This window comes from Pseudomonas sp. GW821-FHT09H03, assembly GCF_059415945.1.
Genome location: NZ_JBWKOF010000002.1, coordinates 378,425 through 434,680 on the forward strand (window position 1 = coordinate 378,425; position 56,256 = coordinate 434,680).

Here is a 56,256-nt window from a genome sequence, read left to right on the forward strand (position 1 = left end):
GTTAGTCAACATCTCTATCGACTGACACGGCCTCTTCGCGAGCAAGCCCGCTCCCACATTGGTTCAATGGCAGGCCTTTAGACCGCCATCGGCGCGGTCATTGGCGCGTGGTGCTGGTAACCCTCGAGCGAGAAGTCACCCGGTTCGATCAGTTCCAACCACTCCGGCTGGTACACCCCAGTCTTGGCAAACTCCGGCACACGCTCGGAAATCACCAGCTTCGGCATCGGGAACGGCTCGCGCTTGAGCTGTTCGTTAAGCATGTCCAGGTGATTCTCATAAACGTGGGCATCACCGATGAAGTAGGTGAACCAGCGCGGTGTATAGCCGGTCAGGCGGCCGATCAGGCTCAGCAGCGCGGCGCCTTCCGTCAGGTTGAACGGCGTGCCCAGGCCCAGGTCATTGGAGCGAATGTAGAGGGTCAGGGAAATTTCCTTCGTTTCTACGTTCGGGTGGAACTGGTACAGCAGGTGGCACGGCGGCAGGGCCATTTCATCGAGTTGGGCGCAGTTCCAGCCGTGGAACAGAATACGCCGGCTGCCCGGGTCCTTGATGATGGTGTCGACGCACTGGCGCACCTGGTCGATGGCTTTATACAACACCACGTAGGCCTGACCATCTTCCTCGCCTTCGGCAATCTGACGGTAGCCTTGCTGCAGGGACTGCTCGATTGCCGCCTGGTTGCTGAGCGGAATCTGCTTGTACGCCGGCCATTTGCGCCATTGCACGCCGTAGATCTCACCGAGGTCGTCGGCGCCCTGACGGAACGGGTTGGCCAGCCACTGCGCGTTTTCGTTGGCGTTCTGGTCCCATACCTTGCAGCCCAGGGCGCGGAATTCGGCAGCGTTGTTCACGCCACGCAGGAATCCGCACATCTCGCCGATGGCGGATTTGAACGCCATTTTGCGCGTGGTGATCGCCGGAAAGCCTTCCTGCAGGTCATAACGCAGCATCGCGCCGGGAAAGCTGATGGTGTTCACACCGGTGCGGTTGGCCTGCTTGGTGCCATTGTTGATGACGTGGGCGACCAGTTCGAGATATTGCTTCATGAGTTACCTGTGTCCTTGAATCCCGGGTGGTGACCCGGGCTTCGAATTTATACGGCTGGCGCTGGAGTTGCCGGAGCGCGGTGGTACGCCAGCCAGATCAGGAACAGACCACCGACGATCATCGGCACGCACAGCACCTGCCCCATGGTCAGCCAGTTCCAGGCCAGATAGCCCAGTTGCGCGTCCGGTACGCGGACAAATTCGACGATGAAACGGAAGATGCCGTAGAACAGCGCGAACATCCCGGATACCGCCATGGTTGGCCGCGGCTTGCGCGAGAACAGCCACAGGATCAGGAACAATGCCACGCCTTCCAGGGCGAACTGATACAACTGCGACGGATGACGCGGCAACTGCGCCGGATCGCTGAACGGCGGGAAGACCATCGCCCAGGGCACGTCGGTCGCCTTGCCCCACAACTCGGCGTTAATGAAGTTACCGATACGTCCTGCACCCAGCCCGATCGGCACCATCGGCGCGACGAAGTCCATCAGCTGGAAAAACGACTTGTTGTTCTTTTTACCGAACCACAATGCTGCGAGCATCACGCCGATGAAACCGCCGTGGAACGACATGCCGCCCTTCCACACTTCGAAAATCAGCATCGGATTGGCCAGGTAGGCGCTCAGATCGTAGAACAGCACGTAACCGAGGCGGCCGCCGACGATGACCCCCATCGACATCCAGAACACCATGTCGGAGAGTTTCTCCTTGGTCCAGGTCGGGTCGAAACGGTTCAAGCGGCGGGACGCCAACAGCCAGGCGCCGCCGATGCCGATCAGGTACATCAGACCGTACCAGTGGATTTTCAGCGGACCGATGGCCAAGGCCACCGGGTCGATCTGCGGGTAAGGCAGCATTGCGACTCCTCGTTAGAGTTCAAATCTAAAAATTCCCGGGCGACGCTGCCACCTCAGGATTAAGCCAGGATTGCGCTTTCGTCAGAGCAAGAAGTTCAGGCCGACGCAGAACAGCAAAGCGGCAAACAGTCTTTTCAGCAACTTCGGTGACAGCCTGTGGGCCAATCGTGCACCGAACCGGGCGAAAACCATGCTGGTCAGGGCGATGCCCAGCAGCGCCGGCAAATAGATGAAACCGAGACTATGGGCCGGCAGCAACGGATCGTGCCAGCCAAGAATCATGAAACTTAATGCACTGGCCAAAGCGATCGGCAGCCCGCAGGCGGATGAAGTGGCCACCGCCTGCTGCATCGGCACACTGCGCCAGGTCAGGAATGGCACGGTCAGCGAACCGCCGCCGATCCCGAAAATTGCCGAAGCCCAGCCAATCACACTGCCGGCCAGGGTCAGGCCAAGTTTGCCCGGTACGGTTCGACTGGCCTTGGGTTTGACGTCCAGCGCCAGCTGCGCGGCGATAACAAGGGCAAACACTCCAATGATTTTTTGCAGGTTCGGTCCTGAGATCGCCTCGGCGGTCAACGCACCAAAACCGGCGCCTATCAGAATGCCAACGGTCATCCACACGAAGATCGGCCAACGCACGGCGCCACGTCGATGATGCTCACGCACCGCGTTGATCGAGGTAAAGATAATGGTTGCCAGGGATGTACCGACCGCCAGGTGAGTCAGGATCGACTGATCGAAACCCTGCAAGGTAAAACTGAACACCAGCACCGGGACGATGATGATCCCGCCACCCACGCCAAACAGCCCCGCCAGCACGCCTGCACAGGCGCCGAGCGCCAGATAGAGCAGAAATTCCATGGCCGCCTCCCCGAATAAGAGCGGCATGGTAACGGATGCATAGCCTCAAGCTCCACTGGAGGCGATGGAAGAGCGGACGATGTCTGCGTAGAGTGGGCAAAAAACACCCAAGGACTGCCTTATGTGCCTGATTGTTTTTGCCTGGCGACCGGGTCATGCCCAGCCGCTGGTCGTTGCCGCCAATCGCGATGAATTCTACGCCCGCCCCAGCCTGCCTCTGGCGTCATGGGCCGATGCGCCCCATGTCCATGCAGGGCGCGACCTTGAGGCCGGTGGCACCTGGCTTGGCATCGGCGCCAACGGGCGCTTCGCCGCGCTGACCAACATCCGCGATCCTCACCAACCACCCGCGCGCAAGTCGCGGGGTGAACTGGTGGCAGGTTTTCTCAGCGGCAGCAGCTCGATTGATGACTATTTGGGCGATGTTGTCCGGCGTTCGCTGGAATATGCCGGGTTCAATCTGCTGATTGGCAATCGCAATGAGCTTTGGCACTTCAATGCCCGGGATTCTGAGGCGGTGATGCTGCAGCCTGGGATTTATGGGGTGTCGAATGCCGGGCTGGATACTCCATGGCCAAAACTGCTCAAGACCAAGGCTGCGCTGAGGGAGGTGCTGGATGCTCCGCACCCCCAGGCGTTGCTGGCGTTACTGGGCGATCCACAGACGGCGCCGTTCGCCGACCTGCCGGATACCGGCGTGGGATTGGCTACCGAGACGCTGCTGTCGAGTGTATTCATTGCCAGCCAGAGTTATGGGACGCGGGCGAGTACTGCACTGATTGTGCAGGCGGACGGGTCGCGGCATCTGGTCGAAAGGAGTTTCGGGCCGTATGGCGGGCATTTGGGGGAGGTGGAAATAAGGATTTAGTTTTGCGCTGTCCTTCCGGCCCTTTTCGCGAGCAAGCCCGCTCCCACAGGGGATTTGCGGCGGTCACAAATCCTAAGTGGGAGCGGGCTTGCTCGCGAAGGGGCCAGTGCAGGCTTAGAGGGGCTTGATTGCCGCCGGATTGATCATCCGCGCCAGCCCGAGGTTCTTCAGCGCCAGTTGCAGCGAGCTGTGGATAACTTGCGGGTTGTCGATGGTCATCAGCTCGGCCAGCAACTCCTTGGCCTTGCTCAGGTTGATCTGACGCAGCATCCACTTCACTTTCGGCAAGTTGGTGGCGTTCATCGACAGGCTGTCGAAGCCCATCGCCATCAACAACACCGCCGCCGCCGGATCACCGGCCATCTCACCGCAAATACTCACCGGCTTGCCTTCGGCATGGGCATCGCGAACCACGTTCTGCAACGCCTGCAGCACCGCCGGGTGCAGGTAATCGTAGAGGTCGGCGACCCGCGGGTTGTTACGGTCCACAGCCAGCAGGTACTGGGTCAGGTCGTTGGAGCCCACCGAGAGGAAGTCCACCTGCCGCGCCAGTTCCTTGGTCTGATAAACCGCCGCCGGGATCTCGATCATCACGCCAATCGGCGGCATCGGCACGTCGCAGCCTTCGTCACGCACTTCACCCCAAGCGCGGTGGATCAAGTGCAGGGCTTCTTCCAGTTCATGGGTGCCGGAGATCATCGGCAGCAGGATGCGCAGGTTGTTCAAGCCTTCGCTGGCCTTGAGCATGGCACGGGTCTGCACCAGGAAGATTTCCGGGTGGTCGAGGGTGACACGAATGCCGCGCCAGCCGAGGAACGGGTTGTCTTCCTTGATCGGGAAGTACGACAGTGATTTGTCGCCGCCGATGTCCAGGGTGCGCATGGTGACGGGTTGCGGGTGGAAAGCGGCGAGCTGCTCGCGGTAGATCGCCAGCTGTTCCTTTTCGCTCGGGAAGCGCTGGTTGATCATGAAAGGCACTTCGGTGCGGTACAGCCCGACGCCTTCGGCACCGCGCTTCTGCGCCCGCGCCACATCTGCCAGCAGGCCCGTGTTGACCCACAGCGGCATGCGGTGGCCGTCGACGGTGATACACGGCAGATCGCGCAGCGCATCGAGCCCGAGGGCCAGTTGTTTCTCTTCCTCGACCACTTCGGCGAACTGCTTGCGCAGCACGTCACTGGGGTTGGTGTAGACCTCGCCGTGGTAGCCATCGACGATCATCTGGATGCCGTCGACCTTGGAATACGGAAGGTCGACCAGACCCATCACCGTCGGGATGCCCATGGCTCGCGCCAGGATCGCCACGTGGGAGTTGCCGGAGCCGAGTACCGAAACCAGACCCGCCAGCTTGCCTTCCGGCACCTCGCCGAGCATTGCCGGCGTCAGTTCTTCACTGATCAGGATGGTGTTGTCGGGGTAGACCAGGGTTTGCTGGCGCTCTTCCTGCAAATAAGCCAGCAAGCGCCGGCCGAGGTCTTTGACGTCCGAGGCACGCTCACGCAGGTAGGCGTCGTCCATCAATTCGAAACGGTTGACGTGATCGGTGACCACCTGGCGCAGCGCACCCTGGGCCCACTGACCGGTCTTGATCACGGTGGTTACTTCGCTGCCCAGCGCGGCGTCGTCGAGCATCATCAGGTAGACATCGAACAACGCTCGCTCTTCCGGACGCAATTGCGTGGCGAGCTTGGCGGACAAGGTGCGCATGTCGGCGCGCACACCTTCGATGGCGGTTTTGAACAGCCCGAGTTCGGCGTCAATGTCGGTGATGGTCTTGTCCGGCACCACGTCCAGGTCAGCCGGTGGCAGCATGACCACCGCGGTACCGACCGCCGCACCCGGCGACCCCGGAACGCCGACAAACTTGGCTTCCTGGATGCCCTTGCCCTGGCGACCCAGGCCACGGATCGAACCGGTGGCCTCGGCATGGGCGATTACCCCGGCGAGCTGCGCGCTCATGGTCACGAGGAAGGCTTCTTCACCCTCATCGAACTGGCGGCGCTCCTTTTGCTGGATGACCAACACGCCGACGACGCGGCGGTGATGGATGATCGGCGCGCCGAGGAACGAAGCGTAACGCTCTTCACCGGTTTCGGCGAAGTAGCGATAGCGCGGGTGATCCGCGGCGTTTTCGAGGTTCAGGGGCTCTTCACGCGTGCCGACCAGGCCGACCAGACCTTCATTGGGCGCCATGCTGACCTTGCCGATCGAGCGCTTGTTCAAGCCCTCGGTGGCCATCAGCACGAAACGGTTGGTCTCCGGGTCAAGCAGATAGACCGAGCAGACCTGGCTGCCCATGGCCTCTTTGACGCGTAACACAATAATCCCCAACGCCGCCTTGAGATCCTTGGCGGAGTTAACTTCCTGGACGATCTTGCGCAGCGTATTGAGCATGGCTCGGGGTCGAACTCCGTCGTCAGTCGCGCGTTAAAAGGCGCGGGGCAAGCTCTTTGAGAGCGCGTCGATACACCTCGCGCTTGAATGTCACCACCTGGCCCAACGGATACCAATAGCTGACCCAGCGCCAGCCATCGAATTCCGGTTTACCGGTCAAATCCATCCGCACCCGCTGCTCGTTGGAGATCAGGCGCAGGAGAAACCATTTCTGTTTCTGGCCGATGCACAGCGGTTGGCTGTGCGTGCGTACCAGACGTTGCGGCAAACGATAGCGCAACCAGCCCCGGGTGCAGGCGAGAATTTCAACATCTTCGCGCTCCAGGCCCACTTCTTCGTTCAACTCGCGGTACAAGGCGTCTTCCGGCGTCTCTTCGGGGTTGATTCCTCCCTGTGGAAACTGCCAGGCATCTTGATTGATACGGCGAGCCCATAGCACCTGGCCGGCGTCATTCGTCAGAATGATCCCGACATTAGGGCGAAAACCATCGGGGTCGATCACGGCAACAACCTCGCAAACGCATGTCGCCGCATTGTTCCACAAAGGTTGTGAAGGCGGCAACGAAGGTTCCTGTGTTATGTGCACTCTTGTCAAAAGACCGTATTCTTGTGGCCTTTTTACTGACTTTTCAGCGGGTAACTGCAATGCGCCTGGCTTTATTCGATTTGGACAACACCCTTCTGGGCGGTGACAGCGATCACGCCTGGGGCGATTACCTTTGCGAGCGCGGCTTTCTCGACCCTGTCGCGTACAAGACGCGCAACGATGAGTTCTACCAGGATTACCTGGCCGGCAAACTGGATAACGCCGCGTACCTGAACTTCTGCCTGGAAGTTCTGGGCCGCACCGAGATGGCTACCCTGGATTTGTGGCACAGCGATTACATGCGCGACTGCATCGAGCCGATCATGCTGCCCAAGGCCCTCGAACTGCTGGCCAGGCACCGCGACGCCGGCGACAAGCTGGTGATCATCACGGCGACCAACCGCTTCGTTACCGGACCGATTGCCGAGCGCCTGGGTGTCGAAACCCTGATCGCCACAGAATGCGAAATGGTCGACGGCCGCTACACCGGGCGCAGCACCGACGTGCCGTGCTTCCGTGAAGGCAAGGTGACAAGGCTGAATCGCTGGCTGGAAGAGACCGGGTATTCGCTGCAAGACAGCTATTTCTACAGCGACTCGATGAATGACTTGCCGTTGCTGGAGCAGGTGGCGAATCCGGTGGCGGTCGATCCTGATCCGAATCTGCGGGCCGAGGCCCAGCAGCGTGGCTGGCCGGTGATCAGTCTGCGCGACTGATACCGCCATACCGTAGGAGCGAGCCTGCTCGCGATGGTCGTAAACGATAACGCGGGGCTACCTGATGCCCCGCAGCGATCTTGAGTTTTTCGCGAGCAGGCTCGCTCCTACACTGGCTTTGCTCCCATCAACCCGGCAATCGCCACAAAGCAGACAAAACTGAACAACGCCAAGGCAAAGGTAAACCTGCCCACCGCACCCGGCGCCTTGCGCAACCTGTTCAACCGCACCAGCAGCCAGAACCACGCCAACGCCGCTACGCTGTACAAAACGCTGGAGGCCAGCAACCAGGTCTGTCCCAGCGACCAGCCCACGAGATGCACCATCCACCAGCCGGTGAACGGCATGCTCAGCAGCGCCAGGCCCATCAGCAGCCAGATGAACACCTTTGGCCGCTGCAAGGTGCGACTACCCGCCGTCGCGTCACCCTTGCGCCGCGCCAGCAATACCCAGACTCCCAGCCCCAGCGCACAAGCCAGCAATACAACAGTTGCCACCATGTGCGCCGCTTTCAGGGCAGTTAACGTTTCCATTGTCAGATTTCCTTATTGCCTGGCCTGTCAGCGTAGCCCTTCAGCCAAGAAACAACTGATAGGCCGGGTTGTCGCTTTCATCCCAGTATGGGTAACCGATTTCTTCCAGCGCCGCCGGTACCAGATGACGCTCTTCGTGAGGCACCTGCAGGCCCGCAACGACCCGGCCATCCGCCGCACCATGGTTGCGATAGTGGAACATCGAGATGTTCCAGCGCCCGCCCAATTTGTTGAGAAAGTTGAACAGTGCTCCCGGCCGCTCCGGGAATTCGAAGCGCAGAATCACTTCATCAACCACGTGCGCCGCACGACCACCAACCATGTGGCGGATGTGCAATTTGGCCAGTTCGTTGTCGGTCAGGTCCAGCACCGGGAACCCCTGCTCGCTCAGGCTGGCGATCAGGGCGCTGCGCGGGTCGTTTTCCGGGTGCGTCTGCACGCCGACGAAAATGTGCGCTTCGCTGCCTGTGTTGTAGCGGTAATTGAATTCGGTGATCTGGCGCTTGCCGATAGCCTCACAGAACGCCTTGAAGCTGCCCGGTTTTTCCGGAATGGTCACGGCGATGATGGCTTCGCGGCCTTCGCCCAGTTCCGCGCGTTCGGCAACATGGCGCAGGCGATCGAAGTTGACGTTGGCACCGGAGTCGATGGCAACGAAGGTCTGGCCGCTGACGCCGCGCTGCTCGACGTACTTCTTGATCCCGGCCACACCCAAGGCGCCGGCAGGTTCGGTGATCGAGCGGGTATCGTCGTAGATATCCTTGATTGCCGCGCAGATCTCGTCGGTACTGACGGTGATAACCTCATCGACATAATCTTTGCAGATGTCGAAGGTATGCTGGCCGATCTGGGCCACCGCCACGCCGTCGGCGAAAATGCCTACGGTCGGCAGCACGACGCGCTCGCCGGCAGCCATGGCCGCTTGCAAGCAGTTGGAGTCGTCCGGTTCGACACCAATGATCTTGATGTCCGGGCGCAGGTATTTCACGTATGCCGCGATCCCCGCGATCAGGCCGCCGCCGCCCACTGGAACGAAAATCGCATCCAATGGCTGCGGGTGCTGGCGCAGAATCTCCATCGCCACGGTGCCCTGCCCGGCAATGGTGTGGGGATCGTCGTAGGGGTGAATGTAGACGTAGCCTTTTTCGTCGACCAGTTTCAGCGAGTACGCCAGGGCTTCGGGAAACGAATCGCCGTGCAGTACCACTTTGCCACCACGGGAACGCACGCCTTCAACCTTGATTTCCGGGGTGGTCTTTGGCATCACGATGGTCGCTTTCACGCCCAATACCTTGGCCGCCAGGGCCAGGCCTTGTGCATGGTTGCCCGCCGATGCGGTGACCACACCGCGCGCGCGCTCTTCATCACTCAGCTGAGTAAGCTTGTTGTAGGCGCCGCGAATCTTGAACGAGAACACCGGCTGCAAGTCTTCGCGCTTGAGCCAAATGCTGTTGCCCAGCCGCTCGGAGAGCTGGCGGGCAGGCTGCAATGGGGTTTCTACGGCAACGTCATAAACGCGCGAGGTGAGGATCTTTTTGACGTACTGTTCAAGCATCGGAAAGCATCACTGAGCGGGTTGGGCGGGACCACGGAGTCTAACCCGGCTTTCAGGCGTGCGACCACAGTAAACAGGTGGTTTTAAGAACGGACACTAACCTGTGGGGTGGGGACTTGCCTGTGGTGTGGGGCATTTCTGTGGTGAGGGGCTTGCCTGTGGAGTGGGACTTGCCTGTGGAGTGGTGCTTGCCTGTGGAGTGGTGCTTGCCTGTGGAGTGGTGCTTGCCTGTGGAGTGGTGCTTGCCTGTGGAGTGGGGCTTGCCTGTGGAGTGGGGCTTGCCTGTGGAGTGGGGCTTGCCTGTGGAGTGGGGCTTGCCTGTGGCGAGGGGGCTTGCCCCCGTTCGGCTGCGAAGCAGTCGTAAAACCTGCCTGTGCGGTTTGTCGGGAAGAATGCAGGGGAGTGCTTCGCACTCCAACGGGGGCAAGCCCCCTCGCCACAGGCAAGCCACCTCACTACAGGCAAGCCCCTCGCCACAGGCAGCCACCTCACTACAGGCAAGTCCCCTCCCCACAGGCAAGCCCCCTCACTACAGGCAAGCCTCCTCTGCGCTAAGGTCTGCGTATTCCAGCAAACGGGTAATCGGGCAATGACCTTACTCGCCCCGGGGCCTATAATGCCGGCTTTTCTTCACCCTCTTCGGCACCTCGGAGCCCGCATGACCCAGGATCAACTCAAACAGGCAGTGGCTCAGGCCGCCGTCGACTTCATCCTCCCGAAACTCGACGACAAGAGCATCGTCGGGGTCGGCACCGGCTCCACCGCCAACTGCTTCATCGATGCCCTGGCCCAACACAAAGGCGCGTTCGACGGCGCCGTCGCCAGCTCCGAAGCCACCGCTGCACGCCTCAAGGGCCACGGCATTCCGGTTTATGAGCTGAACACCGTCAGCGACCTGGAGTTCTACGTCGACGGTGCCGATGAAAGCGACGAGCACTTGAACCTGATCAAGGGCGGTGGCGCCGCCCTGACCCGCGAAAAGATTGTCGCGGCCGTGGCCAAGACCTTCATCTGCATCGCCGATGCCAGCAAACTGGTGCCAGTACTGGGCACCTTCCCGCTGCCGGTCGAAGTGATCCCGATGGCCCGCAGCCACGTGGCCCGCGAACTGGTGAAGCTCGGTGGCGACCCGGTTTACCGCGAAGGCGTGCTGACCGACAACGGCAACATCATCCTCGACGTGTTCAACATGCAGATCACCAATCCGGTGGAGCTGGAGACCCAGATCAACGCGATCGTCGGTGTGGTCACCAATGGCTTGTTCGCGGCACGCCCGGCGGATCTGTTGCTGTTGGGTACCAGCGAAGGCGTGAAAACCCTGCGCGCCGAGTAATCAAACGCGAAACAAAACCTGTGGGAGCGGGCTTGCTCGTGAAAGCGGACTATCAGTCAAAAGAGATGTCGACTGATAGTCCGCTTTCACGAGCAAGCCCGCTCCCACAGTTGTTTTTGGTGTGTATCAGGGTTGTGCAGGTTTCTTGAAGACGTAAAACAGGTTCGGCTCGCTGACCAGGTAAATAGTACCGTCGTCATCCATGGCAATCCCTTCTGCCTGGGGCACGTTCTTTTTCAGGCCCTGCCGGCCCATGCCCAGTGACAGGGTGCTCAGCGGTCGTCCGTTCACATCCAGCTCCATAATCAGCCGCGACTCATCAGACAGCGCCAGCAAGTGGCCGCTGCGCTCGTCGTATTGCAGGCTTGAAAGATCCGTTACGAACATTCCGGCATCGCGCTTGGGATTGTTGATCACGTGTACGGAGTAGGACTTTTCCGGATTGAAATGCGGGAAGCCGCGCACCTCGTAGATCAGCATCGGGTCACGCTCCTTGGCGACAAACAGGCGCTTGCCTTCAGAGTCATACGCCAGCCCTTCGAACCCCTTGTTGCCGCCCAGGTGTACGCCAATGGTCATTTGCTCGGCATCTGCGGCATCGACGAAAGTGGTGCCCTGTTCAAGATGAATCTTGATCAAGCGCTGCTGACTTTCATCAGTGACTACATAGGTATCGGCACTGATGAACTCAATCGCTTCCGGATCGCCGAAACCGACCAGCGCCACCCGCCGCAGGATTCTGCCATCGAGGGAGAGCTCGATCAGCTCGGAGTTCTTGTTGGTGACGGTAAACAGGCTGCGGCGCACCGGATCGTAGGTCAGGGCAGAAATATCATCGTCCAGACCTGCTATCTCCTGCGCTTCCAGCACTACCTGATACTTATCCAGCCCCATGGACTGGCTGCTCACCGGCTGCCACAGCGCATGCAGATTGAACCAGGCACGCTCGAACAGACGCAGATATTGGCCGATTGCAATTAAAGCAATCAGCGCGATCACCGACAGGATCTGAATCAGCGGCTTGGGACGGGCAAATCGACGCATTCGGGCGGACTCGGGTTCAAAACAGGCGACTGAAATATCACGACCGTCTGAATTAAAGCTTAAAGCAATTCCCCGCAGGAGCAGCCGCAGGTTCCTGCGGGGTATCGATTACTTTTGCTTTTCGAAGCGATAGAACAGGTTCGGCTCACTCACCATGTATAGCGTGCCCGCCTCATCCATGGTCACGCCTTCGGCTCGGGGAATGGTTTTGCCCAGGCCATTGAAGCCCCTCAGCAGGGTCATGAAACTGACCGGCTTACCCGCCAGATCCAACTCCAGCAACAAGTGCGAATCGGCGGACAGCGCCAGGGTATGACGAGTCCGCGGATCAGTGGCCAAGGCCGACAGATTGCGCATGATCAGGGCATCGCTGGCCAGTTTCTGCTTGTCGCCACTGAGCGTCTTGCCGTCGCCTTTCCAGGTAAACAGCGCCGGTGGGCGCTCTTCACCCAGCAGCAGTTGCTGGTTTTGCGAATCCCAGGTGATGGCCTCGAAGGCCTTGTTCTGGTCTTTCGAAGGGCCAAGGTCGTACTTCGGGAAGTCGGCAATATTCAGTTCGCGGGTGTCAGCATCGACCTTGACGATGGTGATCTGATGCTCGCGTTCATCGACAATGGCCAACAGACCGTTGCCCAGCACGGCGACGCCTTCTGGATTGCTCCAGCCCACCAGCGGCATTTTGCGCAGCACGTCGCCCTGCAGAGTCAGCTCGACCAGGAACGGGTTCTTGCCCATGACCGAAAACAGGGTCTTGGTCTGGGGGTCGTAGTCAAGATCAGACGCCTCGTCCTTTTCCATGCCCGGTAACGGTTTGGCGTCGATCACGGCTCGGTAATCAGGTAACCAGATGCTCGCCTGACGCTCGGCGGGGCTTTTGAGTTGCTCCTTTACCCAGAGTACGCCGCGCGAATCCCAGTGCAGGGCAAATGCAACGCCATAGGCGACGGCGACCAGCAGAAAAAGCCAGGCATACCAACGCAGGGCGAAGCGCGAACGACGGGCAGGTTTGAGCGTGGACAGAGGTTGGGTGGCCATCGGGCAATGCATCCAGGAATTCAGGCTAGGGGTAATAACATAATCGCGCTCGGCGCAGACGCCGAAAGCCGTGGAATTATCCAGACCAAATGTGAAAAAAACGGTAAATGGCGGGAAAGCCCTGTAAGGCGACAAAGATCAAAAGATCGCAGCCTTCGACAGCGCCTACACCGATCTCTGTAGGCGCTGCCGCAGGCTGCGATCTTTTGCTTTTTTAGCGGACGCTGCTGGTGAAAGAGCTGGCGCCCGGCAATTCCAGAACGATTTCATCGCCAACATTCAGCGGACCAACGCCCACTGGCGTGCCGGTGAGGATCACGTCACCGGCCTGCAGCGAGAAGCAGCCGGCCATGTGCTGAATCATCGGCACGATCGGGTTGAGCATCGCGCTGCTGTTACCATCCTGGCGCACTTCGCCATTGATGGTCAGGCGGATGCCGATATCGGTCAGATCAGCAAAGGTACTGCCGGACACAAACGGCGCAATCACCGCTGCACCATCGAAGCTCTTGGCGATTTCCCACGGCAAGCCTTTGGATTTCAGCTCTGCCTGCTTGTCGCGCAAGGTCAGGTCCAGCGCTGGAGCGAAGCCGGAAATGGCATCCAGCACTTCTTCACGGCTTGGCTTGGTCGACAATGGCTTACCTATCAACACGGCGATTTCGGCTTCGTAGTGAACAGAACCGCGCTCGGTCGGAATGCTGAAACCACCTTCCAGCGGCACCACGCAACTGCCGGGCTTGATAAACAGCAGCGGCTCGGTTGGAACCGGATTGTCCAGTTCCTTGGCGTGTTCGGCGTAGTTACGCCCGATGCACACCACTTTCCCCAGCGGAAAATGAATACGCGTACCGTCGACATACTGGTGCTGATAGCTCATTTACCGACTCCTGATTCGTGCACTTAACATTCGAAAATCAAACAGCAAAGATCTTGCCCGGGTTCATGATGCCGTTAGGGTCGAACACCGCTTTGACCGCCTTCATGTACTCGATCTCAACCGGCGAGCGGCTGTAGGTCAGGTAATCGCGTTTGGTCATGCCAACGCCGTGCTCGGCGGAAATCGAACCGTTGTACTTCTCCACGGTTTCGAACACCCACTTGTTGACGGTCGCGCACTTGGCAAAAAACTCGTCCTTGCTCAGGTTATCCGGCTTGAGGATATTGAGGTGCAGGTTGCCGTCACCAATGTGGCCGAACCAGACGATTTCGAAGTCCGGGTAATGTTCGCCGACGATCGCGTCGATTTCCTTCAGGAAAGCCGGGACTTTCGATACGGTGACCGAAATGTCGTTCTTGTACGGCGTCCAGTGGGAAATGGTTTCGGAGATGTATTCGCGCAGCTTCCACAGGTTCTGCAACTGGGTTTCGCTCTGGCTCATCACACCGTCCAGCACCCAGCCCTGCTCGACGCAGTGCTCGAAGGTTTCCAGGGCGTGGTTGGCCACTTCTTCGGTGGTCGCCTCGAATTCCAACAGGGCATAGAACGGGCAATCGGTTTCGAATGGAGCCGGCACATCACCACGTCCCATGACCTTGGCCAGGGCTTTGTCGGAGAAGAACTCGAAAGCGGTCAGGTCCAGCTTGCTCTGGAAGGCGTGCAGCACCGGCATGATCGAGTCGAAATCGGCAGTGCCGAGGACCATGGCGGTCAGGTTTTTCGGTGCGCGGTCGAGGCGCATGGTCGCTTCAACCACAAAGCCCAGGGTGCCCTCGGCGCCGATGAACAGCTGGCGCATGTCATAACCGGTGGCGTTCTTGATCAGGTCGCGGTTCAGTTCCAGCACATCGCCCTTGCCGGTGACCACTTTCATGCCCGCCACCCAGTTACGGGTCATGCCATAGCGAATGACCTTGATCCCGCCGGCATTGGTGCCGATATTGCCGCCAATCTGGCTCGAACCTGCCGAAGCGAAGTCCACCGGGTAGTACAGGCCTTTTTCTTCGGCGACGTTTTGCAGATGCTCAGTGACCACGCCTGGCTGACAAACGGCGGTGCGATCAGTGAGGTTCACGTCGAGGATCTGGTTCATGTAATCAAAAGAGACGACTACTTCGCCATTAGCTGCCACTGCAGCGGCGGAAAGCCCGGTGCGACCACCGGACGGCACCAGCGCCACCTTGTGTTTATTGGCCCACAGGACAATGGCCTGAACCTGCTCGGTGGTCTTGGGGAACACGATGGCCGTCGGGGCCGGGGCGAAATGCTTGGTCCAATCCTTGCCGTAAGCATTCAGGGAGTCGGCGTCGGTCAGCACCTTGCCAGGCTCAACCAGGGTCTTCAGCTCATCAATCAGGGCAGGATTGGTCATCGACAGAACTCTCGAACAATTCATGGTCATCCTGAGAACGCTTCACGTCGCAGGAATGAGTGTTTAGCGGGGCGCCTATGCTAGCATACCGACCCCGCAGGGTAGTGCCCAACGGCTGTTCTGCGGTGACGGCTTTCTTGCCGTCCGGGTCAGCGTCTGCTGGCTACTTCCTGCCATTTTTCTCCGGGATACAGGTTTACGCAGATGAGCAAGACTTCTCTCGATAAGAGCAAGATCAAGTTCCTTCTTCTCGAAGGCGTCCACCAATCGGCTGTCGACGTCCTCAAGGCGGCGGGCTACACCAGCATCGAGTACCTCACAGGTTCTCTGCCGGAAGCCCAGCTCAAGGAAAAGATCGCTGATGCGCACTTCATCGGCATTCGCTCCCGCACTCAACTGACCGAAGAAATCTTCGATCACGCGAAGAAGCTGGTGGCTGTCGGCTGTTTCTGCATCGGCACCAACCAGGTCGACCTGGGCGCGGCGCGCGAACGCGGTATCGCCGTGTTCAACGCCCCGTACTCCAACACCCGTTCCGTTGCCGAACTGGTGCTGGCCGAAGCGATCCTGTTGCTGCGCGGTATCCCTGAGAAGAACGCCTCCTGCCACCGTGGCGGCTGGATCAAGAGCGCGGCCAACTCCTTCGAAATCCGCGGCAAGAAGCTGGGTATCGTCGGCTACGGCTCGATCGGTACTCAACTGTCGGTCCTGGCAGAAGGCCTGGGCATGCAGGTGTACTTCTACGACACCGTGACCAAGCTGCCGCTGGGTAACGCCACCCAGGTCGGCAACCTGCACGAGCTGTTGGGCATGTCCGACATCGTGACCCTGCACGTTCCGGAAACCGCTGCGACCCAGTGGATGATCGGCGAGAAGGAAATCCGCGCCATCAAGAAAGGCGGCATCCTGATCAACGCCGCGCGCGGCACCGTGGTCGAGCTGGACCACCTGGCAGCAGCGATCAAGGACAAACACCTGATCGGCGCCGCCATCGACGTATTCCCGGTGGAGCCACGCTCCAACGACGAAGAGTTCGAAAGCCCGCTGCGTGGCCTGGACAACGTGATCCTGACCCCGCACATCGGCGGCTCCACCGCTGAAGCCCAGGCCAACATCGGTCTGGAAGTGGCGGAAAAACTGGTCAAGTACAGCGACAACGGTACCTCGGTGTCGTCGGTGAACTTCCCGGAAGTGGCCCTGCCGGCTCACCCTGGCAAGCACCGCCTGTTGCACATCCACGAAAACATCCCGGGTGTGATGAGCGAGATCAACAAGGTCTTCGCCGAAAACGGCATCAACATCTCCGGTCAGTTCCTGCAGACCAACGAGAAAGTCGGCTACGTGGTCATCGACGTAGACGCCGAGTATTCGGAGCTGGCGCAAGAGAAGCTGCAACACGTCAACGGTACCATCCGTAGCCGGGTGTTGTTCTGATTGCGATTTGAGCGATAAAAAAGGGAGCCTTCTGGCTCCCTTTTTCATGTGCGCTGCAACGTCATTTAACGTTTACAGTGATTTTTTCAGAGACGATCGGCGGATCGAACGGCAGATGGTTGCGGTCGCCCAGTTCCAGTTGCAAGGTGTGCTTGCCCGGCGTCAGCGTGATTTCAGCCTGGGTCTGCGCCTTGCCGAAGTGCAAATGATTGGCATCGTTCGGAATCGGCTGACCGGCCGCAGGCAATTCGTCGACATCGATCAGCAAGTGATGGTGGCCGGTGTTCTTGGTGGGATCACCCGCTGGTGCCAGCGCAATGTCCTTTACGGCGAATTTGACGACGACAGTCTGCGGTACCGTCGCACCGTCCGCAGGCGCAACGATGGACACTTCAGCCCCCTCGGGGGCCTGGGTCGCCGCACTGGCCAATACCGAAACACCCATCAGCAGGCCAGCCATGGCCGAACGTGACATAAAGCTTTTCATTATCTTCTCCAGTTTTTTTCCGTAAAATCCGTGTGGTCATCACAACTTAATGACCATTTGTTGTCGAAGGCACTCGACAACCATAGCAAAGCGAGCCTGAATCAATGGGTCTCGATAATAATTTCAAAGGAGTGACCATGCGATTTCTGCCTGGCCTGATCTGCCTGCTACCCCTTTTGAGCCCATTGGCTCATGCCGAACTGATTGACGACGTCAACGACCGAGGCGAACTGCGCATTGCCGTTGAAGCCGATACCCCGCCTTTCAGTTTCAAGGAAGACGGCAAACTCACCGGATTCGAAGTCGAGCTCGGTCAACTGCTGGCCAGCGAACTGGATGTGCGGGCTGACTTTGTCGTCACCGACGGCAGCGACCTGTTGACCGGGGTCGAAAGTGGCAAGTACGACGTCGCCCTCAATCACATATCACAGACCCCACAACTAAAGGATCGTTTCGACTTCAGCGAACCTTATAGTCAGGTCAATGAGCAAATGTTGGCGAATAAGGACGAACAACCACGGCCGCTGGTATTGGTGCAGGCACTGACCGAAGAAAAACCCAAGGTCGGGCTGCCGGTGGACCTGGTGATTCCATTCCAGAAAGGCAATCCGGCTTTCCATGCCAGCCTGGAACATGCGCTACAGCGCATCAAGGACGATGGGCGACTGCAGGCCCTGTCGCAGAAGTGGCTGAGTGGCGAGGCGAGTATGGCGCCGAAGCCCTGACCCACGCAGCCCCCGGCGTGGACCATGTCGAGATGCGCCGGGGCCGTTGAAAAGAAATCGGAGCTTATTTCTGCGCCCCATCGTCATGCTGCAGGTTTGCCTGAGTCAGGTTGCTGCCCGCCGGCACGCTGCGGGTCAGCCAGACGTTACCGCCGATGGTCGAACCCTTGCCAATGGTGATCCGCCCCAGAATCGTCGCCCCGGCATAGATCACCACATCATCCTCGACAATCGGATGGCGAGGCTGGCCCTTCTGCAACTGACCGTCTTCATCTGCCGGAAAACGCTTGGCGCCCAGAGTGACCGCCTGATAAATCCGCACGCGCTCGCCAATGATTGCCGTCTCGCCGATCACCACGCCGGTACCGTGGTCGATGAAGAAGCTGCGGCCGATCTGCGCGCCGGGGTGAATATCGATGCCGGTTGCCGAGTGCGCGATTTCCGCACTGATCCGCGCCAGTAACGGCAACCCGGCCCGATATAAATGATGAGCCAGACGATGGTGAATCACCGCCAGAATCCCCGGGTAGCACAACAGCACTTCATCAACGCTGCGCGCCGCCGGGTCACCGTGATAGGCCGCCAGCACGTCGGTGTCCAACAGGCTGCGCAAGCCGGGCAGGGCGAGAGCGAAGTCCTGGATGATCTGGATGGTTTTGGCCTCGACTTCAGTCTCGACCTCGGCGCTGTGCCGCGCTGCATAGCGCAACTCGAGCCGTGCTTGGGCAAGCAAGGCATTCAACGCCACATCAAGGGTGTGGCCGACGTAGAAATCTTCACTCTCCTCACGCAGGTCCACCGGCCCCAGACGCATCGGGAACAACGCACCGCACAAGGCTTCGAGAATTTCCGCCATGGCCGCTCGGGAAGGCAGCTCGCGACCACCCTGCTCACCGCTGGCCCGGCCGTTTTGCGCACGCCACTGTTCACGTGCGGTGCGCAGTTGGCTGACGATGGTCTGCAATTGCCAATGGCTGGAACGCTCACTCACGGTAAAAACTCCTTTAGGGCGGCCGGACTGTCTGGCCACGCTGTCGGCGCCTACTTTACGGCAAGGGCTGTCGAGCAAATTAAGAACCAATTGTGCTGTGTTCAGTACGATTGGCTATAAGCGATTGGCGGTTGCCCCGAGATAGGGGCGTGCCTATAGTCCTGACATCTTCCACCGCCAGTACGGACCCATGATTAAACAACAGCTTGCCCGTTTTCACCGTCTCGACCTGCTCGGTCAGCCTACCGCCCTGGAAAAACTCGAACGCCTGTCGACCTGGCTTGGCCGGGATCTGTATGTCAAACGCGATGATCTGACGCCGTTGGCCATGGGTGGCAACAAGCTGCGCAAACTCGAATATCTTGCCGCCGACGCTCTGGCCCAAGGCGCCGATACGCTGATCACCGCCGGCGCGCTGCAATCAAACCATGTACGCCAGACTGCCGCGATTGCGGCCAAGCTGGGTCTGAGCTGTGTGGCGCTATTGGAAAACCCGTTGGGTACTGACGACAGCAATTACACCGGCAACGGCAACCGGCTGTTGTTGGACCTGTTCGATGCGAAGGTCGAACTGGTGGAAAATCTCGACAACGCCGACGAACAATTGCATGCCCTGGCTGCCCGCTTGCGCAACAACGGCAAGAAGCCTTATCTGGTGCCGATCGGTGGCTCGAACGCACTCGGTGCCTTGGGTTACGTGCGCGCCGGGCTGGAACTGGCCGAGCAGATCAAGAACACCGGCCTGAACTTCGCCGCCGTGGTCCTGGCCTCTGGCAGCGCCGGAACCCACAGCGGTCTGGCACTGGCCCTGAGCGAAGCGCTGCCGGACCTGCCGGTGATCGGTGTGACGGTTTCTCGCAGTGAAGAGGATCAGCGACCCAAGGTTCAAGGCCTTGCCGAACGTACCGCAGAGCTGCTGGGTGTAGCCCTGCCGGCAGCTTTCAAGGTTGAGCTCTGGGACGAATATTTCGGCCCCCGTTACGGTGAGCCGAATGCCGGCACGCTGGCGGCGGTGAAGCTCATGGCCAGTCAGGAAGGCCTGTTGCTCGACCCGGTCTACACTGGCAAGGCCATGGCGGGATTACTGGATGGAATTGGTCGCCAGCGTTTCAATGAGGGCCCGATTATCTTCCTGCACACCGGTGGGGCACCGGCGTTGTTTGCCTACAAGGATTTTATGTAAGCGCAAGATCGCAGCCTGCGGCAGCTCCTACAGAGTACGCCGATCCTTGTGTAGGAGCTGCCGGAGGCTGCGATCTCTCCCATGCCTCACCAATATTCATTTATGGAATATAAAAAATCATATTTACCATTTTCCAATCTAACGGTGCCGTCATATAGTCACACCGCAGGCGAATTTGTCGAGAGACGCTAACGTTCCTTTAAGGCACGATGTCGCAGTCGAAATTTGCCAACTTTCCTTAAGCGTCTTCCATAAGAAAACACAGGGGCTTGTCATGAATTTTTCCGCACTACGTCGCAATCTGCTGGTGGGTTCGCTGGGCCTGGCTCTGAGCGCCGGCCTGATTGGCCAAGCAGTTGCCGGTGAGCAATTGCAAAAAATCAAAGACGCTGGCGTGATCAACGTCGGCCTGGAAGGCACCTACCCACCGTTCAGTTTCGTCGACGCCGACGGCAAGCTGGCCGGCTTCGAAGTCGAGTTCTCCGAAGCCCTGGCCAAAGAGCTGGGCGTGAAGGTGAAACTGCAGCCAACCAAATGGGACGGCATTCTCGCGGCACTGGAATCCAAGCGTCTGGACGCGGTGATCAATCAGGTGACCATCTCTGAAGAACGCAAGAAGAAGTACGACTTCTCCGAGCCGTACACCGTTTCCGGTATTCAGGCGCTGGTGCTGACGAAGAAGGCCGCCGAGCTGAACATCAAGTCCGCCGCTGACCTGTCTGGCAAAAAAGTCGGCGTAGGCCTGGGCACCAACTACGAAGAGTGGGTGAAAGCCAATGTGCCGACCGCTGACATCCGCACCTACGAAGATGATCCGACCAAGTTCCAGGACCTGCGTGTCGGTCGTATCGACGCCATTCTGATCGACCGCCTCGCGGCGCTGGAATACGCCAAGAAGGCCAAGGACACCACCGCCGCCGGTGATGCGTTCTCCCGTCAGGAAGCCGGCATCGCCCTGCGCAAAGGCGAGCCTGAACTGCTGGCCGCAGTGAACAAGGCTATCGACAAGCTGCGTGCCGACGGCACCCTGAAAAAGCTCTCGGAAAAATACTTTAACGCAGACGTCACTCAATAATGGAAGCAGCTTTTCAACTTGCGCTGGACTCCGCGCCCTTTCTGCTCAAGGGCGCGTATTACACAGTGATCTTGAGCCTGGGAGGGATGTTCTTCGGCCTGCTGATGGGCTTCGGCCTGGCGTTGATGCGCCTGTCGCGCTTCAAACTGGTGAGCTGGATCGCCCGCATCTACGTGTCGTTCTTTCGCGGCACGCCGTTGCTGGTGCAACTGTTCGTGATCTATTACGGCTTGCCGCAATTGGGAGTGGAACTTGATCCGCTGCCAGCAGCCCTGATCGGCTTTTCGCTGAACATGGCCGCTTACGCCTGTGAAATCCTTCGCGCCGCGATCAGCTCGATCGAGCGTGGCCAGTGGGAAGCTGCTGCGAGCATCGGCATGACCCGTGCCCAGACCCTGCGTCGGGCCATCCTGCCACAAGCGATGCGCACGGCGCTGCCGCCGCTGGGCAACAGCTTCATTTCGCTGGTCAAGGACACCGCGCTGGCCGCTACCATCCAGGTACCGGAGCTGTTCCGCCAGGCGCAATTGATCACCGCCCGCACCTTCGAAATTTTCACCATGTATCTTGCCGCCGCACTGATCTACTGGGTTCTGGCTACGGTGCTGTCGCACCTGCAGAATCAGTTGGAAGCGCGGGTCAACCGGCATGACCAGGAGTCCTGACCCGATGATTGTCGTGGAAAAACTGACAAAGCAGTTCAAGGGTCAAGTCGTGCTCAACGGCATCGATCTAGAGGTCAAGGAAGGCGAGGTGGTGGCGATTATCGGCCCCAGTGGTTCCGGCAAGACCACCTTCCTGCGCTGCCTGAATTTTCTGGAGGAGCCCACCAGCGGCCGGATCAAGGTCGGTGACATCGAGATCGATGGCAGCCGCCCCCTGAACCAGCAACAGGGCCTGGTGCGACGCTTGCGCCAGCACGTGGGCTTCGTGTTCCAGAACTTCAACCTGTTCCCCCATCGCACTGCCCTGGAAAACGTCATTGAAGGCCCGATCATCGTGAAGAAGATCGGGCAAGCCGAGGCCGTGACCCTGGGCAAAAAACTGTTGGCCAAGGTTGGCCTGGCAGGCAAAGAGGACGCTTACCCGCGACGCCTCTCCGGTGGCCAGCAACAGCGCGTGGCAATTGCCCGGGCGCTGGCGATGGAACCGGAAGTGATCCTGTTCGATGAACCGACCTCGGCGCTTGATCCGGAATTGGTAGGCGAAGTTCTTGCGACCATTCGCGGCCTGGCCGAAGAAAAGCGCACCATGGTGATCGTCACTCACGAAATGGGTTTTGCCCGGGATGTGGCCAATCGCGTGGTGTTTTTCGACAAGGGTGTGATCGTCGAGCAAGGTGAAGCCAAGGCGCTGTTTGCCAACCCGAAAGAAGAGCGAACGAAACAATTTCTCAGCAAGTTTCTGAACAACAGCCACAACTAATACACCCTCGCAATAATTGCTAACTTCCACGGACGGAAGTTACAACCCTCTTCAACCACACCATTCACACATAATTAAACCGCACAAACAACAGGCAACTTTTTGTCAGCGCGCGCGGTACATATATATGTTCGGCAGTGTTTTTCCTGAACGCCAGCTGTCGTTAAAACGTCCTGCCTGCGCTTCGTAAAAGTTGGCGCCCGCCCTGATACACAACGGCCTGCCTGGAATAATTCGACGCTTCGCTAGAGTTTATTAACTCCGCCTCGTAGGAACTTTCTGAATAACTTAATAGTTAGCACCAAACTAACAAACCCTATTGACACCTATTGAAGCGCACCTTTATCTAGTCTCCAAACGCGTCAATCATCACGCTCATCATTATTTCAACTCAAAGTAATGAACGGTATTGCTGTTCGAAACTCTCGTTCTTGCGAAACGGACTTCGATGCAAAACCCCAAGGAGACTCCCATGACCAGCAGCTCGAACAAAACCAGGCTTGCAGCGCCAACCCTGGCGCAATCACACAAGACCGTCATCAACACCACCATGGCCGCACACCTGATGATCGACGTGCCGCCCTATCCCTCAATGGATGAAGGCGACCTGATCGAATTGTTCTGGGACAACTGCTACGTGGCCTCCAGAGTGCTCACCGGCCAGGACATCGGTCACCCGGTTCAACTGCGCGTCCCGGAAAGCTTCATCGTCTCTGGCACCTCTCGAATTCACTACCGGGTCATGCAGATCGGTCTGGGGCCTTCGGTATCGGCTGCAAGGCAGGTGCAGATCAAACTCGACTGCCCCGGCGGCCAACCTTCGGCGCTGTACGGTGATGAAAACCAGAGCCTGGCGCCGTTGACGATCCCCGAAATGATCCGCCGCCAGGGGGTCAATCCGAATCAGATCAAGCGCGGTGTTCCATTGACCATCGAGCCCTACCTGAACATGGCCATCGACGACGAAATCACCCTGCGCTGGGGCGATGTACGCATGGACCTGCCACGCCTGAAGGCGGGCGATGTGGGCCAGCCGATTCAGGTTTGGGTACCACCGGCAGTCATCCTCGAAGCCGGTGAAGACCTGCGACTTGAAGTGACTTACTGCATCCTCGACCGCGTGGGCAATAACTCACGCTGGGCGCCCCCAAGAACGCTGAAAATCGGCTGCGGTCCTTGGCTGCACGTCCCGAAGAAAATACCTTTCAGGGCCGCAGAGTCCTTCCAGCGATGACACCGGAAGGCCTCGTGCCCCCCGCGAGGCATGAGGGCCTCCTTCTATTCATATTCCTAAAAGTTAGTTCATAAAAAATTTATACACGTTTAGGGTATATAAACCGGACCACCGGACATTCTTGATTTCGTTCGTCGCACAACGCGACGACGCCATGAGATGAGAGGTAGGTATGGTCCGGAACACAATCACCCCAGTGCAGATCGCCAGGGCATTGCGTGCAGCCAAGGAGCGGCACTGATGTCCAGTCTGGCAGATGCAATCGTCCACAGTGATCTGGACATCGCCCCGCTGTTGTTGCCCGCACAAGTCTTGCGCAACGATGCCCAGGCGCTCAAGGCCGCCCATGAGCTGGCGCAGGTTGCCCGCCAGCAAGCAGCAAAACGCGACCAGCAGCGCAAGTTGCCGTGGTCAGAAATCGAACAGTTCACCCGCAGCGGCCTGGGCAGTATTTCCATTCCCCGTGAGTATGGGGGGCCGCAGGTTTCGTTCGTCACCCTGGCTGAGGTCTTCGCGATCATTTCCGCGGCCGACCCGGCATTGGGGCAGATCCCGCAAAACCAGTTCGGCATTCTCAATCTGCTGCTAGGCAGTGCCACCGAAACGCAGAAAAAACAGCTGTTCAAAAGCGTGCTGGATGGCTGGCGAATCGGCAACGCAGGCCCTGAACGCGGCAGCAAAAATACCCTGGAACTCAAGGCCCGGATCACCGCCGACGGCGATGGTTTCATCCTGAACGGGCAGAAGTTCTATTCCACCGGCGCGCTGTTCGCCCATTGGGTCGCGGTCAAGGCGCTGAACGATGACGGCAAACAAGTGCTGGCTTTCATCCGTCGCGGCACCCCGGGATTGCGCATTGTCGATGACTGGTCGGGCTTCGGTCAGCGCACCACTGCCAGCGGCACCATTTTGCTCAACAACGTGCGGGTCGATGCCGAACTGGTTGTGGATAACTGGAAAATCAACGACTCGCCGAACATCCAGGGCGCGGTCTCGCAGTTGATCCAGGCCGCTATCGACGCCGGCATCGCCCGAGGCGCCATCGACGACGCCATCAACTTCGTGAAAACCCGCGCCCGGCCGTGGATCGATGCCAATGTCGAGCGAGCCAGCGATGACCTGTATGTGATTGCCGACATCGGCAAACTGAAAATCGAGTTGCACGCCGCCGAAGCGCTGTTGCGCAAGGCCGGGCAGGTGCTCGATCAGGTCAGCGCTTCGCCGCTCACCGTCGACTCTGCCGCCAGCGCCTCGATTGCCGTGGCTGAAGCCAAAGTGCTGACCACCGAGATCTCGTTGCTGGCCAGCGAGAAGCTGTTCGAACTGGCCGGCAGCCGCGCTGCCCTCGCCGAATTCAACCTCGATCGCCACTGGCGTAACGCCCGGGTGCACACGCTGCACGACCCGGTGCGCTGGAAGTATTACGCGGTCGGCACCTACCGCCTGAACGGCACCCTGCCCGCTCGCCACTCCTGGATTTAACGACCAGAACACTTTTGACCAGATCTCTGGAGAAGCACATGACAAGTTCTCACCACGTCGCGGTCATCACCAGCGATGAGCAAGCCCTGATCGTCGCCAGCGATCTGGCCGAAGATTTCAAACGCGACAGCGCCCTGCGCGACCGCGAACGCCGGTTGCCGTACCCGGAACTGGAGGTGTTTTCCCGTTCAGGCCTGTGGGGCATCAGCGTGCCAAAAGAGTACGGTGGCGCCGGTGTTTCCAATGTCACGCTGGCCAAAGTCATCGCGCTGATTGCCCAGGCCGATGGCTCGCTCGGGCAAATTCCGCAGAACCATTTCTATGCACTGGAAGTGCTGCGGGTCAATGGCAGCGCCGATCAAAAAAAACGCCTTTATGAAGAAGTTTTGGCTGGGCAACGCTTTGGCAATGCCCTAGCCGAACTCGGCACCAAAACCGCTCACGACCGCGTCACAAGCCTGACCCGCGACGCCAGCGGCTATCGCATCAACGGTCGCAAGTTCTACGCCACGGGGGCTATTTACGCCCAGCGCATCCCCACATCAGTGGTGGATGAACACGGCGTGCAGCAATTGGCGTTTGTCCCGCGCAATAGCAAAGGCCTGACTGTAATCGACGACTGGAGCGGTTTCGGTCAGCGCACCACCGGCAGTGGCTCGGTAGTGTTCGAGGATGTTTACGTTGCCGCGCAAGACGTGATCCCGTTCCAGAGCGCCTTCGAGCGCCCGACCCCGGTCGGCCCGCTGGCGCAGATTCTCCACGCGGCCATCGACACCGGTATCGCCCGCGCGGCCTACGAAGATGCGCTGCATTTTGTGCGGACCAAAACCCGCCCATGGATCGACGCCACCCACGACAAAGCCAGCGAAGACCCACTGACGCTCAAGAGCTTCGGCCACCTGAGCATTCGCCTGCACGCCGCCGAGGCACTGCTGGAACGCGCCGGTGAGTTCCTCGACAACGCCCAAGCCGACACCCATGCCGAATCCGTCGCCGCTGCTTCAATAGCGGTAGCCGAAGCCCGGGCCATCAGCACCGAGATCTCCCTTGCCGCCGGCAGCACCTTGTTTGAACTGGCCGGCAGCCAGGCGACCCTGATCGAACACGGTCTTGATCGTCACTGGCGCAACGCCCGCGTGCATACCCTGCACGACCCGGTACGCTGGAAGTATCACGCCGTCGGCAACTACTACCTCAACGATGAAAACCCGCCACTGCGGGGGACCATCTGATGGGGAAAAAGAAAATCCTGCTCAATGCCTTCAACATGAACTGCATCGGGCACATCAACCACGGTCTGTGGACGCACCCGCGCGATACCTCGACCCGCTACAACACCATCGAATACTGGACCAAACTGGCGCAACTGCTCGAGCGCGGGTTGTTCGACGGTTTGTTCATCGCCGACATAGTCGGCGTCTACGACGTGTACCAGAACTCGGTGGACGTGCCGCTCAAAGAGTCGATCCAGCTGCCGGTCAACGATCCCTTGCTGCTGGTTTCGGCCATGGCGGCGGTGACGAAAAACCTTGGCTTCGGCCTCACCGCCAACCTCACCTACGAGCCGCCGTATCTGTTCGCCCGGCGCATGTCCACCCTGGACCACCTGAGCCGTGGCCGGGTCGGCTGGAACATCGTCACCGGCTACCTCGACAGCGCCGCCAAGGCCATGGGCCTGCGCGAACAGGTCGAGCACGACCGGCGTTACGACCAGGCCGACGAGTACCTGCAGGTGCTCTACAAACTCTGGGAAGGCAGTTGGGAAAACGGCGCGGTGTTGAACGATCCGCAGCAGCGGATCTACGCCCAACCGGAAAAAGTGCACAAGGTCGAACACAAGGGCGAGTTTTATCAGGTCGAGGGCTACCACCTCTGCGAGCCGTCGCCACAACGCACGCCGGTGCTGTTCCAGGCCGGCAGCTCGGATCGCGGTTTGCTGTTCGCCGGGCGCCACGCCGAGTGCGTGTTCATCAGCGGCCAGACCAAAGCGTCGACCAAGGTGCAGGTGGACAAGGTTCGCGCCAGTGCCGTCGAGGCGGGACGCAATGCGGATGACATCAAGGTGTTCATGGGCCTGAACGTGATCGTCGGCGCCACGCCAGAGCTGGCGTGGGCCAAGCACGCCGAATACCTGAGCTACGCCAGCGCAGAGGCCGGCGTCGCACATTTCTCGGCCTCAACCGGGATCGACTTTTCCGAATACGCCATCGACGAGCCGATCCAGTACGTCAAGAGCAATGCCATCCAGTCCGCCACCAAACACCTGCAAAACAACGACTGGACCCGGCGCAAGCTGCTTGAACAACACGCCCTCGGCGGCCGCTACATCACCGTGGTCGGCTCACCTGAACAGGTGGCCGACGAACTGGAATCGTGGATCGCCGAAACCGGCCTCGACGGCTTCAACCTGACCCGCATCGTTACCCCGGAAAGTTATGAGGATTTCATCGAGCTGGTGATACCGGAACTGCAACGGCGTGGGTCGTACAAGACCGCTTACGACAGCGGCACCTTGCGCGAAAAGCTGTTTCAGCAAAAGGCGCTTTTACCTGAACAACATACCGGCTCTCACTACCGACACCAACGCTGTGGCGAGGGGGCTTGCCCCCGTTCGACTGCATAGCAGTCGCAAGCCTGCATACCCGTTTTACCTGCCACACCCATGAATGCCTTTGGGGTCGCTTCGCAGCCCAACGGGGGCAAGCCCCCTCGCCACAAAATGCGTGCCCATATAAACGAACTGACTGGAAAAACATCATGACCAAGAACTACCTCTCTCAACCAGTCAAAGCACTGGCCCTGGCCCTCGGCCTCTTCAGCTCGGTGACCTTTGCCGCCGACGCACCACTGAAAATCGGCACCACCGCGGCCTTCGCCATTCCTCTGGAGGCCGCCGTAGAAGAGGCCGGTAAACAAGGCCTGAAAGTCGAACTCGTCGAGTTCACCGACTGGATCGCCCCCAACGTCAGCCTCGCCGCCGGCGACATCGATGTGAACTACTTCCAGCACATCCCGTTCCTGGAAAACGCCAAAGCCGCCTCCGGTTTTGAGCTGGTGCCGTTCGCACCGGGGATCATCAACAACGTCGGCCTCTACTCGAAGAAATACAAAAGCTTCGATGAGCTGCCCGAAGGCGCCAGCGTTGCCATCGCCAATGACCCGATCAACAGCGGTCGCGGTTTGCAGCTGCTGGCCAAGGCCGGCCTGATCACCCTCAAGCCAGGCGTTGGCTACAAAGCCACCGAAGAGGACATCATCGCCAACCCGAAGAAAATCAAAATCCTCCAGGTCGAAGCCGTGCAACTGGTGCGTGCCTACGACGATGCCGACCTGGTCCAGGGCTACCCTGCCTACATCCGCCTGTCGAAGACCTTCGACGCCGGCTCTGCCCTGCTGTTCGATGGCCTGGATCACAAGGAGTACGTGATCCAGTTCGTGATCCAGCCGAAAAGCAAAACCGACCCGCGCCTGATCAAATTCGTCGACATCTACCAGCACTCGCCGGCCGTTCGTGCCGCACTGGATAAGGCTCACGGCAAGCTGTACCAGGCCGGTTGGGAAAGCTGAGCATGAGCGCTGCCATCCAACGGCGACTGGATATTCCGGAGCCCCATAACGCGGACCACACCGAACTGCACCCGCAGCTCAACCGGGCTCATGTGCGCTTCATCGGCCTGGGCAAAACCTACAACGGCCAGCAGGGGCCGGTGGCAGCCCTGCACGGCATCGACCTGGCGATCCAGCGCGGTGAAGTGTTCGGCATCATCGGTCGCAGCGGTGCCGGCAAGTCTTCGCTGATCCGCACCATCAATCGCCTCGAACAACCGAGCAGCGGCCGGGTGCTGATCGATCAGGTCGACATCGGCGAGTTCGATGAGGACCGCCTGGTAGCACTGCGTCGGCGCATCGGCATGATCTTTCAGCACTTCAACCTGATGTCTGCCAAGACGGTCTGGCAGAACGTCGAGTTACCACTGAAAGTCGCCGGTGTGCCCAAGGATAAACGCGAGCAGAAAGTCCGCGAACTGCTGGAGCTTGTGGGCCTGCAAGCCAAACACAAGGCCTACCCTGCGCAGTTGTCCGGCGGCCAGAAACAGCGCGTCGGCATCGCTCGTGCGCTGGTACACGACCCCGAGATTCTGCTGTGTGACGAGGCGACTTCAGCGCTGGACCCGGAGACCACGCAATCGATTCTCGGCCTGCTGCGCGAGATTAATAAGCGCCTGGGCCTGACCATCGTGCTGATCACCCACGAGATGGCGGTAATACGCGACATTTGCGACCGCGTAGTGGTGCTGGAGCACGGCCGCATCGTCGAGCAAGGGCCCGTGTGGGAAGTGTTCGGCAACCCGCAGCATGAGGTCAGCAAGACATTGTTGGCGCCGTTGCAACACGCATTGCCGGAAGAACTGCAAAGTCGTCTTCAGGCTCAACCACAGTCCACGGACGCTGCCTTGGTGCTGCGTTTGCAATTCACTGGCAGTGCAACGGACGAGCCGGATCTGGCAGCGCTGTTCGCCGCACTCGGCGGTCGCGTGCGCTTGTTGCAGGGCGGCGTGGAACGGATTCAGGGCCATGCGCTCGGTCAATTGCTGCTGGCGGTGAGCGGCTCGGCGCTCGGCGCGGCAGAGTTGCGTCAGCGCGCCGGCAAATGGGCACAACAAGCAGAGGTGCTGGGTTATGTGGTTTGATCGCTTGCTGCAAGGTTTCATCGATACGTTTTTGATGGTCGGAGTTTCATCACTGATCGCGCTGCTGGCGGGCATACCGATGGCCGTGATCCTGGTCACCAGCGACAAGGGCGGCATCTACCAGGCCCCGGCGCTGAACCGCGTGCTGGGCGCTTTCGTGAACCTGTTTCGCTCGATACCTTTTCTGATCCTGATGGTGGCCTTGATTCCATTCACGCGTCTGATCGTGGGCACCACTTACGGCGTCTGGGCAGCCGTGGTGCCGCTGACCATCGCGGCGACGCCGTTCTTTGCGCGGATTGCTGAAGTGAGTTTGCGTGAAGTCGACCATGGGTTGGTCGAAGCCGCGCAAGCCATGGGCTGCCGGCGCTGGCACATCGTCTGGCATGTGCTGTTGCCTGAGGCGTTGCCGGGGATCGTCGGTGGGTTCACGATCACGCTGGTGACGATGATCAACTCATCGGCCATGGCCGGGGCGATTGGTGCCGGTGGGCTGGGGGACATTGCGTATCGGTATGGGTACCAGCGGTTTGATAGCCAGATCATGTTGACAGTGATTGTGTTGCTGGTGGTGTTGGTGGCGATTATTCAACTGGGTGGGGATCGCTTGGCTCGGGGGTTGAACAAGCGATAAGTGATGATGGAAAAGCGATATTTCGCACAGGAAATTCAGCCTTTCCGAAGGCCAATTCGCTTTCCTTTGCAGGACGTTTCCTAGATCATTTCGCTCGCTTGCGCCTGTCAAATCGTGTGGCTAGTCTCGGTCGGTCACTGCTCATCAGTGATCGGGTTTAGTCGCCCGGATCTTTCCAGGCGCACAGTGCCACCTCGTTCCAGGCGTTTCATTGCCTGAACGTTATGGTGGCTGTGCGCAGGGCACCTTCGGGTGCGCCGGTAGTGCCTGGAGACCGGTCGACTAACCTGCGTGCAGCCGCCACCCCTGATCGTTTAGTCGCGATATCGGTTGGCTCCAGTTAACTCCAGGAGTTTTACCAATGAAAAAATCCGTCCCCGACCCACCACCTGAAACATCCGCCCAACACGGCCCCACCGACGACCCGCCAAGAGATCGCTCCGCCCTTTACCGCGCCATCGATTTCTACCTCACCGGCGAACACCCCACCGCACCGGACGAACTTCGGTTTTACAACGTCAGCAAAGACGTGAGCTTCGAAGACACCCAACTCTACATCGCTGATCTGCTGCGCTGTGCTTCGGTGACGGCGTATCAGTGTGGTGACCACTTGCATGGGGCCGACAGGGCCATGGTGTTTTCGGTTTGGCATTTGCTGGAGATCGCCAAGGCGATGGTTGACCGGTCCATTGAATGCCTGGGGATGAAGCAGGGCTGAGTCTGGCTTTAGTGATCAGGTGTCAGTAACACCGCTTTCGCGAGCAAGCCCGCTCCCACATTGGACCAATGTCGTCCAGGAGTACGTGGTCAACTGTGGGAGTGAGCCTGCTCGCGATGGGCTGCGCAGCAGCCTGCGGCTCCATGGCGTATATTCGGCCAATCCCACTTACCTGCGCAGCCGACCATGAAACAGACACCCGACGACCTTGAGCAGATCACCTCCACCACCTTGGGCCATTACAACTCGGTGGCCGAAGGTTTTCGTGAAGGGACGCGTGACCACGATGTCAGCCAGAACATCGATGCGCTGTTGCGGCATATCCAGGGTGAGGCCCCGTTCGACATTCTCGACTTCGGCTGCGGCCCCGGTCGTGACCTGCAAACCTTCACCCGTATGGGACACAGAGCGGTTGGCCTGGATGGTTCGGAAAAGTTTGCGCAGATGGCGCACCAGGACAGCAGTTGCGAAGTCTGGCAGCAGGACTTTCTGAAACTCGATCTGCCGGCCGAACGCTTCGACGGAATTTTTGCCAACGCGGTGCTGTTTCACATTCCCCGTCAGGAGTTGCCACGTGTGTTGCAGCAGTTGCGCGAAACGTTGAAACCGGGCGGTGTGTTGTTCAGCTCCAATCCACGGGGCGACAACCAGGAAGGCTGGAATGGACCTCGGTATGGGTCCTATCACGACCTCGCAACCTGGCAGCAGCTACTGACCAACGCAGGGTTTGTCGAGCTGGAACACTACTACCGGCCGGCGGGGCTGCCGCGAGAGCAGCAGCCCTGGCTGGCGAGTGTCTGGCGCAAAGTCTGATGCCTTCAAGGCACGGCGTCCACCCGATACCGGCTTACAGCGCCATCCGGTGACAGCACGGTAATGCTATGGCCCGGTAACGCCTGCCCCTGCACCTGGCGCGTGCGCTCATCAAAGTTTGCCCGCAGCCGCGTACCATCATCGAACGTGGTCTGTTGCACCAGACGATCCTCGGTCAGCCAATGAAATTGCGTCATCGCCTGCGTCGCGAGGCGCTCGTGCAAGGGACGAAAGAACGCATCCTGACGCTCGATCAGCGGCAATCGCTGCTCAAGCGTCGAGGCACTCAAGTGATAGAGCGGCGGTACGTTGTAGAGCAGCTGGGCCAGCTCATTCTGCGCCCGTACGTTGCTCAGTTTCAGACTGTCGAACAGCCAATGGTGGCTGGTGATGACCGAACCGTGGAATACCGCCTGATACAAAGGCAAGCGACTCGCCGGATCGAAATGAATGTGTCGGTAAGGCTCTTTCATCGGCACTTGCTTGAAGAACACCGCCGGTTGCTCCGGTGGATACCAATTGCCGAGGTAGTACTCGGACTGAGGGTTTTTGCTCAGTTCGACATCGCCCCAACCTATCACTGGCGTCTGCATGCCATGGGCGAACAGCACCCCCTGAGCGGTGGTCGCATTGCCGTCCTCGGACCCCGCGGGCAATTGCATGACTTCATTGATCCAGCGCGACGCCGCGATATTGCCTTCGGCATTCTGCGCCTGGGTCATCGGAGCTTCGGGGCGATAGCTGTCGAACAGCATGCCGGTAGCATAGGCATCGAGAAACCAGCTGTTAAAGCCGGCCGCCGCCTGAACCGCCTTGACCCGCGTTTGCAGCAACGATCGCACGCAGTGCGGGTCGGTGTAGTGGCCAGACTGCTGGAAGCCGCTTTTCAACGTGCCGTCCTTGAGCACGACGGCGCACTCGATATTGGCCTTGTCACCCAGATGAGCCGTGGTCCAGTCCGGGTTCTCGTCGCGGGCCAGTGCGGTTTCATAGGAGTCATACGGCGCCATCAGATACCCCGCCGCCACACCCGCGCGAACCGCTTCCGGATGCCAGAGACCGCCTTCCCAGCCCTCCCCGAGCCCCAGCCACAAACGTGACAGCCCGGACTTCTGCAACCGCTCCAGCGTGTCAAGCGACAAGCTCCCTCCCCAGCGCTCGGGCGTTGGAGTCAAGGCATCGGGCATGGTGTTGGCCAACTGCGCCCTCAGCTCTGCATACCCGCCTGCAAGCGCCTGCATGTCCGGCACCGGTCGCGCCTGCCAATTTTTGCGCGCCAGGGTATTCAAAGCCCGATTGAGACCACGCAGCAGCATGGTTTTCTCGTAGTTGAACGACGCGGCGCCCTCGAGAATCTGCCTCGCTTCGGGATCCAGCCCGGTGCGCAGTTCACTGGCCAAAGCGCCTTTGCCACGCAAATGGTTGAGCAGCGCAGGCCAGTCACGCACGTCCTTGGGCCCCAACAGATCATTGCCCCACAGGTAGACATGACTGGCGCCCAACAGCTTGCTGGCCAGCGGGGTTTTTTCGATCTTGCTGCTCAAGGTTTCGTAGCGACCGTTATCGATCAGCCACTGCCTGTAGCGTTTGGCGCCCGCCAGTGGGTCTTCATCGCCGAGCAACAGCGTGAACGTCAACGGCGTTGTGGGCTTGAGCGAGGTGAACTGGTGTCGCGCAGTCAGCGCCAGGGCCTTGCCATCGGCGCTGAAGGTCAGTTGATTGTTATAAGGATTGGTCATCAGCCAGTTCAGGGTGAACCCGTCGTGGTCGACACCCCACAGCGGCAGGCTCAGGTCCTGGGTGGTGTTGAAGCGGGCTTGTTCCAAGAGAAAATCACGCCAGACCGGATCATTCGCGGGCACATAGCGCCCTTCCGCCAATGGCCAGACCAGCCCCTTGCCCATTGCAATACCGGGCTGGTGCAGGAAGTCCAGATCCCCGGGTTTGCTTGCGGTGATCGAGAATGACAGTTCGTTCTGTTCAAGGCGGACACTGAGCACCCAGGCGCCATCATCCCATTTCCAGTCGAGGCGATGACCCTGCCGGACGAGCTCACTGACCTTGTGCCCGGCCACCCCCGCCGATGCCTGAACCGCCGCCCTGCCCGATGGTGTGACGAGAATGGCCAGGGTCGCGGGATCAAGCTCGATACGCCACTGGGGATTTTCCAGTACGATCGCGGCCGCCACGCCGGACGACAGGCACAGGCCTGCCAGAAGCAATACATGGCGCAACCAGTAAACGACGGTAGACATCCAGCGACCCTCCTCCAAATGGAGAAGGGACGCTAATGCAATTCACCGGCGTTGTAAGTCAGACCGTTCCCAAAAATGTAACCGGAAAGATCATGGAGCAGAAACCGATGAGTCGTTCTTCGGCTCGCGAATCTTGTACCAAGCCACATACAACGCCGGCAGAAACAGCAGTGTCAGCAAGGTCGCGACGATGATCCCGCCGATCATCGCGTAGGCCATCGGCCCCCAGAACACCTCCCGCGCAATCGGGATCATGCCCAGGCTCGCCGCCGCCGCCGTCAACAGGATCGGGCGGCGCCGGTGCTCGGTCGCCTGGAACACCGCATCCCACGGCGCATAGCCTTTCTCCTCGTACTCGTGGATCTGCGTGACCAGGATTACCGAGTTGCGGATGATGATGCCGATCAGCGCGAGAATCCCCAGGATCGCCACAAAGCCCATGGGCGTTCCCGTCGGCACCAGCGCAATGACCACGCCGATCAAGCCCAGCGGCGCCACGCTGGCCACCAGGAACATCTTCTGCACGCTGTGCAACTGGATCATCAGGAAGGTCGCCATCAGGAACAGCATCAACGGCACAACCTTGGCAATCGGCCCCTGGGCCTTGCCGCTTTCCTCAACCGTACCGCCAGTGGCGACCTTGTAGCCTGCGGGCAGCTTGGCGGCGAAGGCGTCGATGGACGGTTTGAGCAGCTTCACCAGATCGGTTGGCTGAATCGCGTCGCGCACCGCCGCCTTGATGGTGATGGTCGGCAGACGATCTCGACGCCACACCAACGGCTGCTCCAGTTCGTAGCGCACCGTGGCAAATGCCAGCAGCGGAATCGACGTGCCGTTGGGGCTGACGATCTGCAGGTTCTGCAGGGTCTCCGGCGTACCTCGTTCGGAATCCACTGCACGGCCGACCACGTTGATCAGATAAATGTTGTCATCCACCTGGGTCACCGGATAGCCGCTGACGATACTGTTCATCAGGTTGGCGACGTCCTGGGAAGACAACCCCAGTTGGCGCGCCTTGTCCTGTGCAATGTCGATGCGCAGTACTTTGCCCGGCTCGTTCCAGTCGTAAATGATCTCGCCGATGTGCGGATTCTTGTCCAGCTCGGTGGCCAGGTCGATGGCATGCCGGCGTACCTGGTCGATGTCTTTGCCACTGACCCGGTACTGGATCGGGCGCCCCACCGGCGGGCCCATTTCCAGCGCCTGGACATAACCGCCGATACCGACGAAGTCCTGGCGCAAGCGATCGCGAATCCGCTGGCTCAGGGCTTCACGACTCTCGCCCTTGCTGACGATCACCAGTTGCGCGTAATACGGGTTTTGCAATTGCTGGTCCAGAGGCAGGTAGAAACGGATCGCACCCTGGCCGATGTAAGTGCTCCAGCGCACGATATCCGGGTCATCCTTGAGCGTGGCCTCGAGACGATCGACTGCCTTGCGGGTTTCTTCGATGGAGGCGTTTTGCGGCAGGTTCAGGTCCACCAGGATTTCCGGACGATCCGAAGACGGGAAGAACTGGTTCTGTACAAAGCGCATGCAAAACACCGACAGTGCGAAGCACAGCACGGTGATGCCGATGGCCCACCAGCGATTGCGCATGCACCATAACAACCCGCCGTTGAAAGCCTTGCCGACGCGCCCCGGCTCGCCTTCGTGAGGCTTCACGTTGGCGCTGAGGATGTGCACACCCAGCACCGGCGCGAACAGTACCGCCACCACCCACGACACCAGCATCGCACAGGCAATGACCGCAAACAGCGTGTAGGTGTATTCACCGGCAGAACTGGCGTTCAAACCGATCGGCACGAAACCCGCCACTGTCACCAGCGTACCGGTGAGCATCGGGAAGGCTGTGGAGGTGTAGGCGAAGGTGGCCGCCTGCTCCTTGGTCTCGCCCATTTCCAGGCGCGTGACCATCATTTCCACGGTGATCATGGCATCGTCCACCAGCAGGCCCAGGGCAATGATCAGGGCGCCGAGGGAGATCCGCTGCATGGTGATGCCGCTGTATTCCATGAATACAAACACCATCGCCAGCACCAATGGAATCGAACAGGCCACCACCAACCCGGCCCGCACGCCAAGGCTGATGAAGCTCACCACCAGCACGATCACCACGGCCTCGAACAGCGCACTGGTGAAGCCGCCAACAGCTTCTTCCACCACCACCGCCTGATCGGACACGTTGTGTATGCCGACACCCACGGGCAAGTCGGCAGTCAGTTGGTTGATGCGTTCGTGCAAGGCCTTGCCGAAGGCCTGGACGTTGCCGCCCTTCTGCATGGCAATTGCCAGGCCAATGGCCGGTGTACCGTTGAAGCGGAATTCCGGCGATGCGGGATCAACATAGCCGCGACTGATCTCGGCGATATCGGACAGACGATAGAAGCGGTCATTGAGTTTGAGATTGACCTCGGCAAGGTCCTTTTCCGAAGCGAACTGCCCCGACGTGCGGACCGAAATGCGCTCCGGTCCGGCCTCGATCACCCCGGCAGGGGTCACGGCGTTCTGCGACTGCAGGCTCTGCACCACCTGGCGCTGATCAATACCCAACGCCGCGAGTTTGCGTGTGGAGAAGTTCAGGTACAGCACTTCGTCCTGTTGGCCGACCATTTCGATCTTGCCCAGCCCCGGCACTCCGCGAATCTCGGCTCGGGCTTGCTCCACGTAATCGCGCAACTGGCGCATGGTCAGGCCATCGGCAGTGAACGCGTAGACCGAGCCGAACACGTCGCCGAACTCGTCGTTGAACCCGGGCCCCTGCATGCCTTGGGGGAACTGGCCACGGATGTCGTTGATCTTCTTGCGTACCTGGTACCAGATCTCCGGGATGTCCTCGGCACTGGTGGTGTCGCGCAGGTACACGTACACCGTCGATTCGCCAGGGCGCGTGTAGCTTTTCACGTAGTCGAGCGAGTCGAGCTCCTCGAGTTTTTTCTCGATGCGGTCGGTGATCTGCTCAAGGGTCTCCTCCTGGGTGGCCCCCGGCCATTTGCTCTGGATCACCATGGTCTTGATGGTGAACGAAGGGTCTTCTTCGCGCCCAAGGTTGAAGTACGAGAACACGCCCATCAGCAACGCGACGAACATCAGATACCAGATGAACGACTGATGCTTGAGGGCCCATTCCGAGAGGTTGAAAGGCCCTTTCATTGACTGTCCTCGTCGAATTTCACTTGCTGCCCCGGTTTGAGGCTATGCACACCGGCACTGACCACACGCTCGCCGTTCTTTACGCCGCCGGCCAGCACCACTGAATTGTCGGTGCGGCTGATGATGCTGACCTCCCGTGGCGACACCGTTTTGTTTTGTGGATCGATCACCCAGATACGCGGCTTGCCGTCTACCTCCTGCAATGCAGTGAGGGGCAGCTCGATGCGCGGCTTGATGGCCGAACTCAGGGTGACGCTGATCGCCGTGCCCAGGCGCAACCCCGGCGGCGTTTCGGCCAGGGTCAGGCGGGCGCGACGGGTGCGCGTGGCGCTCTGTGCCTGTGGCTCGATTTCGCGGATGACTGCCGTGGTATGGGTGTCCGGATCAAGTTGCGCGGCGACCTGGAATACCACATCGCTGGGCAGTTGATCGACCAGGGTATCGGGCAGGTCGATCACCGCTTCCTTGATGTCCGGTTGCGCGAGCGTTACCACTTGCTGACCGGCCGACACCACTTGCCCGGCCTCGGCGTTCCACGCGGTGACCACGGCTTTGTGGTCCGAGCGCAACTCGGTGTAACTGAGCTGATCCTTGCTCTGGTCAACCGCTGCACGGGCCTGGTCGAGAGAAGCCTGGGTGGTTTTCAGGTTCGTCGTGGCAGCATCCAGCTGCGCCTGTGCGCCCACCCCGCGATCAAACAGGGCTTGTTGACGCAAGGCCGTGGCCTTGGCATTGATCAACTGCGCCTGGATTTTTGCCAGGTCACCCTGGGCTGAACGCAATTGGTTCTGCTGATCGGACGGATCAAGGGTGGCAAGCAGCGTACCCTTGTCGACTTCGGCCCCGACATCGACGTTTCGACTGGCAATGCGTCCCGCCACGCGAAAGCCGGTGTTGCTTTCGTAGCGTGCCTGAATGGTACCGGCGAACCGCCCCAGATCCTCTTCGCTCAAGGCTTGCACCTTGATCGACAGCACCGGGCGGATCGGCTCCGGCGGCGGCTCCTTTTCGGAACAGGCGCTCAGCAGCAGCCCGATGGACAACGCCCATAGAGGCCTCATGGCTGTGCTCCCATTTGCAGATCCTTGTAGGTGTTTTCAGCAATTTCGACCGGCATGCCCGGGTGCAATAGTTGTCCGCCGGCAATGATGACTTTTTCCCCGCCAGTGAGCCCTTTGCTGATGATGACCTTGCCCGTCAGATAGCGGCCGACGGTAACTGTGTGCAACTGCGCCTGCCCCTTGTCATCCACCAGCCAGACGGCAGGTTCACTGATATTTTTGGTCAGGGCCGACCATGGCAGCTCAACCGCCGTTTTTCCGGAGCCCTTGGCCGTGGCGCTGACCACCGAGCCCAGCTGCATGCCGGGGGGCAAGCTGTTGAGCCCGACCTTGACCTGCACAGTCCCGGACTCGGCAGATACAGCCGGGGTCACTTCGCGCACCGTGCCGGTGGTTTTGATCTTGGGGTTATCGAGCAGACTGAGAACGATGGTGTCATCGGTTGGCTTTTCGGCCAGCAGCGACTCATAAACGTTGAATACTGCGTCCCGGTCGCCATCGCGGGCCAAGGTGAAAATAGGCATGGTCGCCTGCACCACCTGGCCAACTTCTGCCTGACGCTCGGTAATGATGCCGGGGGCATCGGCAATCAGGGCGGTGTAGCTCAGTTGATCCTTGGCGTTGGCCAACTGCGCCTGAGCCGCGCTCAAGGCGCTCTGGCTGCTGCGCAACGCCGCCTGGGCCGTGTCGTATTCGCTCTGGCTGGTGTAGCCCTTGGGCAGGAGTTTCTGCTGGCGCACGAACGCCGCGGAGCTCTGCGTGACCCGGGCCTGCTCGGCGACCACTTGCGCCTGCGCCGAATCAACGTTGGTCTGCAGATCCTTGGGGTCGAGCCGGGCCAGCACTTGCTTGGCCGTCACCCGATCACCGACATCCACCGAACGCTGGATGATTTTGCCGCCAACGCGAAATGACAGTTCGGTCTGAACCCGGGCCTGGATGTCACCGGTCAGCGTGACCGGGGCCGCATAATCCACCGGCTTTACCACTTGTACGAACACCCGTGGCAAGTATTCCTCGGGCGGTTTTTCCTTGTCGCAAGCAGTCAGCAGGGTGACAACGCTCAAGGCCATTACTACTTTCAATCCGGGGAACCGCATGCAAACTCCTTGGCCTTTCTTTAGACAACACGACAGAGAGCTTAGAACAGCGTTGCAACCTTGCACACCGGACTCATGAATAAAAAACCGTTATATGATCTGCCGCAAATGCCTGTTCTAGAGGCCTCCACGCGACGGACATGCCCCGTTCGACTTCGTTTCAGGAACTCACATGCTCAAGACCCTCGCTGTGGCCAATTACCGATCGATCAACAAACTGGTGATCCCGTTGGGGCGGCTGAACCTGATCACCGGCCCCAACGGCAGCGGCAAGTCCAACCTTTACCGAGCATTGCGCCTGTTGGCGGAAACCGCCCAAGGTGGCGTGGTCAACGCCCTGGCACGCGAAGGCGGGCTAGATTCAACCTTCTGGGCCGGACCGGAAAACATCACCCGGCGCATGCGCAACGGTGAAGTCCCGATCGAGGCCACCGTACGAAAGGGTGTAAAACGCCTGCGGCTCGGATTTGCGGGTGAGAGCTTCGGTTACTCGATCAGCCTGGGACTACCCGATTCCAACGACCATTTCATGCTGCCCGGGCAAAGCACCCCCATTCCCTCGCGCTTCAGCCTCGACCCGCAGATAAAGCGCGAGTGCCTGTGGGCCGGTCCGTTCTATCGCCCGGCGAGCCTGCTGGTGGATCGCGAGGGCCCGAGGATCCGCGCCCGGGTCGACCGTAGCTGGGACGTACTGGCGCAGCACTCGCCGAATTTCGACAGCCTGTTCGATCAGATTGGCAGCCTGCGCGCTTCGCCAGAGGTTCTGGAGATGCGCGAATTCATCCGCCGCTGGCGCTTTTACGATCACTTTCGCAGCGATGCCGACGCGCCGGTGCGCCAACCGCAACTGGGCACGCGCACGCCGGTGCTGCATCACGATGGCCGCGACCTGGCGGCAGCCTTGCAGACCATCATCGAAATTGGTGACCCCGAAGCATTGCGGGCCGCAATCAGCGACGCCTTTCCCGGTGCACGGCTGCATATCGAGCCACTGGCGGGCGGACGTTTTGCTATCGAGTTTTATCAGGAAGGGTTGTTGCGACCGCTTTCGGCGGCGGAATTGTCGGACGGCACATTGCGTTATCTGCTGCTGGTGGCGGCGCTGCTGACACCTCGCCCGCCGACCCTGATGGTGCTCAACGAACCGGAAACCAGCCTGCACCCGGACCTGCTGCCGGCATTGGCACGCTTGATTATCCGGGCATCAGAACAGTGCCAGGTGTGGGTGGTGTCCCATGCCCGGCGATTGATTTCGGCGTTGCAGGAGGACCCGGAGTGCAACTGCATCGTGCTGGAGAAAAACCTGGGGCAGACCGGGATTGTCGGGCAGCGAGTGCTTGATGAGCCCGCGTGGTATTGGCCGGATGCATGACTGACGTTTGGCGCTGTTCTATCGGCTATTGCGATGGCAAATGAATGGCGAGCCATGTTCTGAGAATTCGGAATTTTCCGGCCGAACAATCACAAGGACGAGAAAAATGGCAGACGTGGAAGTGCCCCAGCGGCTGGACCCGCAAGATATCGTGAAGTTGTTGAAGGCATTGCACAAGGCGTTGAAGGCGCGGACGGCGACGGCCTGAGACGACCGTTCCCATGCTCTGCGTGGGAACGATCATAAAAAACGCCGACGCTCTATCAGCCGTCGGCGTTTGAAACCTTGAAGGGGTTTACCTGGCGAATCAGAACGCCGGCAGTACCGCGCCGCTGTACTTCTGCGCAATGAAGGCTTTCACTTCAGGGCTGGTCAGGGCCTTGGCCAGTTTCTGGATGGCTGCGCTGTCCTTGTTGTCCGGACGAGCGACCAGGAAGTTCACGTAAGGCGAGTCGGCGCCTTCGATCACCAGCGCATCTTTAGCCGGGTTCAGGCCCGCTTCCAGCGCGTAGTTGGTGTTGATCATGTCCAGGTCGACCTGATCCAGCACACGCGGCAACATCGCGGATTCAAGCTCCTTGAACTTGAAGTTGTGCGGGTTCTTGGCGATGTCTTTCGGCGTGGCCAGGGCGTTTTTCGGGTCTTTGAGCTCGATCAGGCCAGCCTTCTGAAGCAGGATCAGGGCACGGCCGCTGTTGCTGCCTTCGTTCGGGATAGCGATGGTCGCGCCGTCTTTCAGCTCGGCCAGGGTTTTGACTTTCTTCGAGTAGCCGCCGAACGGTTCGACGTGCACGCCGATCACGGTCACCAGGTTGGTGCCTTTGCCTTCGTTGAAGCTTTTCAGGTATGGCAGGGTCTGGAAGTAGTTGGCATCCAGACGCTTCTGGTCGACCTGTACGTTTGGCTGAACGTAGTCGGTGAATACTTTGATTTCCAGGTCCACGCCTTCTTTGGCGAGGGTTGGCTTGATCAGTTCGAGAATCTCGGCGTGTGGAACAGGGGTCGCCGCAACTACCAGTTTCTCGCCAGCCTGGGACAGGCCCGCGGTCAGGGCAGCCGCCAGTGCGGTGAACAACAGAACCTTTTTCATGCAGTGTCCTTATCGAAAATCACAGTCGCTTGTGGCGACGGCTAAATATGAAGGTGCCAGCGAAGTGCTATCGCTGGCGTGACGCGGACAATACCGGGATTTTTTATTCCCGAACAATATCTTTTATTCACTTTCATATTCCATTTTGTTCATACAGCTCTAACTCGCGCATTCCATGTTGGAGCGAGCCTGCTCGCGGTGGTCGTCAACGATAACGCTGAAGTCCTGACACCCCGCGGCGCTCTCAGGTTCATCGCGAGCAGGCTCGCTCCTACAGGAGGCCAGCTTGCTTAAGTATTTGTTTCAGCGCATCTTTTTCGGCGTCGGAACCCGTGTCGAGAATCAGCTGGAGTTGTCGTTCAATTTGCACCAATCCGTCATCCGGCAAATTCAAATGCTCAGGCAAAATCTCGTCACCGGTGCTCACCAGAAGCGCAAAGTGAATGATGTTTTCCAACTCCCGGGTGTTGCCGGGCCAACTGTGGCGCTCCAGCACAGCTTGTGCCGCCTCGCTGATCAACGGCACCGGCAGTTCCAGGCGCTGGCTGTAAATGCCAAGGAAATACTCGGCCAGCGACAGAATGTCTCCCGTGCGCTCACGTAACGCCGGCAACTCCAGTTGCCCCTCACTGAGATAGTGATAAAGCCGCTCATGAAATTTCCCGGCAGCGACCGCTTGGGCCAGGTCGATGCTGGTGGCTGCCACTAACCGCACATCCACGGGGCTTGGCTGATAAGCGCCGACGCGGGTCACTTCGTGGTTTTCCAGAGCGGCAAGCAATTTGATCTGAATCGCCAGCGGCAGGTCGCCAATTTCATCCAGGTATAAGGTGCCGCCATTGGCCGACCCGAACCAGCCCGCGCGACTGCTCGCCGAACCGCTGAAACTGCCCGCCGCGTAGCCGAACAGTTCAGCGTCGGCATAGGTCGGGCTGATCGCGCCGCAGTTGACCGAAACGAACAACCCGCCACGATCACTGGCGCGATGGATATGCCGCGCCAACAATTCCTTGCCGGTACCGGTTTCGCCACGGATCAGCACAGAAATGGCACGCGGGGCCAGTAGCTCCAGGTCCTGGCGTAACTGGCGGGAACGCGGATCGACGAACACCAGCGCCTTGGCGCGAATGCTCAGGGGACTTTTTTCAGCATCGGGGAACGTCAGCAGTGGCTGACCGAATGTTTCAGAACTCATGGCAGACTCCCGCCCAAAGCCGCCGGGAGGCGGGGGGCCGATTCACAAAACAAGAAGGTTCAGGCGCGACGCAGGGCGTGATGCTCCATGCGGTTCTGCAGACGATAGAGGTAAGCAAAACCCTGCTCCCAGCGCTGATGACCGGACTTCACATTGATGTGCCCGGCCCCCGCCAGAATCCCCGCCTCGGCCCCCCAATTGCGCGCCAGCTCCAGGGCTCGCGGCGCACTGACGGCGCTGTCGTTGTCGGAGCTGACGACCTGGCTCGGGAATGGCAGCAAGTGCGTCGGGATCGGCGCGAAGTTGCGCAGGGCCGGTGCACAGGCAGGGCGTTCTACGTCCGCCGGGGCAACCAGCAAGGCGCCACGCACCTGACGCAAAAACTGCACAGGCGCAGTCGCCGCCCAATGCGCGACGGTGATGCAGCCCAGGCTATGGGCGATCAGGATCACTGGCGTGCTATCGGCGGCAATCGCCTCGGCCAGCGCCGCCACCCAGTCTTCACGACGCGGTGTCAGCCAGTCAGCCTGCTCAACCCGTGCGCTGTTCGGCAGGCTGTTCTGCCAGTGGCTTTGCCAATGATCTTCTGGCGATCCTTGCCAGCCCGGCACAATCAGGTAGCGAATTGATTCGTTGCGCATGGGGGGAGCTCTCCTGCTGCGTGTCTGTTCCCGGTCGAGTATAGGGAGGAGATTTATATTCGTTAAGGAATAAGAAGCTATTTATTAAGATCTATATCGAATAACACATACCCCTTTGGGGGCTTTGTTTCAGGCAAAAAAAGGGCCGCACCCTGCCAAGGAGACGGCCCCGGAAAATCGAAAACCTTTCAGCGCGCGGTAATCACCGACAGCTTGGTGATCCCTGCCCGTTCGAGCGGCGCTCACGCACGATCTGCTTGCACAAGGCCCTTTCAAGGCGATCCTGATGATTGATCGCCTGGCTCAGGTCCGCCACTTGTGGCGCCTCGCCCTCCTGAATCGCCGCGTAACCGGTCTGCGCTACCCGCGCTGCAGGGCCGGGTTGGGTTTCGGCCAACTCCGCCGCTGAATCCAGACTCGAAGCGGCCCAGAACTGTTTATGAAACCTGCGATCCTGCGCCTTGAGGCGGCCAAACTGCACACCCTTGAGCAATGCCAGCCCCCAGGTGGCGACGGAAAAAACCACCAACAGTCAGATCACCGCGCTTTCAATGGATTCAAGTGGAGATGCCAGTAACGTCATGGTGTATTCCTCGTGTAAACGTTTCGCGCGAATTTGGTTTCGGTTTAATGAATCTTGAAATCGATGGTCGTACTGAACATCCCCCGACGACCTCTGGATGGAAGAATCATTGGCCGAAACGCTTAGCTTCGGAAGTAATATTTAAAGTTAAATATAGAACTTTAAGGAATATATAAAACTTCCGAATTGCTACACGCCTTGATCCGTAAAGGGTCGGGGCCACAGGCCGAGACTGCATGCTTTCAAGGCATGGAAAATATTCCCGGACTGCATGATTCATACGGTCTCAAGCCGGTGCACACGCCGTCTTACAACAGCAGGATTGCTAAAGGGCAGCTACACGCTTTAGAACAACAACAGTTGTACCCACGTTAAATACCGCTTCATTCAATCAACTCAGGATGAGTACCCATGACATTCACTACCCGCCTGCTGACTTACATGGCGCTGTTATTGGCGCCGTTATCGCTTTTTGCGGCCACTACCAAGGACCAGGACCCGATTGAACTCGAGATCAGCAACAAGACCAGTTACCCCATCAATGTCTTCCAGAGGCAGTGGAAGGGCGTCGTGTTACCGGATGAGCGCTTTGAGGCCAGGGATTACCAAAACGCCACGGTGACGATTTCCACTTCGACGCCCGAGGCAGTCATCCGGTTTGTCTCGCTGAGCAATGGCAAGGGCTGCAAGGCGCAAACCTGCGTCCTGGTCACGGGCAATTGAGGCGTCTGTCTCCCGCGCGCAGCCCTGGGTAGCCGCGGGAGACAGTTGCTGCTTAAAAGTCGTAACGACCCGTCACACCCAGGGTCCGCGGCGCACCGAGCAGGCCTTCATAGCCGCCGTTGGCTGCCGTCCAGAGCGTGGTGAGGGTTGCATAAGTGAGGAGGTCGTCGGTGACGCGGTAGCTGAGGTTCAGTAAGCCAGAAGGGTTGGAGCTGTACTGATTCAAGCCGCCGGAGTCATACGCCCCGGCACGACCACGCCTTGCCGCGTTGACCAGCGTTGCACCAGCGGCGCTGGCCCGTGCCTGATACAGATTGACGCCGTTGATGGTTGGCCCGGTGGCCGGCGTGCGCCATCCGGGCAAGCAATGGCACGGCAAGGCTCGCCGATTCAGCCGGATTGATGTTGTCTGAACTATCGCTATCGCGAGCAGGCTCCCACAGTGGGTCGTCTTTAGACTCACTATTTGAGTACAACAGAGGTCCCCTGTGGGCGAGCCTGCTCGCGATGAGGCCATCATCGACACTCATCAAGCCTGCGCTGTACGCACCTCTTCCTGCACCCCGACATCCTTGAGCACAAACCGGTTGGCCCGCGCAAACGTACCAAAATCATTAAAGCGCACACCCATTTCGCGCATCACCTTATGTCCAACCGGCACGGTCATCTGGCGGATGTAAAACGGTTCCTTCACCACAAAATGGTGGATGCCATGGCTACTGCCGAAGTTGAAGCAGAATGCCTGCAACGGCCACAACCACCATGCATGCAGCACCTGGCACTGCTGCATCACATTCCCCGGCTCGATGTCACCGTAGTAATGCATGTTTGAGCTGATGAAGTGCAAACAGAACGTACGCAGCACGTTCGGGCCGATGATCACCACTGCCGCGATATCGATCACCTGCATCACCGACAGCGTCGTCGCCGACCACTCGATCGGCCCACCCATCAGGTACGCGATACCGTTCGCTGCGTGGAAGCCGAGAAACACATACCAAGCGCCCCAATGCACAAGTGCCAGCGGCGCGTAGACCTTCAGGGTGCGCTTGATGATGCTGAATTTACGCGCCCAGGTTGGCGCCCGGAGCATGCGGATGAACGCCGACATGATGTTGTCGCCGATCATCAAAAACCGTGCGAACCCCCATGGTTCACCATTGGTGATGGCGCGCTCTTCCATGTCGGTTTCAGTGCCGGACACCTTGTGGTGGTTGAGATGCAGATGGCGGCGAATCCACGGATTGATCGTGCTCGGCCGCGCCAGCCACACCAGCCCCATCATCAGGTTGTGCGGCACCCGCTGCTTGCGGAAGTACATGCTGTGAATCAGGTCGTGTTCCAGCTCGTGGGTCAGCGAGGCGAAAAAGGCATTGAGCAGCAGGCAGACCCACCAGGCCATGTGCCCGGTCATGTACAACGTCGCCGAACCGACCATACCGATCAGCGCGAAGGCCAGAATGCCCGCGCCAAGGGCGTCCTGATGCTTGAGAATCGGATACTGTTTACGCAGTTCGACGCCTCTGGCCAGCACCACTTCGCGAATATGTGCCGATCGTTGCGCTGCATTCAGTCGCTGGGGACTTGCAGAAGTACGGTCCATGCTTCCATCCTCTGGTTATTGATGTTCGCATCCTGCCTTGCGAATCTTCACAACGCGGTAGCCGTGAACGCCAACCTGTTGACCGGAAGCGCCAATCAGCATGAGTGAACCGACCTCCCTTGCCAGCTGGACCCGCGCTCTGCGCAAGCAGCTCGATGCCCTGGGCATCGACAGCGGCGCACTGTGCCATCAAGCAGGCCTCGACCCGCACTTGATGGACGACCCGAACGCTCGTTACCCGTTGTCTGGCACCACGCGGCTGTGGGAACTGGCGGTGCAGGTCAGCGGCGACCCGGCGATTGGTTTGCGCGTATCGCGCTTTGTCAGCCCGACTACGTTCCACGCGCTGGGCTACGCATTGGTGGCCAGCGGCAGTCTGCGCGAAGTGTTCGAGCGCATCGTGCGTTATCACCAGGTGGTCAGCGATGCCCTGGAGCTGGAGCTGATCCGGGCAGAGGATCGCTACCATTTCAGTCTGAAAATTCCGCCTGGCAATCCGGCACCGGCCTTCGAGGCCATCGATGCCTTCATGGCGATCTACGTGCGCACTTGCCGCAATCGCCTGGGTCGTGACTACGCACCGTTGGCGGCGTTCCTGCGGCGCCCGGAACCGCTGGACGCGCATCAATGGCACAAGGTATTCCGCTCACCGGTGCACTTCGGCGCCGAGGAAGACCGGCTGGAATTCGCCCTCCTGGACTTCGACAGCCATCTGGACGATGCCAACCCGGAACTGGCCGAACACAACGAAACCGTGCTCAAGAGAACCCTGGCGCAACTCAAGCCGCTGACGTGGGAGCGCAAGGTTCGTGATGCCATTGAGGAGCAGTTGCCCGAAGGCGAACCCAGCGCCGAGCACATCGCCAAGGCCCTGCACTTGAGCCTGCGCAGTTTGCAGCGGCACCTGGCCGATGAAGGCTGCCGGTTCGATACGCTGCTCAACGAAAGTCGGGAAAATCTGGCGCTGCTGCACCTGCGTGATCCGCAAGTGTCACTGAGTGAGATCAGCTATCTGCTCGGCTTCGCTGACACCAGCAGTTTCAGCCGCGCATTCAAGCGCTGGACCGGGATGACGCCCGGGCAGTTCAGGGATGGGTTGCGCTGAGGATTTTGAAACCTTCGCCGCCTTTACCGGCCTCATCGCTGGCAAGTCAGCTCCCACAGGCTCAGCGTCGTATACAAGCCTTGTGCTCGACGCAATCACTGTGGGAGCTGGCCTGCCAGCGATGAGGCCAGTTCAGGTACCGCAGAACGATCTACCGCCCCCGGTCCCGCCGCAACAGCTTGCGCACCCGCGTCACCAGTTCGCTCACGGCAAACGGCTTGAGCAAGTAATCATCCTCGTGCAGCTCCAGACCACGCAGGCGATCCTCGATGCCATCGCGAGTGGTGAGAAACAGCACGGGCGTTGCGCCGAGCTTGCGGATCTGTTGCAACAACTGCCAGCCGTTGAGCCCCGGCAGCATGACGTCGAGGATGATCATCTCGTACTCACCGGACTCGATGAAACGCCGCCCGTCCATGCCATTGACGGCCACATCCACCGTATAGCTGGCCTCGCTCAAGCCCTTGGCAAGCCGTTCGGCGACCTCGGGTTCGTCTTCCACTAGCAACACACGCATGGCACACCTCAATTGTCGTCCTGACAGGCTAGGCGCCTTCGCGAGGAAAGCCCACCCCTAAAAGATCGCCAGCTCGCGCAACCGCTCGACATCAAGGATTTCAATCTCGCCATAACCAAGCTTCAAAATGCCCTGCCCCTGAAGATCCTTGAGGATTTGATTGGTGGTCTGGCGCGATAACGACAACATCGACGCCAACTGCTCCTGGGGCAGTTGCAGGACGCGGCGCGGCGGGTCGATCTCGCCGTAGCCCTGAGCGATCATCAGCAAACGGTGCGCCAGCCGCGTCGGGGCGGGCATCAGGCTTAGTTGTTCGAGATAGATAAAGGTCAGGCGCAGCTTCTGGCTCATCAACAAGGCCAGTTGCCGCCAGTGCTCCGGTTGCTCGGCGAGTAGCGCCAGCAGCGCAGCCTGCGGGATGTGCAGCAGGGTGCACTGGCCCAGGCCGAATGCATCATGGGTGCGCGCCTGGCCGTCGAACAGGCAGATTTCGCCGAACCAGTGCGGCGCTTCCACCACGCTGAGCAACGCCTCCTTGCCCTGCTCACTCACCGCGCCTATGCGCACCGCGCCCTCAAGCACCGCGTACAGGCCACAAGGCGGATCACCGCGCTGGAACAGGCGCTGGCCCGGTGACAAGCGCCGTACCCGGGCAACGGACAGCAGACTATCCTGTAGAGAAACAGGCAAATGGCTGAACCACTGACCGCGCATCAGGCATGGGCGCCAGACCTGCATATCCATGAAAACTCCTAGAGATTGTCGCCTGGCTGACAGAGCGTGAAGTGGCCCCGGGGCATGATCCATCAACCCACAGGAGAACAACAATGAAAAGCCTCGTCGACCACCTCAGTCAATACGCCGCCTACCATCGCGACCCACGCAACATTGCCACTCACTTCATCGGTATTCCGCTGATCATGGTCGCCGTGGCCGTTCTGCTGTCGCGTCCGCAATGGGGCGCTGGCTGGCTTTCACCGGCGGTGCTGGTGTCGCTGGCCTCGGCGTGGTTCTACCTGCGCCTGGAATTGCGCCTCGGCGTGGTGATGACGGTGTTGCTTGGGTTGAGTGTATGGCTCGGGTACGTGTTGGCCCAACAAAGCACGATGGTGTGGTTGAGCAGCGGCCTGGCGATGTTTGTGATCGGCTGGGTGATCCAGTTTGTCGGCCATCACTACGAAGGGCGCAAACCGGCATTTGTCGATGACGTGACGGGGCTGATTGTCGGCCCGTTGTTCGTGGTGGCTGAACTGGCGTTCCTGCTGGGGATGCGCCTTGAGCTCAAGGAGCAGATCGAGGCGCGGGCAGGCGGAGTGCGGGTCAATCGCAAAAACGCAGCGGCCTGAAAGGTCTGTAGGAGCCGGCTTGCTGGCGATTGCGGTGAGCATGACACACCGCGTTATCGCTGATCGCTGGCAAGCCAGCTCCTTGTCTGTTGCCAGACTTTAGATGTTGGCGACTTTCTGCCAGACCTTGGGCTTGAAGAACAACGTCTCGCCCTTGGCCAGTCCGATCAGGCTGTCGTGATCCTTCACCACTTCGGCCTCGATCAAATCACTCTGCCCTTCGACCTTCAGCGTCACCCGCGTCGTCGCGCCCAGCGGGCGGATATCGCGCACTTGCGCCGCATGGTGGTCTTCCAGTTCATGCCGCGACAACGACACCTCGTGCGGGCGGAACAGCACGTGCTTGTCCTCGCCCAGGTGCAGACGGTTGGAATCGCCAAGGAAGTGATAAACGAAATCGCTCGCCGGGTTCTCGTAAACGTCGCCCGGTGAGCCGATCTGTTCGATCACGCCCTTGTTCATCACCACGATGCGGTCGGCGACTTCCATTGCTTCTTCCTGATCGTGGGTCACAAACACCGAAGTCAGGTTGATGTCTTCGTGCAGGCGCGCCAGCCAGCGGCGCAGTTCCTTGCGGACCTTGGCATCGAGGGCGCCGAAGGGTTCGTCGAGCAACAGTACTTTCGGTTCCACCGCCAGGGCCCGGGCCAGGGCAATACGCTGACGCTGGCCGCCGGACAGTTGCTCCGGGTAGCGATCCGACAGCCAATCGAGCTGCACCATGTTCAGCAGTTCATGAACCTTTGCCGCGATCTGGCTTTCGCTTGGGCGCTGATTCTTCGGCTTCATGCGTAGGCCGAAGGCGACGTTGTCGAACACCGTCATGTGGCGGAACAAGGCGTAATGCTGGAACACGAAACCGACGTTGCGATCACGCACGTCGTGCCCGGAGACGTCTTCACCGTGAAACACGATGTTGCCCTGATCCGGGGTTTCCAGACCGGCGATGATCCGCAGCAGCGTGGTCTTGCCGCAACCCGACGGGCCCAGCAGCGCCACGAGTTCGCCGCTCTGGATGTCCAGGCTGATGTTGTCCAGGGCCTTGAACGCGTTGAAATTCTTGCTGACGTTACGCACTTCGATCGACATGAATTATTCCTCCGCGGCGCTGGTGCGCAGGCGGTTAATACGGTTTTCGCTCCACTGCTTGAGCAGCAGGATGAAGAGCGCCAGGATCAGCAACAGGCTCGCCACGGCGAACGCGGCCACGTGGTTGTATTCGTTGTAGAGGATCTCGACGTGCAGCGGCAGGGTGTTGGTCACCCCGCGAATGTGCCCGGAAACCACCGACACCGCACCGAATTCACCCATGGCCCGGGCGGTGCACAGCACCACGCCGTAGATCAGGCCCCATTTGATGTTGGGTACGGTGACATGCCAGAACATCTGCCAGCCATTGGCCCCGAGCAGGCGCGCGGCCTCTTCCTCCTGGGTGCCCTGTTCCTGCATCAGCGGAATCAACTCGCGGGCCACGAACGGTACGGTGACGAAAATTGTCGCCAGCACGATGCCCGGCAGGGCGAAGACGATCTGGATGTCGTGATCCTGAAGCCACGGCCCGAACAGGCCCTGGGCGCCGAACATCAACACGTAGACCAGGCCCGCGATCACCGGCGACACCGAAAACGGCAGGTCGATCAGCGTCACCAACATGCTCTTGCCGCGGAACGAGTACTTGCTCACACACCACGCGGCACTGACGCCGAATACCAGGTTCAACGGCACCGAAATCAACACGGCGATCACCGTGAGTTTCAGCGCTGACAGTGCATCCGGTTCAAAGATCGCGGTGAAGAACGCACCCAGACCAAGCTTCAGGCCCTGGGACACCACGATAAACAGCGGCAGCAATAGAAACAGCGCAAAAATCAGCCAGCCAAGACCGATCAGGATTCGCCGCGATGTCGCACTGCCACGACGGGCAGCATTCGAGGAAGCGGCAGCAATAGACGATTGGGACATGTTCTGCGCCTCCTTATGGGGTTTCGATGCGCCGCTGCAACAAGTTGATCAGCAGCAACAGGACAAAGGAAACCACCAGCATCAGTACACCAATGGAGGTGGCGCCGGTGTAATCGTACTGGTCGAGCTTGACCATGATCAGCAGCGGCAGAATCTCGGTTTTCATCGGCATGTTGCCGGCGATGAAAATCACCGATCCGTACTCGCCGACCCCGCGGGCAAAGGCCAACGCGAAGCCGGTGAGCCATGCCGGGAGAAGTGCCGGCACCAGAATATGACGGAAAACCTGTAAGGGTTTGGCACCCAGGCACGCCGCCGCTTCTTCCACTTCACGGGGAATATCGGCCAATACTGGCTGTACGGTACGTACCACGAATGGAAGTGTCACAAAAGTGAGGGCAAGGGTGATGCCCAGAGGGGTATAGGCGATCTTGAAGCCCAGATCGGCTGCAAATTGACCAACCAGCCCCGTAGGGGTGTACAGCGCAGTCAGCGCGATACCGGCCACGGCGGTGGGCAATGCGAACGGCAGGTCGATCATTGCGTCGATGACTTTGCGTCCAGGGAAGGTATAGCGCACCAGCACCCAGGCGAGCAGCGTGCCGATGATGCCGTTGATGATCGCGGCATAGAGTGCGGTGCTGAAGCTCAGCTTCAGCGCCGCCAGCACCCGTGGCGCCGAAATGATGGCCCAGAACTGATCCCAGGTTAGTTGGGCGGCATGTATGAACATCGCCGCCAGAGGTATGAGCACAATCAGGCTGAGGTACACCAAGGTGTAGCCCAGCGTCAGCCCGAAGCCGGGTATGACGGGGGAGATACGACGCGACATAAAAGTCCTTGGTTAAAAAGCGATCCGCTAAACCCACCCATGTGGGAGCGGGCTTGCTCGCGAAAGCAGTGTCTCAGTCAACGTAAATGCCGCCTGATACACCGCCTTCGCGAGCAAGCCCGCTCCCACATGCCAAGCACCGTAGCTGACTTGCATTGGGGCTTATGGTGGCTATTTAAGATTACTGTGCCTGGTAGATCTGGTCGAATACTCCGCCGTCATTGAAGAATTTCGGCTGAGCGGTTTTCCAGCCCCCGAAGTCCTTGTCGATGCTCACCAATTCCAGTTTCGGGAACTGCTGGGCGTACTTGGCAGCCACTTCCTTGTCCCTTGGACGATAGAAGTTTTTCGCCGCGATTTCCTGGCCGGCCGGGCTGTACAGGTGCTTGAGGTAGGCTTCGGCGATCTGCTCGTTACCCTTCTTCTCGGCGTTCTTGTCGACCACTGCCACTGGCGGCTCGGCAAGGATCGACAGCGAAGGCACGACGATCTCGAATTTGTCGGCGCCACCATCTTCTTTCAGGGCCAGGAAAGCTTCGTTTTCCCAGGCCAGCAGCACGTCGCCCTGACCATTGTTGACGAAGGTAATGGTTGAGCCGCGGGCACCGGTGTCCAGCACGGGTACATGCTTGAACAAGGTTTGCACGTATTGCTTGGCCTTGGCTTCGTCACCGCCGTTGGCTTTGAGGCCATAAGCCCACGCCGCGAGGAAGTTCCAGCGCGCACCACCGGAGGTTTTCGGGTTTGGCGTAATGACCGAGACGTCATTCTTGACCAGGTCACCCCAGTCCTTGATGCCTTTCGGGTTGCCCTTGCGCACCAGGAACACGATGGTGGAGGTATACGGCGTGCTCGCTTCCGGCAGGCGCTTCTGCCAGTCGGCGGGCAGGGTCTTGCCCAATTTGGCGATTTCATCGATATCACCGGCCAGCGCCAGGGTCACCACGTCGGCACGCAAGCCGTCGATCACCGCCCGCCCCTGCTTGCCCGAACCACCGTGGGATTGCTGGATCTTCACGTTGTCACCGGCATGGTCCTTCTGCCAGAACTTGACGAACTCGGCGTTGTAATCCTGATACAGCTCACGAGTCGGGTCATACGACACGTTGAGCAGTTCGTAATCCTTGGCAACCGCGGAACCGGCGAACAGGGCACTGGCCAGGGCGGCCAAAGCGAAATGACGAATCGACGACATGGTGAAAGCTCCTGGAATTCTGGGCGTGATGGCTTTTTCTTATGGGTTGGAAGCGGTTGCCGGCTTACAGATCGTCAGCCTCAGCCCGGCTTGTTGCCCGGCTGCTGCAAACGGAATTTTTCCTTGCGCTCGATCTGAACCACCTGGGCGTTGTGCACGGTGATTTCCACTGCGCCAAAACGCAGGTCACGCAAGGCACTCTGGATTTCACGCAAGATGGTGGCTTCGTCTTGACCGTCAACGCTACGCAGGGATGCGCTCATGGTGCTGCTCCTTCTACTGAGAGATTGCCTGGCAGTGGACGGCACTGCTTGTGGCTTGAGGGCAATAGTAGAGAGGCGCGGATATTCTTAAAAAGACTATTTAAGAATGTTTATATAACCAGAAAACATTATCTGATGGGACAAGGGCTTGCGCAGAAAGAAGGTCAAAAGATCGCGGCCTCAGCCCCCCACACACCGTAGTGCGCACCCTGCAGGAGCTGTCAAAGGCTGCGATCTTTTGGTCTTTTACCGAATCACCGGCGCACGCCCAGCCAAATCATCGAAGAAACTGTTCAATAAATAGCCACTGAGCTGCAGCCAAACCACAGATAGCAACAGATAAAGCAGCGTTGCGAGCAAGGCAGCGCGATAGGTGGCAGACATCCGGCGATCGATGCCCCTACAAAAAAGTGGGAATTATAAATAAAAGACACATCCAGCCACTCTTATCTGAAAGGGTGACTGGTTTTCTCTGTGGGCTTAGTGATAATGCAATGGCTGTCTTTTTCTTTATCGAGGGCCCTATAGCCTATGTGGTACGAAGGTTTTCTTGGCTTGTCGCCCTGGTCTCTGGTGGCAGTCACCCTGCTGATGACCCACGTCACGATCATCGCCGTCACGGTCTACCTGCATCGTTACTCCGCCCATCGCTCCCTTGAGCTGAATGGGGGCCTCAAGCATTTCTTCCGTTTCTGGCTGTGGCTGACCACGGCGCAGAACACCCGCGAGTGGACCGCCATCCATCGCAAGCATCACGCCAAATGCGAAACCGTCGATGACCCGCACAGCCCGGTCATCAAGGGCCTGTCGACCGTTCTGCGCAAAGGCGCAGAGCTGTACCGCGCCGAAGCGGAAAACCCCGAGACCCTGCGCATCTACGGCAAAAACTGTCCCGAAGACTGGATCGAGCGCAATCTCTACAGCCGTTTCCCGCTGCTGGGCATCGCGATCATGGGCGTTATCGACCTGCTGCTGTTCGGCACCATCGGTATCACCATCTGGGCGATCCAGATGATGTGGATTCCGGTATGGGCCGCCGGCGTGGTCAATGGCCTGGGACATGCCGTCGGCTACCGCAACTTCGAATGCCGGGATGCGGCGACCAACCTGGTGCCATGGGGCATCCTGATTGGCGGTGAAGAACTGCATAACAACCATCACACCTATCCCAATTCGGCAAAACTGTCGGTGAAGAAATGGGAGTTCGACCTCGGCTGGGCCTGGATCAAAGTCTTCAGCTTTCTGCGCCTGGCCAAAGTCCAGCGGGTTGCGCCGATTGCCCACCGCGTCGAAGGCAAAGGCAGCCTGGACATGGATACCGCCATGGCGATCCTGAACAACCGCTTCCAGATCATGGCCCAGTACCGCAAGCTGGTGATCGGCCCACTGGTCAAGCAAGAGCTTGAAAAAGTCGATCATTCGGTGCGCCACCAGTTCCACCGGGCCAAACGCCTGCTCTCGCGGGAAACCAGCCTGCTGGATGACAAACACCACGTGCGCATCCAGAACATGCTCGAGCACAGTCATGCACTGAAGGTGATTTACGAGAAACGCCTGGCCCTGCAGCAGATCTGGGTCAAGACCAGCTCAAATGGTCACGACATGCTCGCCGCCATCAAGGATTGGGTACACGAAGCCGAGGCCAGCGGGATTCAATCCCTGCGCGACTTCGCGGATCAGCTGAAGACCTATTCGCTGCGCCCTAACGCTGCTTGACTGTAACGAGGTCGCTGAACTGGCGCCCCCGGCCAAACCCGACATTAAACCTTTGTGGGAGTGAGCTTGCTCGCTCTCACAAAGGTTTGTGCTTGATCATTTTTTGCGCAAGCGCATCAACTCAGGCAAACCAATCTTGAGCAGGCGCGCCGTCCGGCTCGTTGCCAACGCTTCGACGCCCTCATGCTCGGTCAGACGCGCCAACTGCGCCGCCACGTTCATCACCAGCGCTTCACGCGAGTAAACCCCGCCACCGAGCTGATAGGCCGCTGCAATCAGCTCTCGCAGTTCCAGCGGCAGGCGCCAGCGAGTACGCAGCCCCGAGCCGTAGGCCGCAGCAAAATGCGCCAAGGCTTCACCCACTTCCTCCCGCTCGTCCAGCTCACCACCCGCCTGCTGCCATTCCTGCAAGCAGCGCAGCAACGCCAGATCACCGAGGCGATGCAACATGCCTGCGCAATAACAGCGCTCCTGATCCAGATCGAGCAGGCGCGCCAGCGTGC

Annotated in this window: 53 protein-coding genes and 3 pseudogenes (1 of these 56 running past the window's edge); 24 read left to right on the plus strand and 32 right to left on the minus strand. The window is 59.5% G+C overall.

All coding sequences use genetic code 11. The features are described 5' to 3' along the window. Positions 1-77 precede the first annotated feature (77 nt). The 3 genes from AC07OG_RS04365 to AC07OG_RS04375 form a co-directional block, all read right to left on the minus strand. Positions 78-1,049 (minus strand): thymidylate synthase, encoded by a 972-nt coding sequence (locus tag AC07OG_RS04365; protein WP_495066305.1) that lies wholly within the window; start codon positions 1,047-1,049, stop codon positions 78-80. A 47-nt stretch (positions 1,050-1,096) separates the two neighbouring features. After that, on the minus strand, positions 1,097-1,909 hold the full coding sequence (lgt, locus tag AC07OG_RS04370; RefSeq protein WP_060543986.1) for a prolipoprotein diacylglyceryl transferase: 813 nt from the start codon (positions 1,907-1,909) through the stop codon (positions 1,097-1,099). Positions 1,910-1,990: 81 nt separating this feature from the next. Then, the gene (locus tag AC07OG_RS04375; protein WP_495066306.1) at positions 1,991-2,773 is read right to left on the minus strand and encodes a sulfite exporter TauE/SafE family protein; all 783 of its coding nucleotides are present in this window, start codon (positions 2,771-2,773) and stop codon (positions 1,991-1,993) included. A 121-nt stretch (positions 2,774-2,894) separates the two neighbouring features. On the opposite strand from AC07OG_RS04375, the gene AC07OG_RS04380 reads away from it, so the two are divergent. After that, on the plus strand, positions 2,895-3,641 hold the full coding sequence (locus AC07OG_RS04380) for an NRDE family protein (RefSeq protein WP_495066307.1): 747 nt from the start codon (positions 2,895-2,897) through the stop codon (positions 3,639-3,641). Between the two features lie 114 nt (positions 3,642-3,755). Here the strand turns inward: AC07OG_RS04380 and ptsP are convergent, their stop codons facing one another. Both ptsP and AC07OG_RS04390 read right to left on the minus strand, forming a co-directional pair. Beyond that, a complete protein-coding gene (gene ptsP / locus AC07OG_RS04385) occupies positions 3,756-6,035 on the minus strand; it encodes a phosphoenolpyruvate--protein phosphotransferase (protein ID WP_060543983.1) in 2,280 nt (759 codons plus the stop codon). Positions 6,036-6,057: 22 nt separating this feature from the next. Then, positions 6,058-6,537 carry an RNA pyrophosphohydrolase gene (locus AC07OG_RS04390; RefSeq protein ID WP_060543982.1) on the minus strand — a complete coding sequence of 160 codons (480 nt, stop codon included), beginning with the start codon at positions 6,535-6,537 and terminating at the stop codon, positions 6,058-6,060. Between the two features lie 143 nt (positions 6,538-6,680). Here AC07OG_RS04390 and AC07OG_RS04395 point away from each other — a divergent pair, with 143 nt between their 5' ends. Further along, positions 6,681-7,337, plus strand: coding sequence for a histidinol-phosphatase (locus AC07OG_RS04395; RefSeq protein WP_060543981.1), 657 nt, complete (start codon positions 6,681-6,683; stop codon positions 7,335-7,337). A gap of 107 nt (positions 7,338-7,444) precedes the next feature. Here AC07OG_RS04395 and AC07OG_RS04400 read toward each other — a convergent pair whose 3' ends face one another. Next, positions 7,445-7,870: a DUF2269 domain-containing protein gene (locus AC07OG_RS04400; RefSeq protein ID WP_060543980.1), complete on the minus strand. Its 426-nt coding sequence runs from the start codon at positions 7,868-7,870 to the stop codon at positions 7,445-7,447. 40 nt (positions 7,871-7,910) lie between these two features. Next, entirely contained in the window at positions 7,911-9,425 is a 1,515-nt protein-coding gene (ilvA, locus tag AC07OG_RS04405; RefSeq protein WP_495066308.1) for a threonine ammonia-lyase, biosynthetic, read from the minus strand. A gap of 658 nt (positions 9,426-10,083) precedes the next feature. On the opposite strand from ilvA, the gene rpiA reads away from it, so the two are divergent. After that, positions 10,084-10,758 (plus strand): ribose-5-phosphate isomerase RpiA, encoded by a 675-nt coding sequence (rpiA, locus tag AC07OG_RS04410; RefSeq protein ID WP_060543978.1) that lies wholly within the window; start codon positions 10,084-10,086, stop codon positions 10,756-10,758. Positions 10,759-10,884: 126 nt separating this feature from the next. Here rpiA and AC07OG_RS04415 read toward each other — a convergent pair whose 3' ends face one another. The 4 genes from AC07OG_RS04415 to AC07OG_RS04430 form a co-directional block, all read right to left on the minus strand. After that, entirely contained in the window at positions 10,885-11,802 is a 918-nt protein-coding gene (locus AC07OG_RS04415; protein WP_495066309.1) for an SdiA-regulated domain-containing protein, read from the minus strand. A 108-nt stretch (positions 11,803-11,910) separates the two neighbouring features. Beyond that, on the minus strand, positions 11,911-12,837 hold the full coding sequence (locus AC07OG_RS04420) for an SdiA-regulated domain-containing protein (protein WP_495066310.1): 927 nt from the start codon (positions 12,835-12,837) through the stop codon (positions 11,911-11,913). 214 nt (positions 12,838-13,051) lie between these two features. Next, positions 13,052-13,717, minus strand: coding sequence for a fumarylacetoacetate hydrolase family protein (locus AC07OG_RS04425; RefSeq protein WP_008026071.1), 666 nt, complete (start codon positions 13,715-13,717; stop codon positions 13,052-13,054). 37 nt (positions 13,718-13,754) lie between these two features. Beyond that, positions 13,755-15,149: an FAD-binding oxidoreductase gene (locus tag AC07OG_RS04430; protein ID WP_060543975.1), complete on the minus strand. Its 1,395-nt coding sequence runs from the start codon at positions 15,147-15,149 to the stop codon at positions 13,755-13,757. A gap of 204 nt (positions 15,150-15,353) precedes the next feature. Between AC07OG_RS04430 and serA the strand changes: the two genes are divergently transcribed. Continuing rightward, positions 15,354-16,583, plus strand: coding sequence for a phosphoglycerate dehydrogenase (serA, locus tag AC07OG_RS04435; RefSeq protein ID WP_060543974.1), 1,230 nt, complete (start codon positions 15,354-15,356; stop codon positions 16,581-16,583). 61 nt (positions 16,584-16,644) lie between these two features. Here the strand turns inward: serA and AC07OG_RS04440 are convergent, their stop codons facing one another. Then, a complete protein-coding gene (locus AC07OG_RS04440) occupies positions 16,645-17,070 on the minus strand; it encodes a DUF4399 domain-containing protein (protein WP_060543973.1) in 426 nt (141 codons plus the stop codon). A gap of 137 nt (positions 17,071-17,207) precedes the next feature. On the opposite strand from AC07OG_RS04440, the gene AC07OG_RS04445 reads away from it, so the two are divergent. Then, on the plus strand, positions 17,208-17,795 hold the full coding sequence (locus AC07OG_RS04445; RefSeq protein WP_495066311.1) for a transporter substrate-binding domain-containing protein: 588 nt from the start codon (positions 17,208-17,210) through the stop codon (positions 17,793-17,795). 64 nt (positions 17,796-17,859) lie between these two features. Here AC07OG_RS04445 and epsC read toward each other — a convergent pair whose 3' ends face one another. Next, on the minus strand, positions 17,860-18,786 hold the full coding sequence (gene epsC / locus AC07OG_RS04450; protein ID WP_060543971.1) for a serine O-acetyltransferase EpsC: 927 nt from the start codon (positions 18,784-18,786) through the stop codon (positions 17,860-17,862). Between the two features lie 190 nt (positions 18,787-18,976). On the opposite strand from epsC, the gene AC07OG_RS04455 reads away from it, so the two are divergent. The 13 genes from AC07OG_RS04455 (at position 18,977) to AC07OG_RS04515 (ending at position 32,041) form a co-directional block, all read left to right on the plus strand. Next, positions 18,977-19,969 (plus strand): D-cysteine desulfhydrase, encoded by a 993-nt coding sequence (locus AC07OG_RS04455; protein WP_060543970.1) that lies wholly within the window; start codon positions 18,977-18,979, stop codon positions 19,967-19,969. Positions 19,970-20,243: 274 nt separating this feature from the next. Further along, positions 20,244-21,044 carry a cystine ABC transporter substrate-binding protein gene (tcyJ, locus tag AC07OG_RS04460; protein WP_060543969.1) on the plus strand — a complete coding sequence of 267 codons (801 nt, stop codon included), beginning with the start codon at positions 20,244-20,246 and terminating at the stop codon, positions 21,042-21,044. Then, positions 21,044-21,709 carry a cystine ABC transporter permease gene (gene tcyL / locus AC07OG_RS04465; protein WP_060543968.1) on the plus strand — a complete coding sequence of 222 codons (666 nt, stop codon included), beginning with the start codon at positions 21,044-21,046 and terminating at the stop codon, positions 21,707-21,709. The genes tcyJ and tcyL overlap by 1 nt, the downstream gene beginning before the upstream one ends. Positions 21,710-21,713: 4 nt before the next feature. Further along, positions 21,714-22,469, plus strand: coding sequence for an L-cystine ABC transporter ATP-binding protein TcyN (tcyN, locus tag AC07OG_RS04470; RefSeq protein WP_495066360.1), 756 nt, complete (start codon positions 21,714-21,716; stop codon positions 22,467-22,469). Between the two features lie 472 nt (positions 22,470-22,941). Further along, positions 22,942-23,703: a hypothetical protein gene (locus AC07OG_RS04475; RefSeq protein ID WP_495066312.1), complete on the plus strand. Its 762-nt coding sequence runs from the start codon at positions 22,942-22,944 to the stop codon at positions 23,701-23,703. Between the two features lie 240 nt (positions 23,704-23,943). Further along, complete coding sequence (locus AC07OG_RS04480) at positions 23,944-25,185, plus strand: SfnB family sulfur acquisition oxidoreductase (RefSeq protein ID WP_495066313.1); 1,242 nt, start codon at positions 23,944-23,946, stop codon at positions 25,183-25,185. 38 nt (positions 25,186-25,223) lie between these two features. Further along, entirely contained in the window at positions 25,224-26,417 is a 1,194-nt protein-coding gene (locus AC07OG_RS04485) for an SfnB family sulfur acquisition oxidoreductase (protein WP_495066314.1), read from the plus strand. Then, entirely contained in the window at positions 26,417-27,808 is a 1,392-nt protein-coding gene (locus AC07OG_RS04490) for an LLM class flavin-dependent oxidoreductase (RefSeq protein WP_495066315.1), read from the plus strand. The genes AC07OG_RS04485 and AC07OG_RS04490 overlap by 1 nt, the downstream gene beginning before the upstream one ends. Before the next feature lie 134 nt (positions 27,809-27,942). Beyond that, a complete protein-coding gene (locus AC07OG_RS04495; RefSeq protein WP_218424144.1) occupies positions 27,943-28,752 on the plus strand; it encodes a MetQ/NlpA family ABC transporter substrate-binding protein in 810 nt (269 codons plus the stop codon). Positions 28,753-28,754: 2 nt separating this feature from the next. Continuing rightward, a complete protein-coding gene (locus AC07OG_RS04500) occupies positions 28,755-29,876 on the plus strand; it encodes a methionine ABC transporter ATP-binding protein (RefSeq protein ID WP_495066316.1) in 1,122 nt (373 codons plus the stop codon). After that, on the plus strand, positions 29,866-30,510 hold the full coding sequence (locus AC07OG_RS04505; protein WP_060543960.1) for a methionine ABC transporter permease: 645 nt from the start codon (positions 29,866-29,868) through the stop codon (positions 30,508-30,510). The genes AC07OG_RS04500 and AC07OG_RS04505 overlap by 11 nt, the downstream gene beginning before the upstream one ends. Before the next feature lie 361 nt (positions 30,511-30,871). After that, positions 30,872-31,228 carry a DUF6124 family protein gene (locus AC07OG_RS04510; RefSeq protein ID WP_060543959.1) on the plus strand — a complete coding sequence of 119 codons (357 nt, stop codon included), beginning with the start codon at positions 30,872-30,874 and terminating at the stop codon, positions 31,226-31,228. A gap of 186 nt (positions 31,229-31,414) precedes the next feature. After that, positions 31,415-32,041, plus strand: coding sequence for a class I SAM-dependent methyltransferase (locus tag AC07OG_RS04515; protein ID WP_495066317.1), 627 nt, complete (start codon positions 31,415-31,417; stop codon positions 32,039-32,041). A gap of 5 nt (positions 32,042-32,046) precedes the next feature. Here AC07OG_RS04515 and AC07OG_RS04520 read toward each other — a convergent pair whose 3' ends face one another. The 4 genes from AC07OG_RS04520 to AC07OG_RS04535 form a co-directional block, all read right to left on the minus strand. Beyond that, complete coding sequence (locus tag AC07OG_RS04520; protein WP_495066318.1) at positions 32,047-34,296, minus strand: glycoside hydrolase; 2,250 nt, start codon at positions 34,294-34,296, stop codon at positions 32,047-32,049. 90 nt (positions 34,297-34,386) lie between these two features. Beyond that, positions 34,387-37,449: an efflux RND transporter permease subunit gene (locus AC07OG_RS04525; RefSeq protein WP_495066319.1), complete on the minus strand. Its 3,063-nt coding sequence runs from the start codon at positions 37,447-37,449 to the stop codon at positions 34,387-34,389. Further along, positions 37,446-38,510, minus strand: a complete 1,065-nt coding sequence (locus AC07OG_RS04530) for an efflux RND transporter periplasmic adaptor subunit (protein WP_495066320.1) — start codon at positions 38,508-38,510, stop codon at positions 37,446-37,448. The genes AC07OG_RS04525 and AC07OG_RS04530 overlap by 4 nt, the downstream gene beginning before the upstream one ends. Next, positions 38,507-39,610 (minus strand): efflux RND transporter periplasmic adaptor subunit, encoded by a 1,104-nt coding sequence (locus AC07OG_RS04535; protein WP_495066321.1) that lies wholly within the window; start codon positions 39,608-39,610, stop codon positions 38,507-38,509. The genes AC07OG_RS04530 and AC07OG_RS04535 overlap by 4 nt, the downstream gene beginning before the upstream one ends. Before the next feature lie 172 nt (positions 39,611-39,782). Here AC07OG_RS04535 and AC07OG_RS04540 point away from each other — a divergent pair, with 172 nt between their 5' ends. Next, on the plus strand, positions 39,783-40,982 hold the full coding sequence (locus AC07OG_RS04540) for an AAA family ATPase (RefSeq protein ID WP_495066322.1): 1,200 nt from the start codon (positions 39,783-39,785) through the stop codon (positions 40,980-40,982). Between the two features lie 307 nt (positions 40,983-41,289). Here the strand turns inward: AC07OG_RS04540 and AC07OG_RS04545 are convergent, their stop codons facing one another. Then, the gene (locus tag AC07OG_RS04545) at positions 41,290-42,072 is read right to left on the minus strand and encodes a MetQ/NlpA family ABC transporter substrate-binding protein (RefSeq protein WP_495066323.1); all 783 of its coding nucleotides are present in this window, start codon (positions 42,070-42,072) and stop codon (positions 41,290-41,292) included. 189 nt (positions 42,073-42,261) lie between these two features. Here AC07OG_RS04545 and AC07OG_RS04550 point away from each other — a divergent pair. Then, positions 42,262-42,348: pseudogene (locus AC07OG_RS04550) on the plus strand (outer membrane lipoprotein carrier protein LolA); the annotation flags it as partial. On the opposite strand, the gene AC07OG_RS04555 reads toward AC07OG_RS04550, so the two are convergent. From AC07OG_RS04555 to AC07OG_RS04565, 3 genes and pseudogenes are all read right to left on the minus strand, one after another. Beyond that, the gene (locus tag AC07OG_RS04555; protein ID WP_495066324.1) at positions 42,344-43,267 is read right to left on the minus strand and encodes a sigma 54-interacting transcriptional regulator; all 924 of its coding nucleotides are present in this window, start codon (positions 43,265-43,267) and stop codon (positions 42,344-42,346) included. The pseudogene AC07OG_RS04550 and the gene AC07OG_RS04555 overlap by 5 nt on opposite strands. A gap of 59 nt (positions 43,268-43,326) precedes the next feature. Next, a complete protein-coding gene (locus AC07OG_RS04560; RefSeq protein WP_060543950.1) occupies positions 43,327-43,908 on the minus strand; it encodes an alpha/beta hydrolase in 582 nt (193 codons plus the stop codon). 232 nt (positions 43,909-44,140) lie between these two features. Next, positions 44,141-44,440 (minus strand): annotated as a pseudogene (locus tag AC07OG_RS04565) (MotA/TolQ/ExbB proton channel family protein); the annotation flags it as partial. A gap of 462 nt (positions 44,441-44,902) precedes the next feature. On the opposite strand from AC07OG_RS04565, the gene AC07OG_RS04570 reads away from it, so the two are divergent. Continuing rightward, positions 44,903-45,214 carry a hypothetical protein gene (locus AC07OG_RS04570; protein ID WP_495066325.1) on the plus strand — a complete coding sequence of 104 codons (312 nt, stop codon included), beginning with the start codon at positions 44,903-44,905 and terminating at the stop codon, positions 45,212-45,214. A 52-nt stretch (positions 45,215-45,266) separates the two neighbouring features. On the opposite strand, the pseudogene AC07OG_RS04575 reads toward AC07OG_RS04570, so the two are convergent. Beyond that, positions 45,267-45,356, minus strand: a pseudogene (locus AC07OG_RS04575) (hypothetical protein); the annotation flags it as partial. Positions 45,357-45,743: 387 nt separating this feature from the next. Then, a complete protein-coding gene (locus AC07OG_RS04580) occupies positions 45,744-46,817 on the minus strand; it encodes a fatty acid desaturase (RefSeq protein ID WP_495066326.1) in 1,074 nt (357 codons plus the stop codon). Positions 46,818-46,917: 100 nt separating this feature from the next. On the opposite strand from AC07OG_RS04580, the gene AC07OG_RS04585 reads away from it, so the two are divergent. Next, positions 46,918-47,922: an AraC family transcriptional regulator gene (locus AC07OG_RS04585; RefSeq protein WP_495066327.1), complete on the plus strand. Its 1,005-nt coding sequence runs from the start codon at positions 46,918-46,920 to the stop codon at positions 47,920-47,922. A 151-nt stretch (positions 47,923-48,073) separates the two neighbouring features. On the opposite strand, the gene AC07OG_RS04590 is transcribed toward AC07OG_RS04585, so the two are convergent. Then, positions 48,074-48,439, minus strand: coding sequence for a response regulator (locus AC07OG_RS04590; RefSeq protein ID WP_060543943.1), 366 nt, complete (start codon positions 48,437-48,439; stop codon positions 48,074-48,076). Positions 48,440-48,496: 57 nt separating this feature from the next. Further along, positions 48,497-49,183 carry a Crp/Fnr family transcriptional regulator gene (locus AC07OG_RS04595; RefSeq protein ID WP_060543942.1) on the minus strand — a complete coding sequence of 229 codons (687 nt, stop codon included), beginning with the start codon at positions 49,181-49,183 and terminating at the stop codon, positions 48,497-48,499. Between the two features lie 83 nt (positions 49,184-49,266). Between AC07OG_RS04595 and AC07OG_RS04600 the strand changes: the two genes are divergently transcribed. Beyond that, a complete protein-coding gene (locus tag AC07OG_RS04600) occupies positions 49,267-49,785 on the plus strand; it encodes an Mpo1 family 2-hydroxy fatty acid dioxygenase (RefSeq protein WP_060543941.1) in 519 nt (172 codons plus the stop codon). Positions 49,786-49,884: 99 nt separating this feature from the next. Here AC07OG_RS04600 and AC07OG_RS04605 read toward each other — a convergent pair whose 3' ends face one another. The 6 genes from AC07OG_RS04605 to AC07OG_RS04630 form a co-directional block, all read right to left on the minus strand. Then, the gene (locus AC07OG_RS04605; protein WP_060543940.1) at positions 49,885-50,874 is read right to left on the minus strand and encodes a sulfate/molybdate ABC transporter ATP-binding protein; all 990 of its coding nucleotides are present in this window, start codon (positions 50,872-50,874) and stop codon (positions 49,885-49,887) included. A gap of 3 nt (positions 50,875-50,877) precedes the next feature. Further along, positions 50,878-51,747: a sulfate ABC transporter permease subunit CysW gene (cysW, locus tag AC07OG_RS04610; RefSeq protein ID WP_060543939.1), complete on the minus strand. Its 870-nt coding sequence runs from the start codon at positions 51,745-51,747 to the stop codon at positions 50,878-50,880. A gap of 13 nt (positions 51,748-51,760) precedes the next feature. Continuing rightward, positions 51,761-52,579 carry a sulfate ABC transporter permease subunit CysT gene (gene cysT / locus AC07OG_RS04615; protein ID WP_060543938.1) on the minus strand — a complete coding sequence of 273 codons (819 nt, stop codon included), beginning with the start codon at positions 52,577-52,579 and terminating at the stop codon, positions 51,761-51,763. A 181-nt stretch (positions 52,580-52,760) separates the two neighbouring features. Further along, a complete protein-coding gene (locus AC07OG_RS04620; RefSeq protein ID WP_060543937.1) occupies positions 52,761-53,774 on the minus strand; it encodes a sulfate ABC transporter substrate-binding protein in 1,014 nt (337 codons plus the stop codon). Between the two features lie 80 nt (positions 53,775-53,854). Then, positions 53,855-54,037, minus strand: coding sequence for a sulfur starvation response protein OscA (gene oscA / locus AC07OG_RS04625; RefSeq protein ID WP_007975618.1), 183 nt, complete (start codon positions 54,035-54,037; stop codon positions 53,855-53,857). Positions 54,038-54,283: 246 nt separating this feature from the next. Then, positions 54,284-54,421 carry a hypothetical protein gene (locus tag AC07OG_RS04630; RefSeq protein WP_495066361.1) on the minus strand — a complete coding sequence of 46 codons (138 nt, stop codon included), beginning with the start codon at positions 54,419-54,421 and terminating at the stop codon, positions 54,284-54,286. Between the two features lie 147 nt (positions 54,422-54,568). Here AC07OG_RS04630 and desA point away from each other — a divergent pair, with 147 nt between their 5' ends. Then, on the plus strand, positions 54,569-55,753 hold the full coding sequence (desA, locus tag AC07OG_RS04635; RefSeq protein ID WP_060543936.1) for a delta-9 fatty acid desaturase DesA: 1,185 nt from the start codon (positions 54,569-54,571) through the stop codon (positions 55,751-55,753). 96 nt (positions 55,754-55,849) lie between these two features. Here desA and AC07OG_RS04640 read toward each other — a convergent pair whose 3' ends face one another. Then, a protein-coding gene (locus AC07OG_RS04640) for an HDOD domain-containing protein (protein ID WP_495066328.1) crosses the window boundary here: on the minus strand, positions 55,850-56,256 show its end. 808 nt of this gene lie beyond the right edge of the window; only the last 407 of its 1,215 coding nucleotides appear in the window; the start codon falls outside the window, past its right edge; its stop codon occupies positions 55,850-55,852.

Coding starts and splice junctions, on each gene's coding strand:
- AC07OG_RS04365 (WP_495066305.1), bottom strand. CDS start 1,049: ATGAAGCAATATCTCGAACTGGTCGCCCACGTCATCAACAATGGCACC.
- lgt (WP_060543986.1), bottom strand. CDS start 1,909: ATGCTGCCTTACCCGCAGATCGACCCGGTGGCCTTGGCCATCGGTCCG.
- AC07OG_RS04375 (WP_495066306.1), bottom strand. CDS start 2,773: ATGGAATTTCTGCTCTATCTGGCGCTCGGCGCCTGTGCAGGCGTGCTG.
- AC07OG_RS04380 (WP_495066307.1), top strand. CDS start 2,895: ATGTGCCTGATTGTTTTTGCCTGGCGACCGGGTCATGCCCAGCCGCTG.
- ptsP (WP_060543983.1), bottom strand. CDS start 6,035: ATGCTCAATACGCTGCGCAAGATCGTCCAGGAAGTTAACTCCGCCAAG.
- AC07OG_RS04395 (WP_060543981.1), top strand. CDS start 6,681: ATGCGCCTGGCTTTATTCGATTTGGACAACACCCTTCTGGGCGGTGAC.
- AC07OG_RS04400 (WP_060543980.1), bottom strand. CDS start 7,870: ATGGAAACGTTAACTGCCCTGAAAGCGGCGCACATGGTGGCAACTGTT.
- ilvA (WP_495066308.1), bottom strand. CDS start 9,425: ATGCTTGAACAGTACGTCAAAAAGATCCTCACCTCGCGCGTTTATGAC.
- rpiA (WP_060543978.1), top strand. CDS start 10,084: ATGACCCAGGATCAACTCAAACAGGCAGTGGCTCAGGCCGCCGTCGAC.
- AC07OG_RS04415 (WP_495066309.1), bottom strand. CDS start 11,802: ATGCGTCGATTTGCCCGTCCCAAGCCGCTGATTCAGATCCTGTCGGTG.
- AC07OG_RS04420 (WP_495066310.1), bottom strand. CDS start 12,837: ATGGCCACCCAACCTCTGTCCACGCTCAAACCTGCCCGTCGTTCGCGC.
- AC07OG_RS04425 (WP_008026071.1), bottom strand. CDS start 13,717: ATGAGCTATCAGCACCAGTATGTCGACGGTACGCGTATTCATTTTCCG.
- AC07OG_RS04430 (WP_060543975.1), bottom strand. CDS start 15,149: ATGACCAATCCTGCCCTGATTGATGAGCTGAAGACCCTGGTTGAGCCT.
- serA (WP_060543974.1), top strand. CDS start 15,354: ATGAGCAAGACTTCTCTCGATAAGAGCAAGATCAAGTTCCTTCTTCTC.
- AC07OG_RS04440 (WP_060543973.1), bottom strand. CDS start 17,070: ATGAAAAGCTTTATGTCACGTTCGGCCATGGCTGGCCTGCTGATGGGT.
- AC07OG_RS04445 (WP_495066311.1), top strand. CDS start 17,208: ATGCGATTTCTGCCTGGCCTGATCTGCCTGCTACCCCTTTTGAGCCCA.
- AC07OG_RS04455 (WP_060543970.1), top strand. CDS start 18,977: ATGATTAAACAACAGCTTGCCCGTTTTCACCGTCTCGACCTGCTCGGT.
- tcyJ (WP_060543969.1), top strand. CDS start 20,244: ATGAATTTTTCCGCACTACGTCGCAATCTGCTGGTGGGTTCGCTGGGC.
- tcyL (WP_060543968.1), top strand. CDS start 21,044: ATGGAAGCAGCTTTTCAACTTGCGCTGGACTCCGCGCCCTTTCTGCTC.
- tcyN (WP_495066360.1), top strand. CDS start 21,714: ATGATTGTCGTGGAAAAACTGACAAAGCAGTTCAAGGGTCAAGTCGTG.
- AC07OG_RS04475 (WP_495066312.1), top strand. CDS start 22,942: ATGACCAGCAGCTCGAACAAAACCAGGCTTGCAGCGCCAACCCTGGCG.
- AC07OG_RS04480 (WP_495066313.1), top strand. CDS start 23,944: ATGTCCAGTCTGGCAGATGCAATCGTCCACAGTGATCTGGACATCGCC.
- AC07OG_RS04485 (WP_495066314.1), top strand. CDS start 25,224: ATGACAAGTTCTCACCACGTCGCGGTCATCACCAGCGATGAGCAAGCC.
- AC07OG_RS04490 (WP_495066315.1), top strand. CDS start 26,417: ATGGGGAAAAAGAAAATCCTGCTCAATGCCTTCAACATGAACTGCATC.
- AC07OG_RS04495 (WP_218424144.1), top strand. CDS start 27,943: ATGACCAAGAACTACCTCTCTCAACCAGTCAAAGCACTGGCCCTGGCC.
- AC07OG_RS04500 (WP_495066316.1), top strand. CDS start 28,755: ATGAGCGCTGCCATCCAACGGCGACTGGATATTCCGGAGCCCCATAAC.
- AC07OG_RS04505 (WP_060543960.1), top strand. CDS start 29,866: ATGTGGTTTGATCGCTTGCTGCAAGGTTTCATCGATACGTTTTTGATG.
- AC07OG_RS04510 (WP_060543959.1), top strand. CDS start 30,872: ATGAAAAAATCCGTCCCCGACCCACCACCTGAAACATCCGCCCAACAC.
- AC07OG_RS04515 (WP_495066317.1), top strand. CDS start 31,415: ATGAAACAGACACCCGACGACCTTGAGCAGATCACCTCCACCACCTTG.
- AC07OG_RS04520 (WP_495066318.1), bottom strand. CDS start 34,296: ATGTCTACCGTCGTTTACTGGTTGCGCCATGTATTGCTTCTGGCAGGC.
- AC07OG_RS04525 (WP_495066319.1), bottom strand. CDS start 37,449: ATGAAAGGGCCTTTCAACCTCTCGGAATGGGCCCTCAAGCATCAGTCG.
- AC07OG_RS04530 (WP_495066320.1), bottom strand. CDS start 38,510: ATGAGGCCTCTATGGGCGTTGTCCATCGGGCTGCTGCTGAGCGCCTGT.
- AC07OG_RS04535 (WP_495066321.1), bottom strand. CDS start 39,610: ATGCGGTTCCCCGGATTGAAAGTAGTAATGGCCTTGAGCGTTGTCACC.
- AC07OG_RS04540 (WP_495066322.1), top strand. CDS start 39,783: ATGCTCAAGACCCTCGCTGTGGCCAATTACCGATCGATCAACAAACTG.
- AC07OG_RS04545 (WP_495066323.1), bottom strand. CDS start 42,072: ATGAAAAAGGTTCTGTTGTTCACCGCACTGGCGGCTGCCCTGACCGCG.
- AC07OG_RS04555 (WP_495066324.1), bottom strand. CDS start 43,267: ATGAGTTCTGAAACATTCGGTCAGCCACTGCTGACGTTCCCCGATGCT.
- AC07OG_RS04560 (WP_060543950.1), bottom strand. CDS start 43,908: ATGCGCAACGAATCAATTCGCTACCTGATTGTGCCGGGCTGGCAAGGA.
- AC07OG_RS04570 (WP_495066325.1), top strand. CDS start 44,903: ATGACATTCACTACCCGCCTGCTGACTTACATGGCGCTGTTATTGGCG.
- AC07OG_RS04580 (WP_495066326.1), bottom strand. CDS start 46,817: ATGGACCGTACTTCTGCAAGTCCCCAGCGACTGAATGCAGCGCAACGA.
- AC07OG_RS04585 (WP_495066327.1), top strand. CDS start 46,918: ATGAGTGAACCGACCTCCCTTGCCAGCTGGACCCGCGCTCTGCGCAAG.
- AC07OG_RS04590 (WP_060543943.1), bottom strand. CDS start 48,439: ATGCGTGTGTTGCTAGTGGAAGACGAACCCGAGGTCGCCGAACGGCTT.
- AC07OG_RS04595 (WP_060543942.1), bottom strand. CDS start 49,183: ATGGATATGCAGGTCTGGCGCCCATGCCTGATGCGCGGTCAGTGGTTC.
- AC07OG_RS04600 (WP_060543941.1), top strand. CDS start 49,267: ATGAAAAGCCTCGTCGACCACCTCAGTCAATACGCCGCCTACCATCGC.
- AC07OG_RS04605 (WP_060543940.1), bottom strand. CDS start 50,874: ATGTCGATCGAAGTGCGTAACGTCAGCAAGAATTTCAACGCGTTCAAG.
- cysW (WP_060543939.1), bottom strand. CDS start 51,747: ATGTCCCAATCGTCTATTGCTGCCGCTTCCTCGAATGCTGCCCGTCGT.
- cysT (WP_060543938.1), bottom strand. CDS start 52,579: ATGTCGCGTCGTATCTCCCCCGTCATACCCGGCTTCGGGCTGACGCTG.
- AC07OG_RS04620 (WP_060543937.1), bottom strand. CDS start 53,774: ATGTCGTCGATTCGTCATTTCGCTTTGGCCGCCCTGGCCAGTGCCCTG.
- oscA (WP_007975618.1), bottom strand. CDS start 54,037: ATGAGCGCATCCCTGCGTAGCGTTGACGGTCAAGACGAAGCCACCATC.
- AC07OG_RS04630 (WP_495066361.1), bottom strand. CDS start 54,421: ATGTCTGCCACCTATCGCGCTGCCTTGCTCGCAACGCTGCTTTATCTG.
- desA (WP_060543936.1), top strand. CDS start 54,569: ATGTGGTACGAAGGTTTTCTTGGCTTGTCGCCCTGGTCTCTGGTGGCA.